Here is a 57,117-nt window from a genome sequence, read left to right as displayed (position 1 = left end):
CGACGAGGAGGCCCGCACCCGCCTGCGTGAGCTGGAAGAGTCGCTGGACCAGTGCTGGGACCTGCTGCGCCGGCGGCGCGCCGCCCGGGCCACCCACGGCGATCCCGACGCGCAGGGCGTACGCCCGTTGCCGGAGGTCGAGCGCTACCTGCAGTGAGCGGCCGACGGCCTCGGCGACCGGCGGTCCGGCGCCGCCCACGGGGGCGGTGCCGGACCGCCGCGCGGTCCCGGGCGGCCTCGGCGGCCGCCCGGGACGGTCGGGGTCAGCGCAGGCCCGCCTCCCGCAGCAGCAGCCCGGTCAGGCCCTCCGGGTCGGCCTGCGCCGCCGGCAGCCCGCGCGCGGCGAACCACGTGGCGACCACCCGGACGTCCCGGGCCAGGAACTCGGGGCCCTGCGGGTTGGCGACCAGGTCGACGATCTGCGGCAGGTCGATCAGCACCAGGCGCCCCGCGTGCACCAGCAGGTTGTACGGCGACAGGTCGCCGTGGGCGTGGCCGGCGCGGGCGAGCACGACCAGCGCGTCCACGAGTTGCCGCCACAGGTCACGCAGCTCCTCGCCCTCCGGCCGCAGCTGGGCCAGTCGCGGGGCGGCGCGCCCGCCGTCGGCGTCGCCGAGGAACTCCAGCATCAGCTCGGTGCCGCGCAGCTGCACCGGGTACGGCACGGCGATCGTGCCGTACCGGGAGCCGATCTCCCAGAGCCGGCTCAGCGCGGCGAACTCGGCCGCCGCCCACTGCCCGGCGATCATCTGGCGGCCGAACGAGGTCCGGCCGGTCATCGCCCGCATCTCCCGCGACCGGCGGACGCGGCGTCCCTCCAGGTAGCCGGAGTCCCGGTGGAACAGCCGGTGGTCGGCGTCGCGGTACCGCTTGACGGCGAGCAGGCAGGACCGGTCGGTGCCGGGTACGGCCCGGCGGACCAGGTGGACGTCGGCCTCCTTGCCCGTCTTCAGCACGCCCAGGTCGGTGTCCTTGGCGGCCAACTCGGTGACCAGCCAGTCCGGGTGCGGCTCGGGGCCGTGGACCGCGTCGTCCCAGGACGACCAGGTCTCCCCCGTCTCCGGGTCCGGCTCGGTTTCGGGGTCGGCGAGCAGCGGCTCGGCGGGCCGGCCGCGCTTCAGGAAGTGTGGTTCGTCGTCGTCGAAGCGGCGCTTGCCGCGGGTACGGCGCTGCGGCGCCGGAAGGTCGTGATCGCGCACTGCGGTGAGAGTCCCTTGGTCGAGGTTGCTGGAGGCAGGTGGAAGCGACCTGCGAAGACGGCCATGACCGACCCCCTCTCCTCGACCGGGCGTCCGGCCCGGGTTCACGCTGTCGCCCGACGACCGCCGGCGACGGCCGGCGCGGCGGTGCGGATGCGGCACCATGCTCACCGCCCGCGGCCCGGCTGGGCAACCGATTTAGCTCGGGTCAGGCGCCGAGGACCGTGGCGACGGCGGCGATCAGGCCGTCCACGGTGTAGGTCGGGGCGAACCGGCCGTCGATCCAGGGCCGGCCCCGGTGCAGCCAGACGCTCGGCAGGCCGACGGCGGCCGCACCGCCGATGTCCGCCTCGGGACCGTCGCCGATCACCCAGGCCCCCCGCAACGGCATCCGGACCCGCTGAGCGGCCAGCGCGAAGATCCTCGGGTTCGGCTTGCTCACGCCGGCTTCCTCGGAGATGACCCAGTCGGCGACGTACCGGTCCAATCCGGTCCGCCGGATCTTGGCGTCCTGCTGGCGCACCGAACCGTTGGTCACCACCACAGGCACCCAGCCGGCGTCGTCGGCGATCCGCAGCGCGCAGGCCACGAGCGGGTCCAGGCGGGTGTACGCCACCACCCCGTCGTGCAGTTCCTCCACCAGGTCGATGGACGGGATCCGCAGCCCGTACCGGTCGCGGATGGCGTCGGCGATGTCCCAGCGGTCCGTGAGCCCGTCGGCGTCGATGGAGAGCAGCCAGTCGATGTCGGCGGCCGGCGCACCGATGCCGGCCAGGAACTGCTCACCCCAGGCGCGGAACGGACCCTCCCGGTCGAGCAGGGTGTTGTCCAGATCGAGCAGGAGCAGCGGCACTCGGGAACCCTACGGGACCGACCCGTCCCGCCGACAGGGCCGAGTGACCGGTCGCCGTCCGTCAGGCCGTCAACGACGAACGGGTGAGGCCCTGATCGGGAAGCCGGTCGAGGAGCATGGAGTGGGCGGCGCGGGTGCGGGCCAGCGCGTCCGGGTCCAGCGTGGCGACCAGCACCGCCTCCCCGGTGTCGGCGCCCCGGGCCAGCGGGCGGCCCTCCGGGTCGTAGACGGCGGCGCCGCCGTTGAACCGCCACGGGTCGGCGCCACCGACGGCGTTGGCGAACACCACGTACATGGTGTTGTCCAGGGCGCGCGCGGCGTAGTAGAGGTCGCGGCGGTGCGCGGAGCCGGCCAGGTAGCCGCTCGGGCAGAGGTAGGCGTGCGCGCCGTCCGCCGCCGCCGCCCGGCCGTGCTCGGGGAAGCAGCCGTCGTAGCAGATGCCGAGGCCGAGCCGCCAGCCGTCGAGGAGCAGGGTGGCGCCCCGGTCGCCGGGATCGAACAGCTCCCGCTCGCCGCCCCAGAGCTGCTGCTTGTCGTACCCGACGTGAACCTCTCCGGCCCGGTCGACCACCAGGGCGGAGATGGTGCGCCGGCCGTCGGGGTGCCGGACCGCCGCGCCGACCACGACGACGGTGCCGCCGTCGCGCGCGGCGTCGCGCAGCGGCGCCAGGCGGGGGTCCGCGACCCGGCGCGCCGGGTCGGCCGCGACGTCGGTGCCGGCCGGGTCCACGGCGAGGGTCGGCGGGTGGTACGCGGGCAGGAACAGCTCCGGCAGGACGACCACCCGCGCCCCGTCACCGGCTGCCCGGCGCACGAGAGCCGCGCCGCGGGCCGCGTTTCCGGGCACGTCTCCCGGGGCGGGCTGGGACTGCACCGCCGCGACGGTCAACGGGGCGGTGGGGAGGGCGGAGGCGGTGGGGGGAGGCGTCACGCGCGGATCCTAACCGGCGGGCCGGCGGGGCCCACCAGCCACAAGCCGTACGTACGGTTTGCGTGACCCGGGGTGACCTGACACGATCGACCCGTGCCCAGAGTAAGTCAGGACCAGCTCGACGCGCGCCGGCAGGAGATCCTCGCCGCGGCGCGGGCCTGTTTCGCCCGGCACGGGTACGAGGGCGCGACCGTGCGCCGCCTGGAGGAGGCCACCGGCCTGTCCCGGGGTGCGATCTTCCACCACTTCCGCGACAAGGATTCGCTCTTCCTCGCCGTCGCCGAGGACGACGCGGCCACGATGGTCGAGACCGTCGCCCGCAACGGCCTGGTCCAGGTGATGCGCGACCTGCTGGCCCGCGCGGTCTCGCCGGACACGACCGGCTGGCTGGGCAGCCAGCTGGAGGTGTCCCGCCGGCTGCGGACCGATCCGGCCTTCGCCAAGCGGTGGGCGGAGCGGTCCGCGGCCATCGCCGAGGCGACCCGCGACCGCCTGGCGCGGCAGCGGGAAGCGGGCGTCCTGCGCGACGACGTGCCGATCGCCGTGCTGGCGCAGTTCCTCGAGCTGGCGTACGACGGCCTGGTCCTGCACCTGGCGATGGGCCGGCCCGCCGGTGACCTCGGCCCGGTGCTCGACCTCGTGGAGGAGGCGGTCCGCCGCCGGTGACCGGCGCGGCCGCGTCGGCACGTTGCGGTCCGGTAACCGCACCGCCGCGCGCGGCGGTGCTGGCGGCGCTGCTCCACAATGGGTCCGCGATCCCCCTCGCGACAGGAGCAGCCCATGACCGTCCTCGCCGCCCCCGGCGACACCTGGGGCATCCCCGGCCCGGTCTTCCTCCGGCTCTACCTGCTGGCCGCCGCCGTGCTCGTCGTCGGCACACTCGTCCAGCGGGCCCGGTTGCTCCGCGGCGAGGCGCCCGACGCCGGCCCGCTCGGGCCCCAACAGGTCGCGTACCTCAACGGCGGCGAGCAGCTGGCCATCTGGACGTCGCTCGGCGGGCTGCGGAGCAGCGGAGCGATCGGCGGACGCCCCGGCCGTCGGCTCACCACCGGCGGCCCGCTGCCGGCCGGCGTCACCCCGCTCGACCAGGCGATCCACGTCGCCGCGGGCCGTGGTGTCCACACTCGGGAGCTGCGCCAGGACCAGTTGGTACGGTCGGCGCTCGACCAGCTGCGCACCGGTCTGGAGCAGCGCGGCCTGGCCCTGACCGCGGAGCGGCGGGGCGCCCTGCGCGTCGGCCCGACGCTGCTCACCGCCCTGCTGGGGATCGGCATGCTGCGGTTCTTCGCCGGCATGGGAAACGGCCGCCCGGTGGGCTGGCTGCTCCTGACCCTGATCCCCCTGATCCTGGTGACCGTCCTGCTGTACCGGCGGCCGTGGCGCACCCGCGCGGCCGACCGCGCCCTGCGCCGGCTGCGCCGGGAGCACACCCACCTGGCGCCCCGGTCCGCGCCGGCCTACTCCACCTACGGTGCGACCGGGGCCGCGATGGGCGTCGCCCTGTTCGGCACGGCCACCCTCTGGGCCATGGACCCGGGCTTCGCCGAGCAGGCGGGGATCCAGCGGCAGGCGCTCAGCGACGGCGGCGCCTCCGGAGGTGGCGGCTGCGGGGGCGGCGACGGCGGAGGCGGCAGCTCCTGCGGGGGCGGGGGCGGCTGCGGCGGTGGCGGCGGGTGCGGCGGATGACCGGGCCGGCCGGGGTGGGCATCGGCTGGCGACCGGAGATCGCCGGGTTCGCCGCCGAACTGCCCGCGCTGCGCTTCGTCGAGGTCGTCGCGGAATCGGTACCCGCCACCGGCCGGCTCCCGGACGGGCTCGCCGCCCTGCGCGAGCGGGGCGTCACCGTCGTACCCCACGGGGTGCGGCTCTCGCTCGGCGGCGCGGAGGCGGTCGACCCGGCACGGGTGGCCCACCTGGCCGCGGTCGCCGACCTGACCGGCGCGCCGCTGGTCAGCGAACACATCGCCTTCGTCCGCGCCGGCGGCCTGGAGGCGGGGCACCTGCTGCCCCTGCCGCGCACCCGGGAGGCCGTCGCGGCGGTCTGCGCCAACGTCACCCGCGCCCAGGCCGAGCTGCCGGTGCCGATCGCGCTGGAACCGATCGCGGCGCTCTTCGACTGGCCCGACGACGAACTGGACGAGGCCGCGTTCGTCACCGAGATCCTGGAACGCACCGGCGCGCTGCTCCTGCTCGACGTCGCCAACGTGTACGCCAACGCCCGCAACCGCGGTGCCGACCCGCTCGCCCTGCTGGACCGGCTCCCGCTGGAGCGGATCGCGTACGCGCACGTGGCCGGCGGGGCGGAACACGGCGGCTTCTACCACGACACGCACACCGACCCGGTGCCGCGCCCCGTGCTGGACCTGGTCGGCGAGCTGTGCGCCCGGCGACGGCCGCCGGCCCTGCTGCTGGAGCGCGACGGGCACTACCCGCCGGCCGAGGTGCTCCGCGAAGAGCTCGACACGCTCGCCGCCGCGTCCGGGTTCCCGGTGGTCACGTGAGCGCGGACCACCGGGTGCCGGGGTCGACGTCGCAGGCCGCCGGGACGCCGGGCCAGCCCCTGGCCGCCCGTCAGGCCGCCCTGGTCGCGGCGCTGGTCGCCGACGCGCCAGCACCGCCGGGCTTCGCGCCGGAGCCGCTCGCCGCCGCGCGTACCGCCCTGCTGCGCAAGCGGGCCTGCGAGGTGGCCCGGCACTGGCCGCTGCTCGCCGCCGGTCTCGGCCCGGAGTGGCCGACGGTCTTCGCCCGCTGGGCCGACGGGCGGCCGAGCGCCGGTTCTCTGCGCGACGGCTGGGACTTCGCCCGCGACCTGCGCGACGAGAGGACGCTGCCGCCGCTGGGCGCCGAGGAACTGGCCGCCCGGGAGGCGGGCCACCGCTACGACGGGCGGGGAACCCCACGTCCGCGCCGGCTGCCGGCCTGGGGTCGCGCCGGCGGCGCCGTCGCGGTCCAGCTCGCCGGTCGCGTACGCCTGCTGCGCCCCGCCCGCCGCTGACCCTCCCCCCTCCCCGGCCCCCCGCGCCCCCCGCCCCCGCGCGCCTCCCGCGGCCAGCAACTTCGGGGAAGTTGCTGACTCGAGCGGGCATGAGGGGACAACGTCCCCGAAGTTGTCCCCTCACGCTCCGGCGGATGGCACCCCGCGCCCGGTCACGACGGGGTGCGAAAGGATCGACGGCATGGATCTCGGACTGACCGATCGCGTGTACGTGCTGACCGGCGCCTCCCGGGGGCTCGGTTACGCCACCGCCGAGTGCCTCGTCGCCGACGGGGCCCGCGTGGTCCTCTCCGCCCGGGACGCCGACGCGGTGGAGGCCGCCGCCCGGCGCCTCGGCGGTCCGGGGCACGCCGTCGGCGTGGCCGCCGACCTGGCCGACCCGGACACGCCGGAACGCCTCGTGGCGGCGGCCCTCGACGCGTACGGGCGGATCGACGGCGCGCTGGTCTCGGTCGGCGGTCCGCCGCTCGGCAGCGCGGCGTCGGTGAGCGACGAGCAGTGGCGCCGGTCCTTCGAGACGGTCTTCCTCGGCACGGTCCGGACGGTGCGGACCGTCGCCGGCGCGCTGACCGGAGGCGGAGCGATCGGTCTGGTGCTGTCCACGTCCGCCCGGAGCCCGCTGTCCGGTCTGGGGATCTCCAACGGGCTGCGCCCCGGTCTGGCCGGCGTCGCCAAGGACGTCGCCGACGAGTACGGGCCCCGGGGCGTACGGGTGGTGGCGCTGTTGCCGGGACGGATCATGACCGACCGGAACGTGCAGCTCTTCGCCGCCACCGGCGACCCGGAGCGGGCGAGGGCCGAGGCGGAGGCGGACATCCCGCTGCGCCGGCTGGGCGATCCGGCCGAGTTCGGCCGGGTGGCGGCGTTCGTGCTCTCCCCCGCCGCGAGCTACCTGACCGGGATCACGCTGCCGGTGGACGGCGGCGCCCTGCGGGGCCTGTGATGGCCGCACCCCGCTACCCGCGCCCGTCGAAGGCCGAGCTCGCGGCCGCGGCGGACCGACTCCTCCCCGACGTCGTCGCGTCCGGGCTGGACGTGCTGTTCGTCGGGATCAACCCCGGCCTGTGGTCCGCCGCGACCGGGTGGCACTTCGCCCGGCCGGGCAACCGGTTCTGGCCGGCGCTGCACCGGGGCGGGTTCACGCCCCGGCAGCTGCACCCCAGTGAGCAGCACGAGCTGCCCGGCTACGGGCTGGGCATCACCAACATGGTGGCGCGGGCCAGCGCCCGGGCGGACGAGCTGACGCCGGCCGAGCTCGTCGCCGGTGCGGAGATCCTCGCCGGCAAGGTCGCCCGGTACCGGCCGCGGTGGGTGGCGGTGGTCGGGGTGACCGCGTACCGGATCGGGTTCGCCCGGCCGAAGGCGGCCTTCGGCCCGCAGCCGGAGTCGCTGGCCGGTGCCCGGCTCTGGGTGCTGCCCAACCCCAGCGGGTTGAACGCGCACTTCACCCCGGAGTCACTGGGTGCCGCGTTCGGCGAGCTGCACACCGCCGCCACACCCAGCTGACCCCCGGCCCCCGCCCCGTCCCGCCCCGCCCGTCCCGTCCCGTCCCGGGTCGATCATGAAGTTAGCGGGTGATTTTGCGATCAACTCACCCGTCAACTTCATGATCGACACGGCGGGGCGGGCGGGAGGGAAGGGGTGGGGGTGGGAGGAGGGGGTGGGTGGTCGGGTGGGGCTAGTTGGCGGCGGCGGGCGGCAGTGCCTCGTCGGCGAGGTACGAGCGCATCGGCACCGCCAGCGGCTCCGGCCCGGTCGCGTCCTGGTACGGCGACGGCGAGTCGGCGACGGCGAACTGCGTCCGGTACAGCTCGGCGTAGAGCCCGCCGACCGCGACCAGCTCCTCGTGCCGGCCCCGCTCGACGATGCGCCCCTGGTCGAGCACCAGGATCTGGTCGGCGTCCCGGACTGTGGAGAGCCGGTGCGCGATGACCAGTGCGGTCCGCCCGGTCAGCGCGACCGACAGCGCCCGCTGCACCGCCGCCTCGCTCTCCGAGTCGAGGTGGGCGGTGGCCTCGTCGAGGATCACGATCGACGGCGCCTTGAGCAGGAGCCGCGCGATCGCGATGCGCTGCTTCTCGCCGCCGGAGAAGCGGTAGCCGCGCTCGCCGACGACGGTGTCGAGGCCGTCCGGCAGGGCGCGCACCAGGTCGGCGACCTGCGCGCCGGCCAGGGCCGCCCACAGCTCGTCGTCGGTGGCGTCGGGCCTGGCGTAGCGCAGGTTCTCCGCGATGGTCTCGTGGAACAGGTGTGAATCCTGCGTGACCACGCCGATCTCGTCGCGGAGCGAGTCGGAGGTGGCGTCCCGGACGTCTACGCCGCCGACCAGCACCTGGCCGTCGGTCACGTCGTAGATGCGGGAGATCAGCATGGACAGCGTCGACTTTCCGGCGCCGGACGGGCCCACCAGGGCCACCATCTGCCCCGGCTCGACGGTGAACGAGACGCCCTTGAGCACCGGCTCGGTGACCGTGCGGTCGAGGGTGGCGACCTCCTCCAGGGAGGCCAGCGAGATCTCGGCGGCGCTGGGGTAGCGGAAGCGCACGTCCCGGAACTCGACCCGGCCGTTGCCCCGCGGCACCGGCACGGCACCCGGCTTCTCCGTGATGCCCGGCTGGAGGTCGAGCACCTCGAAGACGCGGTCGAACGAGACGAGCGCGCTCATCACGTCCACCCGGACGTTGGACAGCGCGGTGAGCGGGCCGTAGAGGCGGGTGAGCAGCAGCGCGAGCGTCACGACGGTGCCGGCGCTGACGCTGCCGGTGACCGCCAGCCACCCGCCCAGTCCGTACGTGAGCGCCTGCGCGAGCGAGGCGACCAGCAGCATGGCCACGAAGAAGGTCCGCGAGTACATCGCGGACTGGATGCCGATGTCACGGACCCGCTCGGCCCGCCCGGCGAACCGACCCGCTTCCACGTCGGGCTGGCCGAAGAGCTTGACCAGCAGCGCACCCGAGACGCCGAAGCGCTCGGTCATCGTCGCGTTCATCTTCGCGTCGAGGTTGTAGGACTCGCGGGTGATCTCGGCGAGCCGCTTGCCGACCCGGCGGGCCGGAATGATGAACACCGGCAGCAGCACCAGCGACAGCGCGGTGATCTGCCACGACAGGGTGAACATCACCGCCGCGGTGAGCACCAGCTGGATGACGTTGCTGACCACACCGGACAGCGTCGAGGTGAAGGCGCGCTGCGCGCCGAGCACGTCGTTGTTGAGCCGGCTGACCAGCGCGCCGGTCTGGGTACGTGTGAAGAACTGCAGCGGCATCCGCTGGACGTGGTCGTAGACCCGGGTGCGCAGGTCGAGGATGATGCCCTCGCCGATGCGGGCCGAATACCACCGCTGGGCCAGCGAGAGCAGAGCGTCCGCCACGGCGAGCGCGGCGATGATCAGGGCCAGCCGGACCACCAGGTCGCCAGCCGCCGAGCCGCCCTGGTGGATCGCGTCGATCACGTCACCGGCGAGCACCGGCGTGGCGACGCCGATGACCGCGGCCAGCACCACGGTCACCAGGAAGACGACGATGTCGCGCCGGTACGGCCGGGCGAAGGCCACGATCCGTCGGGCGACGCCACGCTGGAGCCGGTGGGTGGAGATCTCGTCCCGGTTGCGCATCGACCGGAGCATGCTCCACCCGCCCATGCCACCGCCGGACATCGGATTGGACACGCTCACCTCCGGGTCGTCGGGCCGACCGCACCGCCTGAGGTCAATTCTCCCGACGACTGTGACAACCTCGGTCGTAACCCGGATCTTCCCGAACGGTCCTTACTGACTATTCTCCGCGCCCCGCGAGGTCGCGCAGCCGGCGGGTCTGCGCCTCCCGCTCCGCCCGCTGCTGGTCGGCGTGTGACCTACCGGCGGCACCGGCGAGCAGCGCCTTGATCTCCACGATCGCGTCCCGGTTGCCGGCGAGCAGCCCGGCGGTCAGGTCCCGGACGGCACCGTCCAGCTCGGCGGTCGGCACCACCAGGGTGGCCAGGCCGATCCGCTCGGCCTCGGCGGCGTCCATCCGCCGGCCGGTCGCGCAGATCTCCAGCGCGCGCGAATATCCCACCAACTCGACCAGGCGTTTGGTGCCGGCGAGGTCCGGGACCAGGCCCAGCGTCACCTCGGCCATGGAGAGCTTGGCGTCCTCGGCGAGCACGCGCAGGTCGCAGGCGAGCGCCAGCTGGAAACCGGCGCCGATCGCGTGCCCCTGCACGGCCGCCACCGAGATCAAATCGGGCCGGTGCAGCCAGGTGAAACCGGCCTGGAACTCGGCGATCCGGTCCGCGCACTCCTGCTCGGGCAGGGTGGACAGCTCGGCGAACGAGCCCGGCCCGGTCGCACCGGCCACCGACAGGTCGAGGCCGGCGGAGAACGCCCGGCCCTCGCCGCGTACGACCACGACGCGCACGTCGCCGGGCAGGTCCCGGGAGAAGTCGCTCATCGCGCGCCACATCACCGGGGTCTGGGCGTTGAGCACGTCGGGCCGACACAACGTGACCGTGGCGATCGGCCCGTCGCATTCCAGCCGTACCCCGGTCGCCTCGGGGGTCACCGGGCGGCCCGGGGCGCGGCGCTGATGGACGACGCTGGTGGGCGGGTCACGCCTTCTTGCGACGCCGGGCGCCGCCGCGCTGCCGCAGCTGCACCCCGGACTCCGTGAGCACCCGGTGGATGAACCCGTAGGAACGGCCGGTCGAGGCCGCGAGCGCGCGGATGCTCTCCCCCGAGGTGTACCGCTTGACCAGGTCCTTGGCGAGCGTCTGACGCTCGGCTCCGACGATCCGGCGACCCTTCTCAGTGCTGGTGGCTGTGCCAGTGGCTGCCATGCTGTGTCCTCACGTCCCAGACTGTGCGGTTCGGATACGGTCCCACCTATTAGACCGCCTCGAACGATCATGCGCCAGATATCAACTATTCGCCAACCGACACGCTATGCGATGTCAGGTTCCCGATAGGGTGACCCCGCGGACCCGGGCCACCGGCCCGGCCGGCCGGCCGGGCGCCGATACGGCCGGCCGCCGGGCGGCCACGGACGCCGTACCCTCCCTGGCGTGTTCGATCTCCTCGGCAGCGCGGCGGGCGCGGCGGTCGTGTTCGCCGCCACCGACGTCGACGACATCGTCATCCTGACGCTCTTCTTCGTCGCCGCCCGCACCACCGGGCGACCCCGGCCCGGACAGATCGTCGCCGGGCAGTACCTCGGCATCGGGGCGCTCGCCCTGGCCAGCGCGGTGGTGGCGACCGGGCTGCTCGTGGTGCCTGACCCGTGGACCGGCCTGCTCGGCCTGCTGCCAGTCGCGCTGGGCGTCCGGGCACTGCTCGACCGGGACGACGACGAGGCGCCCGACGTGGTCGGCGGGACGCTCGGCGTGGCCGGGGTGACCATCGCCAACGGCGCCGACAACGTGGCCGTCTACGTACCGGTGTTCCGGGCGCTGGGCCCCGCCGACAGCGCCGTCTTCCTGCTGGTCTTCGTGGTGCTCATCGCCCTGTGGTGCGCCGCCGGGGCCTGGCTGGGCGGTCACCCCCGGGTGATCCGGTTGGTCGAGCGCACCGGGCGTTGGCTCGTCCCGGCGGTCCTCGTCGCCATCGGCGTGGCCATCCTGGCCACCTCCGGCGTCGTCGGCCACCTGCTCGACCTGGCCGGCTGACCCGCCGCCGGCGTCGGCGGGCGGCGTCGGCGGCGCGGCGGGCGGCGTCGGCGGCGCGGTCAGGCCAGCTCGACCAGTTCCAGGAGGTCGTCGCTCCAGGCGTCCTCGTCGCCGTCGGGCAGCAGGATCGCCCGGTCCGGCTTGAGCGCCGTCACCGCGCCGGGGTCGTGCGTGACCAGCACGATCGCCCCCGGGTAGCGCGCGATGGCGTCGAGCACCTGCTCCCGGCTGACCGGGTCCAGGTTGTTCGTCGGCTCGTCGAGCAGCAGCACGTTCGCGCCGGAGCAAACCAGGGTGGCCAGCGCCAGCCGGGTCTTCTCGCCGCCGGACAGCACCCCGGCCGGCTTGTCCACGTCCTCGCCGGAGAACAGGAACGCACCGAGGATCTTGCGCAGGTCGGTGTCGCTCTGCTCGGAGGCGGCGCTCCGCATGTGCTCCAGGATGGTCCGGTCCACGTCCAGCGTCTCGTGCTCCTGGGCGTAGTAGCCCAGCCGCAGGCCGTGGCCCGCGTGCACGTCGCCGGTGTCCGGCTCCAGCAGGCCACCCAGCATCCGCAGCAGCGTGGTCTTGCCGGCGCCGTTGAGCCCGAGGATGGCCACGCGCGAGCCCCGGTCCACCGCCACGTTCACGTCGGTGAAGATCTCCAACGACCCGTACGACTTCGACAGGCCGGTCGCGGTCAGCGGGGTCTTGCCGCAGGGGGCCGGCGTCGGGAAGCGCACCTTCGCCACCCTGTCGGCGACGCGTACCTCGTCCAGGCCGGACAGCAGGCGCTCGGCGCGGCGGGCCATGTTCTGCGCGGCCACCGTCTTGGTCGCCTTGGCCCGCATCTTGTCGGCCTGCGCCATCAGGGCGCCGGCCTTCTTCTCGGCGTTGGCCCGCTCCCGGCGGCGGCGCCGCTCGTCGGTCTCCCGCGCCTCCAGGTACGCCTTCCAGCCCAGGTTGTAGGCGTCCACCACCGACCGCGTGGCGTCCAGGAACCACACCTTGTTGACCACGGCCTCCAGCAGCGCGGCGTCGTGGGAGATCACGATGAGGCCGCCCTTGTGGTTGGCGAGGAACCCGCGCAGCCAGGTGATCGAGTCGGCGTCCAGGTGGTTGGTCGGCTCGTCGAGCAGCAGGATGCCGCCGCCGTTCTCGCCCGCGTCGCGGAAGAGGATCCGCGCCAGCTCGATGCGGCGGCGCTGGCCGCCGGAGAGGGTGCCGATGGTCTGTGCGAGGGCCCGGTCGGGCAGGCCCAGGTTGGCGCAGATGCGGGCGGCCTCCGCCTCGGCCGCGTACCCGCCGAGCGAGGCGAACTGGTCTTCCAGCGCGCCGTAGCGGCGGACCAGCTTCTCGTCGTCGGCCCCCTCGGCGAGCTTCGCCTCCAGCTCCTTCATCTGGGTCATGAGCACGTCGAGGCCGCGGGCGGAGAGCACCCGGTCCCGCCCGGTGACCTCCAGGTCGCCGGTACGCGGGTCCTGCGGCAGGTAGCCGATGTTGCTGCGCCGGTCGATCTGCCCGGCGTACGGCTGGCCCTCGCCGGCCAGGACCTTCAGCGTGGTGGTCTTGCCCGCGCCGTTGCGGCCGACCAGGCCGATGCGGTCGCCGGGCTGCACCCGCAGCGTGGTGTCGGACAGCAGGATCCGGGCGCCGGCACGGAGCTCCAGGCCGGTGGCAGTGATCATGTCGGGGGACTCGCTCTCGGGGTCTGGAAGGGCTGACTCAGGGCACGCGAGAGCGCCGGCGGGCGGGAGGCCCGTCGGCGCGGGGCGGTTCAGCCTTCGCAGAGCAGCACGCGGCAAGTGTACCGGGCGTCGCCGGATCACCCCGCCGGATTACCGCCCAAGATCATCGGGTACGGGAACGGACGTCCGGACCCGGTCCGGTACCGCAACCACCACACGGAATCAGACGGTGATCGGGGTAGACATGGAGCTGAACGAGAACGCGCGGATCGACACCAGCCAGGTGGACGACCGGCGAGGGTCCGGCGGCGGCGGTGGCGTCGGCGGGATCCCCATCCCGATCGGGGGCGGGCGGGGCGGCATCGTCGGCATCGTCATCGCGGTGCTGGTCGCCCTCGTCGGCGGCGGCTTCGGCCTGAACGCGGCCACCAACGGCGGCGGCGAGCAGGGCGACAACACCTCCCTGGAGCAGAAGTGCTCGGCGGACGACGCCCTCCAGCAGCTGGACTGCCGCAACACCCTGTACGTCAACTCGATCCAGGCGTACTGGCGGACCGCCCTGCCGCAGGCGTTCGGCGAGCAGTACCGCGCGACCGACACCGTCTTCTTCAGCCAGGCCGTCAACACCGCCTGCGGGCAGGCAGACTCGGGGGTGGGCCCGTTCTACTGCCCCGCCGACGCGCAGGTGTACATCGACCTGACCTTCTACCGGGTGCTCGCCGGGCAGCTCGGCGCCGAGGGCGAGTTCGCCCAGCCGTACGTGCTGGCCCACGAGTACGGCCACCACGTGCAGAACCTGCTCGGCACCAACGAGCAGGTGCGGCGCCAGCAGCAGCGTGACCCGGACAACGCCAACGCGCTGTCGGTGAAGCTGGAGCTCCAGGCCGACTGCTACGCCGGGGCGTGGGCGCGCAACGCCACCGGCACCGCCGACGAGAGCGGGCAGAAGATCTTCAAGAGCATCAGCGAGCAGGACATCGCCCAGGCCATCGACACCGCGGAGAAGATCGGCGACGACGCCATCTCGGAGCGGGCGAACCGGCCGGTGAACCCGGAGGAGTTCACCCACGGCTCGTCCGAGCAGCGCCGCCAGTGGTTTACGAAGGGCTACGAGACCGGCGACCCGAAGTCCTGCGACACGTTCTCCGGGGCGGTGTAAGCGTCGGGACGTTAGGAAGGGCCCCTTGTACAACGCCAGGCGTTAACAAGGGGCCCTTCCCTACACCGGGTCTCGGATGAGGATGTGCACGGCCCGGGCCGCCGGGACGGCGGCGACCAGCACCGCGTGCCGGGGCTCGGGCACGTCGAGCAGCCGGTCCGCGCGCAGCGCCGCGAGCGGGGCCAGCCGCCGGTCGGCCAGCACGGTGTCCACCGCCCGCCGGTCACCGCCGCACACCAGGGCGGCCAGCGTCGCCGCCTCCGGCAGGAGCAGCCGTACGGCCAGGTCCACCGCGTCGCCCAGCGCCGCCCTCGCCTGGTTGTCCCGCCGCCGTGCGAAGCGCTGCTGCGACCAGCCGCCCGCGGCGGTTCGGCCCTGCACGTAGCGGGTGTCCACCTTCGACACCACGAGCGCCTCCCCCTCGGCGACCCCGACCGCCACCGCGCCCTTGCGGGCGAGCAGCAGGCCGATCCGCCGGGGCGCGGTGGCCGCAGCGACGAATCCGTCGAGGTCCCCGGCGCCCGACGCCCCGGGCGGGGCGTGCAGCTCGGCGGTCGCGCCGTCCGGGGCGGTGAACAGCAGCCCGTACTCCTGCGGGCTGACCTCGGGCGAACCGTGCCGGTCGCCGAATCCGCCAACCCAGCGGGCCACCCGGCCCGGGTCCACCTCGACCCAGCGACCGCCACCGGCTGCGGGCCTGCTGCTCACCACCCGAACCTACGGCACCCCGCCCCTCCCGCCCTCCACTCCCCCGCGATCTTGCACTTCCGGGCCGGTCGAACCAGGGCGAAAGCCGCAATCAGGAGGCCGAAACCGCAAGATCGCGGGGAGGGGGTGGCGGGTTACCCGGACAGGAGGGTTGCTGCGGCGAGAGTGGCGATGATGGCGCTGGAGGTTAGGGCCGTCAGTAGGCGGCCGCGCGGGCCGGCGAGCACGCGGCCGACCAGGGTGCCGCCGCCGGCGATCAGCAACTGCCAACTCGCCGACGCCAGGAACGCCCCGAGCACGAACGCGCCCGCGACGGTCAGGTCGGGGTCGGCGGCGTCCCGCCGGCCGAGGACGAGCGCCGCGAAGTAGACCACGGTCGCCGGGTTGAGCAGGGTCAGCGCGAGCACCCCGGTGAACGCCCGGGACGGACTGTCCAGACCCCGACGTACGGGTTTACTCGGCGTGCTGGCTGGCGGGCGGAGGGCCCGCCAGGCGGTGTGGGCGGCGAGGCCGAGCAGCACCAGCGCGGCGGCCACGCGCAGCGGACCGGCGATCGGGGCGATCAGGGCGGCCAGGGCCGCTCCGCCGAGGGCGGCGACAGCGGCGTACAGGCCGTCGGCGGTGGCGACGCCGAGCGCGGCGGCGGCACCCACCCGGAACGAGGTCCGTGCGGCGAGCCCCATGATGAGGACGGCGATGGCGCCGACCGGGATCGCGACGCCGTATCCGGCGACCAGCCCGGCCAGGAACGCCCCGGTCACGACGGTCGGCGGCGGGTCGAGCCGGACCCGGGCACGGTCCGCTGTCGACGCGCGGTGCTGGCCGCGCGGACAGGAACCTGCAACGGGTACGTCTCGATCACGCGGTCATCCTGCGCCACCCGCCACCGCGCGGCCAGCGATTTCCCGCCGGGCGTCCGAGATCGTCTCCGTGCCGGCGGCATCGCGGCTTCACCGATGTCGGATACCGCGATGACGCCGGCACGGAGTGGATCTCCCCGGCGCGCTCGAGCCGCCCAACCAGGGGCCGCCGAGCGGGCCACCCGGCAGCGCGTCGGGCGCGACACCCCGATGGGTGTCGCGCCCGATTCCGGACCGGTGCGAAACCGGTCAGACGTTGAAGCCGAGGGAGCGCAGCTGGTCGCGACCCTCGTCGGTGATCTTGTCGGGGCCCCACGGCGGCAGCCAGACCCAGTTGATCCGGATGTCCTTGACCAGGCCGCCGCCGGGCCCGGTGGTCAGCGCCGACCGGGCCTGGTCCTCGATGACGTCGGTCAGCGGGCAGGCCGCCGAGGTGAGCGTCATGTCCAGGGTGGCGACGTTCTCGTCGTCGACGTGGACGCCGTACACCAGACCCAGGTCGACCACGTTGATGCCCAGCTCCGGGTCGACGACGTCCTTCATCGCCTCCTCGATGTCGGCGACGGCGGCCTTGCCGCCGCCGGCCGCCGGCGTCGCCGCGGTGGCGGTTTCCTCGCTGCTCATGCCTTCACCTCCGTCGGGCTGACGCCCACACCGGCGCGTGCCGCGGCGTCCTTGAACGCCATCCACGGCAGCAGCGCGCACTTGACCCGGGCGGGGTAGCGGGCCACGCCCGCGAACGCGACCCCGTCGCCGAGCACGTCCTCGTCCGGCGTGACCTGGCCACGCCCGGACATCAACTCCACGAACGCCTCGTGCACCACGGCCGCCTCACCGGCCTTCCGGCCGGCCAGCAGCTCGTGCAGCACACTCGCCGAGGCCTGGCTGATCGAGCAGCCCAAGCCCTCGTACGAGACGTCGTGCAGCACCTCGCCGTCGGTGGCCACCCGGACGGTGACCTCGTCGCCGCAGGTCGGGTTGACGTGGTGCGCCTCGGCGACGGTCGCCGCCGGGTGGTCCGCGTCGCGCAGGCCGCGGCCGTGCGGGTGCTTGTAGTGGTCCAGGATGATCTCCTGGTAGAGCTGGTCGAGCTGCATCAGTCGAACACCTTCCGCACCTGCTCCAGGCCCGCCACCAGGGCGTCGATCTCCTCCGTGGTGGTGTAGAGGTAGAACGACGCGCGGGTCGTGGCCGGCACCCCGAACCGGGTGCAGACCGGGCGGGCGCAGTGGTGGCCCACCCGCACCTGCACGCCGAGCGAGTCGAGGACCTGGCCGACGTCGTGCGGGTGGATGTCGCCGAGCGCGAACGAGATCGTGCCGCCCCGGCCGACCGGCACCGTCGGGCCGAAGATCCGCAGCCCCGGGACGGTCGCCAGGGCGTCCAGCGCGTACGCGGTCAGCTGCTTCTCGTGCCACTGGATGGCCCGCATGCCGATGCCGGACAGGTAGTCCACCGCCGCGCCGAGCGCCACCGCCTCGGCGATCGGCGGGGTGCCCGCCTCGAACCGCGCCGGCGGCGCGGCGAAGGTCGACCCCGACATCGCCACGGTCTCGATCATCGAGCCACCGCCGAGCACCGGCGGCATCGCCGCGAGCAGCTCCGAGCGGCCCCACAGCACGCCGATGCCGGTCGGGCCGCACATCTTGTGCCCGGTGAAGACGATGAAGTCCGCGTCGTGGTCGACCACGTCCACCGGCATGTGCGGCACCGACTGCGAGCAGTCGAGCAGCAGCAGCGCACCCACCTCGCGGACCCGCGCGGTGATCCGCGAGGTGGCGTTGACGGTGCCGAGGATGTTGGACATGTGCACCAGCGAGACGATCTTCGTCCGCTCGGTGACCAGGTCCTCCAGGCCCGACTCGTCGAGGCGGCCCTGGTCGGTGACCGGGAACCAGCGCAGGGTCGCGCCGGTGCGCTCGCACAGCAGCTGCCAGGGGACGATGTTCGAGTGGTGCTCCATCTCGGAGATCACCACCTCGTCACCCGGGCCCAGCCGGAAGCGCGGGTCGGCGTCCGGACGCAGCGAGGCGTTCGAGAACGCGTACGCCACGATGTTGATCGCCTCGGTGGAGTTCTTGGTGAACACCACCTCGTCCACGCTCGGGGCGTTGATGAAGGCGGCCACCTTGGCCCGCGCGCCCTCGTACGCCTCGGTCGCCTCGGTGCCCAGCGTGTGCACCGAACGCGACACGTTGGCGTTGTGCCGCTCGTAGTGCTCGCGCAGCACGTCGAGCACCTGGCGCGGCTTGTGCGAGGTGTTCGCGCTGTCCAGGTAGACCAGCGGGTGCCCGTTGACCTCCCGGTCGAGGATCGGGAAGTCGGCGCGGACCGCGGCGACGTCGTAGCGCGGCACGTCGTCGTACTGCGGCATGCCCGACGGGATCGCGATGGAGGTCATCGTCGTGACCGGCCCTTCCTGGTCAGGCCCGCGCCGACCCGGCCCCGGCGACGTACCGCTCGTAGCCCTCTTCCTCGAGCTTGTCGGCCAGCTCCGGGCCGCCCTCCTCGACGATCCGGCCGGCGACGAACACGTGCACGAAGTCCGGCTTGATGTAGCGCAGGATCCGCGTGTAGTGGGTGATCAGCAGCAGGCCGGTGTCACCGGTGTCGCGCACCCGGTTGACGCCCTGGCTGACCACGCGCAGCGCGTCCACGTCGAGGCCGGAGTCGGTCTCGTCGAGGATCGCCATCTTCGGCTTGAGCAGCTCCAGCTGCACGATCTCGTGCCGCTTCTTCTCACCGCCGGAGAAGCCCTCGTTGACGTTGCGCTGGGCGAACGCCGGGTCCATCTGGAGGCGCTCCATGGCGCCGCGCAGCTCGCCGCCCCAGGTGCGCAGCTTCGGCGCCTCGCCGTCGATCGCGGTCTTGGCGGTGCGCAGGAAGTTCGCCACCGAGACCCCGGGGACCTCGACCGGGTACTGCATGGCCAGGAAGAGGCCGGCGCGGGCCCGCTCGTCGACGGACATCTCCAGGACGTCCTCGCCGTCGAGGGTCACCGAGCCGCCGGTGATCTCGTACTTCGGGTGCCCGGCGATCGAGTACGCCAGGGTCGACTTGCCGGAGCCGTTCGGACCCATGATGGCGTGGGTCTCCCCCGACTTCACGGTCAGGTTGACGCCGTGCAGGATCGGCTTGAGCTCACCCTCGGGCAGCTTCACCGACACCTGCAGGTCGCGGATCTCCAGGGTGCTCATTATCGGGTCACTCCATTGCTCGGCGTCAGGTCGACGTAGATGTCACCGTCGCGGATCTCGACGGGGTAGACGGGTACGGGTTCGGTGGCGGGCAGCCCGGTCGGCTCGCCGGTCCGCAGGTCGAAACGCGAGCCGTGCAGCCAGCATTCCAGCGTGCAGCCCTCCACCTCCCCCTCGGAGAGGGCGACGGCGGCGTGCGAGCACTCGTCGTACACGGCGTAGAACTCGCCGTCCTCGCCGTGGACCAGCGCGATCTGCGTGCCGTCGACGTCGGCGCTGATCGCGGTGCCCTTCGGGACGTCCTCGGTGGAGCAGATGCGGATCATCAGGCGCCGGCCTTCGCCAGCCGGGCCTCGATCGCCTCGCCGAGGCGCTCGCGCAGGGAGTCCACCGGGATCTTGTTCAGCAGCTCGGCGAAGAAGCCGCGGACCACCAGGCGGCGGGCCTCGGCCTCCGGGATGCCCCGGGCCATCAGGTAGAACAGCTGCTCGTCGTCGAAGCGGCCGGTCGCGCTCGCGTGGCCGGCGCCGGCGATCTCGCCGGTCTCGATCTCCAGATTGGGTACGGAGTCCGCCCGCGCGCCGTCGGTGAGCAGCAGGTTCCGGTTGATCTCGTACGTGTCGGTGCCGGTCGCCTCGGCGCGGATCAGCACGTCGCCGACCCAGACCGTGCGGGCGCTGTCGCCCTGCAGCGCGCCCCGGTAGCCCACGTAGCTGCGGCAGTCCGGCACGCTGTGGTCGACCAGCTGCCGGTGCTCCAGGTGCTGGCCCGAGTCGGCGAAGTACACGCCGTACAGCTCGGCCTCGCCGCCACGCTCGGTGTACTCGACGGTGGTGTACTGGCGGACCAGGTCACCGCCGAGGGTCACCTGGACGTGCAGCACGCGCGCGTCCCGGCCCAGCTTGACCTTGAGGTGCTGCGCCTGCACCGCGTCGTCGGCCCAGTCGGACACGGTGACCAGGGTGAGCTTCGCGCCGTCGGCCACGGAGACCTCGACGTTGTCGGCGAGGGTCGCCGAACCGACGTGCTCCAGCACCAGGACCGCCTCGGCGAACCGGCCCACCTCCACGAAGGTGTGCCCGTAGGCCAGGGCGTCGGCGCCCTGGCCGACCACCCGCACGGTCACCGGCTCGGCCACCACGGCCTCGCGGGCGACCTGCACCAGCAGCGCACCGTCCGCACCGCCGTACGCGAGGGCGCTGATCCGGTCGACCGGGGTCAGCACGCTGCCGACCCGGGGGTCGTCCGAGCCGATCCGCTCGACGGTGACGCCGGCCGGCAGGTCGCCGTACTCGTGCCCGACCGTGCCGGTCGCGGCCTGCACCCCGCCCGACAGGCCGCGCAGCCGCTTGAGCGGGGTGAAGCGCCACTCCTCCTCCAGGCCGGTGAGGGCCGGGAAGTCGGCGACGTCGTACGAGCGGAGCGCCTGCGACTTGGTGCTGGGCGGCGCGGAAGCCTGGGTAGTCATCTCTTCCTTGGTTGTTCTGCGACGACGGTGTCATTGATCGGAGGGCGGGCCGGGGTTCGCCCGGCCCGGCCCGACGGGTCGGCGTTCGCGGCCGGCGTCAGCCGACCGCGCCCTCCATCTGCAGCTCGATCAGGCGGTTGAGCTCCAGCGCGTACTCCATCGGGAGTTCCTTGGCGATCGGCTCGATGAAGCCGCGGACGATCATCGCCATCGCCTCGTCCTCGCTGAGGCCCCGGCTCATCAGGTAGAAGAGCTGGTCCTCGCTGACCTTGGAGACGGTCGCCTCGTGCCCCATCGACACGTCGTCCTCGCGGATGTCGACGTACGGGTAGGTGTCCGAGCGGGAGATGGTGTCGACCAGCAGCGCGTCGCACTTCACGGTGCTCCTGCTGCTGTGCGAACCCTCCAGCACCTGGACCAGGCCCCGGTACGAGGTGCGGCCGCCGCCCCGGGCGATCGACTTGGAGACGATGGTGCTGCTGGTGTGCGGCGCGGCGTGCACCATCTTGGCGCCGGCGTCCTGGTGCTGGCCCTCGCCCGCCATGGCCACCGAGAGCACCTCGCCCTTGGCGTGCTCGCCGGTCATGTAGACCGCCGGGTACTTCATGGTGACCTTGGAGCCGATGTTGCCGTCGATCCACTCCATGGTGGCGCCCTCGTGGCAGACGGCGCGCTTGGTGACCAGGTTGTAGACGTTGTTCGACCAGTTCTGGATGGTCGTGTAGCGGCAGCGGGCGTTCTTCTTGACGATGATCTCCACCACTGCGCTGTGCAGCGAGTCCGAGGAGTAGATGGGCGCGGTGCAGCCCTCGACGTAGTGCACGTACGCGCCCTCGTCGACGATGATCAGCGTCCGCTCGAACTGGCCCATGTTCTCCGTGTTGATCCGGAAGTAGGCCTGCAGCGGGATCTCCACGTGCACGCCCTTCGGCACGTAGATGAACGAGCCACCGGACCACACGGAGGTGTTCAGGGCGGCGAACTTGTTGTCGCCGACCGGGATCACCGTGCCGAAGTACTCCTTGAAGAGGTCCTCGTGCTCCTTGAGGGCGGTGTCGGTGTCGAGGAAGACGACGCCCTGCTCCTCCAGGTCCTCACGGATCTTGTGGTAGACGACCTCGGACTCGTACTGCGCCGCGACACCGGCGACGAGGCGCTGCTTCTCCGCCTCGGGGATGCCCAGCTTGTCGTAGGTGTTCTTGATGTCCTCGGGCAGGTCCTCCCAGCTGGTGGCCTGCTTCTCCGTGGACCGCACGAAGTACTTGATGTTGTCGAAGTCGATCCCGGTGAGGTCGGCGCCCCAGGCCGGCATCGGCTTGCGGTCGAACAGCCGCAGGCCCTTCAGGCGCAGGTCGAGCATCCAGGCCGGCTCGTTCTTCTTGGCCGAGATGTCCCGCACCACCGCCTCGCTGAGACCGCGCTGGGCGATCGCCCCGGCGACGTCGGGGTCGGCCCAGCCGTACTCGTAGTTGCCCAGGGCGGCGAGCTGCTCCTCCTGGGTCAGGGGCTGGACGATCTGCTCGGTCATCTATCTGTCCTCACAGTGGTGACGGTCTTACCGGACTGGGCACGCCCCGGCTGGGCCGGGATGTGCGTGGTGCACACCCCGTCGCCGTGCGCGATGGTGGCCAGGCGCTGCACGTGGGTGCCGACCAGACGGGAGATCACCGCGGTCTCGGCCTCGCACAGCTGGGGAAACTCGGCGGCCACGTGCGCCACCGGGCAGTGGTGCTGGCACAGCTGGCCGCCGGAGGCGATCGTGGACGCGTTGGCAGCGTAGCCCTCGGCGGTCAGCGCTCCGGCGAGCGCCTCCGCCCGCGCGAGGGGGTCGTCGCCGGCGTCCTCCATGGCGGCCCGGCACCGGGCCTCCAGGGCGGCCACCTGGTCGGCAGCGAACGCCTCCACCGCCTCCGGCCCACCGCTACGGGCGATCCAGCGCAGCGCGGCGGTCGCCATGTTGTCGTAGTGGTGGGTGCCGCAGCGGATCCGGGCGGCGTCGGTGAGCAGGAAGACCTTGGCGGGTCGGCCCCGGCCCCGGTGACCGCGTACCGCCTGCTCACGGGCGACCACGTCGCCTTCGGCGAGCATCGCGTCGAGGTGCCGGCGGATGGCGGCCGGGCTGAGCCCGAGCGCGTCGCCGAGCTGGGCGGCGGTCGTGGCACCCCGCTCCAGCAGCAGCTGGGTGACCCGGTCCCGGGTCGAGAGATCGGACGCGGCAGACTGACCGGCGGCCGGTACGGGCGCCGGCCGGTGCCCGGAGACCCCCGCCGCGTTTTTCACAACGCCAACGTTACGTAATTCGTCAGGGGCCCGCAAACCCGGGGCCGGTGATCCGAACCACCGCACCGGCGGAGTCACCCGATCGGGTTCCACTACGGTGCGTAGGATTTGCGCCGTGACTCCTGCCGTCCGGTTCCCGGTCTCCACCACCCTGCTGCGCCGTCTGGCGTTCGCCAACATCGTCGCGAACGTCGCGATCGTCGTCACCGGCGGGGCGGTCCGGCTGACCGCGTCCGGCCTGGGCTGCCCCACGTGGCCCCGGTGCACCGACGAGTCGTACATCACGACGCCCGAGATGGGCGTGCACGGGGTGATCGAGTTCGGCAACCGCCTGCTCACCTTCGTCCTGGTGCTGATCGCCGGTGCCACGCTGCTGGCCGCATGGGCACACCGCCCCCGCCGGCGCAGCGTGGTGCTGCTGGCCGTGGCGGTGGTGCTGGGCATCGCGGCGCAGGCGGTGATCGGCGGGATCACGGTGCGGATGCAACTGCACCCCTCGATCGTCGGCATCCACTTCGTGGTCTCCATGGTGCTGCTGCTGGCCGCCTACGCCCTCTGGCGCCGAATCGACGAACCGGACGGCCCGACGCACCCCCTGGTCCCGGCGCCGCTCCGGACGCTGGTGCAGATCGTCGTCGCGGTCAGCGCGGCGGTGATCGTCGTCGGCGTGGCAGTGACCGGCAGCGGGCCGCACGCCGGTGACGCCGACGCGGTGCGCAACGGGCTGAACCCCGAGACGATCTCCCAGGTGCACGCCGACCTGGTGTTCCTCCTCGTCGGCCTGAGCCTGGCGCTGTGGCTGGCGCTGCGGGCGGTCGGCGGGCCGGCGAGCGCCATCCGCGCCGCCCGCGTGCTGCTCGTCGTCGAGCTGGCTCAGGGGATCGTCGGCTTTGTCCAGTACTTCACGGATCTGCCGGTGCTTCTCGTCGGCGCGCACATGCTCGGGTCCTGCCTGGTGTGGCTCGCCACCCTGTCGGTGCTCTGGTCGACCCGCGAACGCCGCCCGACCGCCCCCACCGGCACCACGCCCGCCACCGAGGTACCGGTCGCGGTCCACGCCTGACGATCGCTGCTGTGGTGAGGGGACAACGTCGGGGAAGATGTCCCCTCGCTGCCGCTTGAGACGGCAACTTCCCCGAAGTTGCCGCGCCCCGCGCCCGCGGGTGGCGCGGGCGTCAGGTGCGGCTGGTGAGGTGGGTGAGGATGGCGTCGGCGAGGCGCTCGGGGGCGCCGTCGGCGTACGCCAGGAAGAGGGACGGCTCGGTGAGCTCCAGCTCGACCAGGACCGGGCTGCCGTCGGCGCCCGGGATCAGGTCGACGCGGGCGTAGAGCAGCCGGTCGGGGCCGCCCGGCACCGCCGCGAGGGTCTTCTCGGCCACCGCCAGCTGCTCCGCCGTGGCGGTGCGGGCGGTGATCGCCTCGGGCTTGTAGAGGCCGTCGACGCCCAGGTCGGGACCGCTCAGCATCGCACCCTTGCGGATCGCGTGGCTGTAGGTGAGCCCGCCCGGGCCGGCGACGAACAGCAGCGCGGTCTCGCCGGCGGTGTCGACCGCCGAGAGGTACGGCTGGACCATGGTGACCCGCCCGGCCGCGCCGAGCCGCCGTACGTGCTCCCGGGCGAGGTCGCGGTGCCCGGGGTCGGCCAGGTCGTACCGGCCGGTGTCCTGGCTGCCGGCGCTGACCGAGGGCTTGAGCACGTACTCGCCGTGCTCGCCCGGCGGTTCCCACTCCTCGCCGGGGGTGACCCACGCGGTGGGGACGGTCGGCACCCCGGCGGCGGAGAGCTCGTCGAGGTACCGCTTGTCGGTGTTCCAGGCGACGATCTCCGCCGGGTTCGCCAGGGCCGGCACGGCCGCCGCCCAGGCGACGAACTCGTCGCGGCGGGGCATGTAGTCCCAGGGCGAACGGAGCACCGCCAGGTCGTAGGCGGCCCAGTCGACGGCGGGGTCGTCCCAGACGACCGGGTAGGCGCTGACGCCCCGGGCGGCGAGGGGAGCGACGACGAGACGGTCGTCGTCCTCCAGGTCGGGCAGGGCGGCGCAGGTGACGAGAGCGACCCGGGGTTCCCCCCGGGTCGACTGGTGGTGGTTGGTCAATTTATGTCAACGGGCCATCGTGCGCCGGGCCATCGACCGCCAGAGGTCGTTGCTCGGACGCATCTGGTCCATCAGTTCACGCTCCCAAGCGTTCTCGACGGTGACTCCCGCCTTGGCGCACGCCTGCCGCGCGACGACGGTGTCGTCCGCGAACTGGTCGCCCCAGGCCCCGTCGGAGCCGACGAGGACGATGCGTGCGCCGCGCTTGCCGACGTACTCGATGACCGCCTTCGCCCCGCCGTGTCCGGCGGCGAACGACTTGATCCCGGCAACCAGGCCGTTGGGAGCCTGGTCGTTGGCGGTCTGTTCAGCCGTCAGCGTCGTATCGGAACCATCTGCCATGACGCGAAGCCTAAGCAGACTCGCACCCATGCGGGCGAGTTCCGTGAACCTTTTGTGATGCCAATTACCCCGAGGTTTAAGGAAGACCACAGGTGATTCGACCGGTTTTATCCCGTAATTTCCTCACGAATGGGTGGCGGCAAAGTTGCATAGACGTGAACGTGAAAGACGGACCCGAGGGTGTGAGGAAATTACTATCTACCAAATGAAAAGCCGGACAACTCATCCATGAGGATGACTTGTCCGGACTGTTCGGGAGTGGATCAGATCAGCGCGTCGAGCGCGACCGCCGCGAACACGATGGTCAGGTACGTCGTCGACCAGTGGAACAGCCGCATCGGCTTGACCGCCTCGCCCCGGCTCGCCCGGCGCGCCAGCTTGTGCGCCTCCACCAGGAAGATCGCGCCCACCACCAGGGTCGGCACGCCGTAGACGGCGCTCATCCCGAGCGGCCAGACCGCCAGCGAGGTGAGCACGGTCAGCCAGGCGAAGACCAGGATCTCGGCGTTGACCCGGCGGGTGGACGCCACCACCGGCAGCATCGGGATGCCGGCTCGCGCGTAGTCGTCCTTGTACTTCATGGCGAGCGGGTAGAAGTGCGGCATCTGCCAGAAGAAGACCACCGCGAACAGCGCCCACGCGGCGGGCGCCAGCGAACCGGTCACCGCCGCCCAGCCGATCAGCACCGGCGCGGCCCCGCACGCGCCGCCCCAGAAGGTGTTCGCCGCGGTCGTGCGCTTGAGCCAGGCGGTGTAGACGAGGTCGTAGTAGACGATCGCCGCCAGGGTGAGGCCGGCCGCCAGGAGGTTGGTGAACGCCGCCATCAGCGCCACCGACACCACGGCCAGCACCAGGCCGAAGACCAGCGCGTTGCGCGGCGTCACGGTGTGCGCCGGCAGCGGGCGACGCTTGGTCCGCCGCATGAGCTGGTCGATGTCCCGGTCGATGTAGCAGTTGAGGACGCTGGCCGCGCCGGCGGCGAGCGACCCGCCGACCAGCACCACGGCGACCAGCCACAGCGAGGGCATGCCGCCGTGCGCGAGCATCATCGCGGGCACGGTGGTGACCAGCAGCAACTCGACGATCCGGGGCTTGGTCAACGCCACGTACGCCGCGACGACCGCCCGCACGTCCCGCCGCGAGGTGGCCTCGTCGGCCGGCACCGTGCGCACCGGCTGCCCGGCAGGGTTGCTGACGGGGCGCTCGGTGATCATGCTCACGGATTGCCACCTTCCGGCGTCGGCTGGGGAGGTCGGGATCGGCGCGACCCGGCTCGGGGTCCACACACCGCCCCACACACTACGCGCTGTCGTTTTGGCAGCCCGGGCGACCCGGCAACGGTGCGGGGCGTCACACCCTCGATCGAACGTGCAACCGCGCGGAGACGTACAGAACAGCATGCAGAGATCCCTGGGCGGACGTTTAGGACCGCTCGATAGGGTCACCAGTGAGGGTTCCGCCCATCTGCCGAGGAGCACAACCATCGTGGCTGCCAACCGACCCGAGCACCCCGCACTGAACTGGTCCGACCTCGACCGCCGGGCCGTCGACACGGTCCGCGTGCTGGCCATGGACGCCGTGGAGAAATCCGGCAACGGTCACCCCGGCACCGCGATGAGCCTCGCGCCCGCGGCCTACCTGCTCTTCAACCGGGTCATGCGGCACAACCCCGCGGACCCGACCTGGCCGGGCCGGGACCGGTTCGTCCTCTCCGCCGGCCACTCGAGCCTCACCCTCTACATCCAGCTCTTCCTCTCCGGTTACCCGCTGGGCCTGGAGGACCTGAAGTCGCTGCGGCAGTGGGGTTCGCTGACCCCGGGCCACCCGGAGCACGGGCACACCCCGGGCGTGGAGACCACGACCGGCCCGCTCGGGCAGGGCGTCGGCAACGCGGTCGGCATGGCGATGGCGGCCCGCCGGGAGCGTGGCCTGTTCGACCCGGAGGCCGAGCCGGGCGCCTCGGTCTTCGACCACGACATCTGGTGCATCGCCTCCGACGGCGACATCGAGGAGGGCATCTCCCACGAGGCGAGCGCGCTCGCCGGGCACCAGCAGCTGGGCAACCTCTGCCTGATCTACGACGACAACGAGATCTCGATCGAGGACGACACCCGCATCGCCAAGAGCGAGGACGTCGCGGCCCGTTACGAGGCGTACGGCTGGCACGTCCAGACGGTGGACTGGCGCCGCGGCGACGCCGACCAGGGCGACTACCACGAGGACGTGGAGGCCCTGTACCGGGCGCTGCTGGCCGCCAAGGCGGAGACCGGCCGCCCCTCCTTCATCGCGCTGCGGACCATCATCGGCTGGCCCGCCCCCAACAAGCAGAACACCGGCAAGATCCACGGCTCGGCGCTCGGCGCCGACGAGGTCGCCGCCACCAAGCAGATCCTCGGCTTCGACCCGCAGAACACCTTCGAGGTCGACGAGGAGGTCCTCAAGCACGCGCGGCAGGTGATGGAGCGCGGTGCGGAGGCACAGCGCTCCTGGACCGACGCCTTCGGAACCTGGGCGCAGGGCAACCCCGAGCGCAGGGCGCTCTGGGACCGGCTGGCCACCCGTACGCTGCCGCAGGGCTGGACGGACGCGCTGCCGGAGTTCCCCGCCGACGCCAAGGGCATCGCCACCCGCGCCGCGTCCGGCAAGGTGCTCGAGGCGCTCGCGCCGGTGCTGCCGGAGCTGTGGGGCGGCTCCGCCGACCTGGCCGAGAGCAACAACACCACCATGAAGGGCGAGCCGTCGTTCGTCCCGGCCGTGCACGCGACCAAGGACTTCCCCGGCCACGAGTACGGCCGCACGCTGCACTTCGGCATCCGCGAGCACGCGATGGGCGCGATCCTCAACGGCATCGCCCTGCACGGCGGCACCCGCCCGTACGGCGGCACGTTCCTCGTCTTCAGCGACTACATGCGCCCCTCCGTCCGGCTCGCGGCGCTGATGAAGCTGCCGGTGATCTACGTCTGGACGCACGACTCGATCGGCCTCGGCGAGGACGGCCCGACCCACCAGCCGGTGGAGCACCTGACCGCGCTGCGGGCCATCCCCGGCCTGGACGTGGTCCGCCCGGCCGACGCGAACGAGACCGCGTGGGCCTGGCGGCGGGCCCTCGAGCACACCGACCGGCCGACCGCGCTGGCGCTCAGCCGCCAGGCGCTGCCGACCGTCGACCGGTCGACCCTCGCGGGCGCCGAGGGTGTGGCGAAGGGCGGGTACGTACTGGCCGAGGCGTCCACCGGCAAGCCGCAGGTGATCATCGTCGGCACCGGGTCGGAGGTGCAGCTCTGCCTCACCGCCCGGGAGCGGCTGGAGGCCGACGGCACCCCCACCCGCGTGGTGTCGATGCCGTGCCAGGAGTGGTTCGCCGAGCAGGACGAGGCGTACCGCGAGTCGGTCCTGCCGCGGAGCGTGCGGGCGCGGGTCAGCGTGGAGGCGGGTGTCGCGATGTCGTGGCGCGCGATCGTCGGCGACTGCGGCGAGACCGTCAGCCTGGAGCACTACGGGGCGAGCGCCCCGCACTCGGTGCTCTTCGAGCAGTTCGGGTTCACCCCCGACCGGATCGTGGCCGCCGCGCACGCGGCGCTGACCCGCGTCGGTGACATCACTGGTTTCACCACCGGCAACTGAGGGGAGCGTGGACGGCATGACGGACAGGTTGGGTGAGCTCACCGCCGCGGGCGTGGCGGTCTGGCTCGATGATCTTTCACGGGTACGGCTCAGCTCCGGCGGACTGGACCAGCTGCGCCGGGAACAGCACCTCGTCGGCGTGACCAGCAATCCGACGATCTTCGCCAAGGCGCTGAGCGACGCCGACGAGTACGACTGGCAGCTGCGCGACCTGGCCATCCGCGGGGTGGACGTCGAGGAGGCGGTGCGCAACCTCACCGCGTACGACGTGCGGTGGGCCTGCGACGTGATGCGCCCGGCGTACGACGCCACCGCCGGGGTCGACGGCCGGGTCTCCCTGGAGGTGGACCCGCGGCTGGCGTACGAGACGGAGCGGACCGTCGCCGAGGCGAAGGCGCTCTGGTGGCTGGTCGACCGGCCGAACCTCTTCATCAAGATCCCGGCCACCGAGGCCGGCCTGCCGGCGATCACCGCCACCCTGGCCGAGGGCATCAGCGTCAACGTCACCCTGATCTTCGGCCTGGACCGGTACTCGCAGGTCATGGACGCGTTCCTCGCCGGTCTGGAGCAGGCGAAGGCCAACGGCCACGACCTGTCCAAGATCGGATCGGTGGCGTCGTTCTTCGTGTCGCGGGTCGACACGGAGGTCGACAAGCGCCTGGAGAAGATCGGCTCGGCGGAGGCCAGGGCGCTGCGCGGCAAGGCCGCGGTCGCCAACGCGCGGCTCGCCTACGAGCGTTACACCGAGGTCTTCTCCTCCGATCGCTGGCAGGCCCTCGCCGACGCCGGGGCGCACCCGCAGCGCCCGCTGTGGGCGTCCACCTCGACGAAGAACCCGGACTACCGGGACGTGATCTACGTGGAGGAGCTGATCGCGCCCGGCACCGTCAACACCATGCCGGAGCCGGTGATCCACGCGTTCGCCGACCACGGCGAGGTCCGGGGCGACACCGTCACCGGCGCGTACGACGACGCCCGGCAGGTCTTCGCGGGTCTGGAGTCGGTCGGCGTCGACATGGCCGACGTGATCGAGACGCTGGAGCGCGAGGGCGTGGAGAAGTTCGAGACGAGCTGGAACGAGCTGCTCGACGGCGTCCGCAAGTCGCTGGAGGCGGCGGTCAAGGGCACCGGTCACCCGGGTGGCGCCGCCAAGGACAGCGCCGAGGCCGCGCGGAAGGCCGGAGGTAACGCGTGAGCGAGCGCAGCGAGCGAACCATCAGGCACCGCAGTGTGGCGCCTCGCGCCGCCGCCGAGCGAAGCGAGGTGGCGGCGTGAGTGACCTGCTTTCCGGGCCGGTGGAGGCGGCGGCCGGGCTCGCCGTGTACGGGGCGGACGCCGTCGACCGGTCGGCACCTGCCTCCACCCGCCAGGCGCTCGTGGCGAACGAGGCCCCGGGCCGGCTGGCCCGCAAGGACCCGACCCTGTGGGGCCCGGAGGCCGAAGCCGAGGCGAAGATCCGGCTCGGCTGGGTGGACACCCACCGCCGCAGCCGCGAACTGCTCCCCCAGCTCGCCGAGCTGAAGGCGGAGCTGGGCGACCTGGACCACGTCGTGCTCGCCGGCATGGGCGGCTCGTCGCTGGCCCCCGAGGTGATCGCGCTCACCCTCGGCAGGCCGCTGACCGTGCTGGACACCACCGACCCCGGCCAGGTCCGGGCGGCCCTGGCCGACCGGCTGGAGCGGACGGTGGTCGTGGTCGCCAGCAAGTCCGGCTCGACGGTGGAGACCGACAGCCACCGCCGCGCGTACTGGCAGGCGTTCCTGGACGCCGGGATGACCGAGGAGGAGGCCGGCCGGCACTTCGTCGTCGTGACCGACCCGGGCTCCCCGCTCGAGCAGACCGCCGCCGAGATGGGCGCGTTCTGCGTCCTGGCCGATCCCAACGTCGGCGGGCGCTACTCGGCACTGACCGCGTTCGGGCTGGTCCCGACGGCGCTGGCCGGTGTCGAGGTGGCCGACCTCCTCGACGAGGCCGACGCGCTCGCCGAGTCCCTGGGCCGGGACCGGGACAACCCGGGGCTGGCACTCGGCGCCGCGCTCGGAGCGGCGGCCACGATGGGCCGGGACAAGGTCGCGCTGGTCTCCGACGGCACCGGCATCGACGGGCTCGGCGACTGGATCGAGCAACTGGTCGCCGAGTCCACCGGCAAGGCCGGCGTCGGCATCCTCCCGGTCGTGGTGGAGTCCCCCCAGGGCCCCGGCACCACGGGCCGGAACGTGCTCACCGTGACCTACGGCGGCGCACTGCCCGCCGGCACCGTCCCCGGCGGCGGCGCCGACCCCGACGTGGCGGTCAACGGCCCGCTCGGCGCCCAGTTCCTGACCTGGGAGTACGCCACCGCGATCGCCGGCGTGGTGCTCGGCATCGACCCGTTCAACCAGCCGAACGTCACCGAGTCCAAGGAGAACACCAACAAGATCCTGGCCTCGGGGCCGCCGGCGGAGACGCCGTCGTTCACCGAGGGCGCGATCGAGGTGTACGCGCCGGCGGGCGCACCGGGCGACCTTGCCGGCGTCCTGCGCTGGCTGCTCGACGGGGTGGAGGACGACGGGTACCTCGCGGTGATGGCGTACCTCGACCGGTTCGCCGACGCCGACGCGGCCCGACTGCGGCCGCTGCTCGCCGGGCGCACCGACCGGCCGGTGACCTTCGGCTGGGGGCCGCGCTTCCTGCACTCCACCGGCCAGTACCACAAGGGCGGCCCGCAGCTCGGCAGCTTCCTGCAGATCACCGGCGCGGTCGACGTTGATCTGCAGGTGCCCGGCAAGCCGTACACCTTCGGGGAGCTGCAGGCGGCGCAGGCCGCCGGCGACCGGCAGGCCCTGGCCGGCCGGAAGCGCCCGCTGCTGCGGCTGCACCTGACCGAGCGGTCCGCGGGCGTGGCCCAGCTGCTCGATGCGGTCGGGGCACCGCGCGCGTGACGATGACGGACGTGACCGAGGCGGAGCGAGGAGGCGGCGTGAAGAACCCGCTACGCGACCCGCAGGACCGGCGGCTGCCGAGGATCCCGGAGCCCTGCGCTCTGGTGATCTTCGGCGTCACCGGGGACCTGGCCCGCAAGAAGCTGCTGCCGGCCGTGTACGACCTCGCGAACCGGGGGCTGCTGCCCCCGGGCTTCGTCGTGCTCGGCTTCGCCCGCCGCGACTGGGGCCACGGCGACTTCGAGACGCTGGCCTGCGAGTCGGCGAAGAAGCACGCCCGCACCCCGTGGCGGGAGGAGGTGTGGGCCCGGCTGGCCGGCAACATGAAGTTCGTCGGCGGGTCGTTCGACGACGACTCCGCGTTCGACCACCTGGCGGACACCCTGGACGAGCTGCGCAGCACCCACGGCATCCCCGGCAACGCCGCCTTCTACTTCTCCATCCCCCCGGCGGCGTTCCCGGTGGTGCTCAAGCAACTCGCCCGCACCGGCATGGCCGACAACGCCAAGTCCGGCGGGTGGCGCCGGGTGGTGGTGGAGAAGCCGTTCGGCAACGACCTGCCCTCGGCGAAGGCCCTCAACGACCTGGTCGACGACGTCTTCACCCGCGAGGACGTCTTCCGGATCGACCACTACCTGGGCAAGGAGACCGTCCAGAACATCCTCGCCCTGCGGTTCGCCAACAACCTCTTCGAGCCCCTGTGGAACTCGAAGTACGTCGACTCGGTGCAGATCACCATGGCCGAGGACGTCGGCATCGGCACCCGGGCGGGGTTCTACGACTCGGCCGGCGCCGCCCGGGACGTCCTCCAGAACCACCTGCTCCAGCTGCTGGCGCTGGTGGCGATGGAGGAGCCGACCAGCTTCGCCCCGGACGAGATCCGCACCGAGAAGCTGAAGGTGCTCAAGGCGATCACCCTGCCGAAGGACGTCGACAAGGGCACCGTCCGGGGCCAGTACCTGCCCGGCTGGGTGGGCGGCGAACGCGCCGTGGGCTACCTGGAGGAGGAGGGTGTGCCGCCGGACTCCACGACGGAGACGTACGTGGCGGTGCGGCTGGGCATCCAGAACCGCCGCTGGGCGGAGGTGCCGTTCTACATCCGGGCCGGCAAGCGGCTGCCGCGCCGCGTCACCGAGGTCGCCATCATGTTCAAGAAGGCGCCGCACCTGCCGTTCGACGACACGGACGTCGAGTCGCTGGGCAACAACCAGCTCGTCATCCGGGTCCAGCCGGACGAGGGCGTGGTCCTCAAGTTCGGCTCGAAGGTGCCGGGCACCGCCATGGAGGTCCGCGACATCGCGATGGACTTCCAGTACGGCGAGGCGTTCACCGAGTCCAGCCCGGAGGCGTACGAACGGCTGGTGCTGGACGTACTCATCGGTGACCGGACGCTCTTCCCCGACGCCGCCGAGGTCGAGCAGAGCTGGGCGGCGGTGGACCCGTTGGAGCGGGCCTGGGCGGGTACGACGCCGGAGCCGTACCGGGCCGGCGAGTGGGGGCCCCGCGCCGCCGACGAGATGCTGGCCCGCGAGGGCCGGGCCTGGCGGCGGGCGTGACGACCGAGCGACGTGAGCACACCGGGAGGCTCCTGTGATCGGCCTGTGGGACACCACCGGCAACGAGGTGGTCAAGGCGCTCGCCGCCGAGCGGCGCAGCGCCGGCGGGGTGGCCAGCGGTATGGCGCTCACCCTGATCGTGGTGGTGGACGAGAAGCGGGTCCGCGAGGCCGAGGCGGCGGCGACCATCGCCGCCGCCGCCCACCCGTGCCGGCTGCTGGTGGTGGTCCGCTCCGACGTCGAGCGGGACCGCAACCGGCTGGACGCGGAGATCGTCGTCGGCGGCCGGCTCGGCCCGTGCGAGGCGGTGGTCACCCGGATGTACGGGCGGCTGGCCCTGCACGCCGAGTCGGTGGTGATGCCGCTGCTGGTGCCGGACGTTCCGGTGGTGACGTGGTGGCACGGCGAGCCGCCGGCCGAGATCGCCACCGACTTCCTCGGTGTCGTCGCGGACCGGCGGATCACCGACGCGGCGCAGGCGGCCGACCCGGTGGCGGCGCTGCGGCAGCGGGCCTGGGACTACGTGCCCGGCGACACCGACCTGGCCTGGACGCGGATCACGCTGTGGCGCACGCTCGTGGCGGGCGCGTTCGACACCACCGAGGCGCAGGTCACCGACGCGACCGTGGTCGCGCCGCGCACCGACCCGACGGCCGCTCTGATGCGCGGCTGGTTGGCCGCCCGGCTGGGGATCGACCCGCAGTGGCAGCACACCGACCAGCACCCGCGGATGCACGAGGTGCAGCTGCGCTGCGCCAACGGCGACGAGTTGACGCTGACCCGGACCGACAGCATGGCGGTCTTCCGGCGGACCGGCCAGGAGGACCGGCACCTGCCGCTGGTCCGCCGGCCGCTCGGCGACGAGCTGGCCGAGGAGCTGCGCCGGCTCGACGCCGACCAGGTGTACGCGGAGGCGCTGGGCGCCGCGGCCGGGCTCACCGGGCTGGACCAGCGCCCCGCCCAGCGGGTGCACGTCTGGAAGGATCCGGCGGAGGCCCAGCGGGCCGAGGCGGGGATCACCGCGCACTCCGGGACCAGCGGGCAGCACTGATCGCCCGGCGACGGGCCCGACGCGGCACCGGCCCCGGGGCCGGAGAAACGAAGGCACAGGCATGAGTGAGGCGAGTGTCGCCGTCCACGCCGACGCGGAGCTGCTGGCGCAGGCGGTGGCGGCACGGCTGGTGGTCCGGCTCCTCGACGCGCAGGCCGAACGCGGCCAGGCGTCGGTGGTGCTCACCGGCGGCCGGGTCGCCGCCGCGGTGTACCGGGCGGTGGCGGCGCTGCCCGCCCGGGACGCGGTGGACTGGTCCCGGGTGGACGTGTGGTGGGGGGACGAGCGGTTCCTGCCGTCCGGTGACCCGGAACGCAACGAGACGCAGGCGCGGGCGGCGCTGCTGGACGCGGTGCCGCTGGACCCGGCGCGGGTGCACGCGATGCCGGCCTCGGACGGCCCGTCGGGGCACGACCCGGAGGAGGCCGCCGCCCGGTACGCCGCCGAACTGGCCCGCTCGGCCCGCCCGGGCACCGCCGCGCTCCCCCACTTCGACGTGCTGCTGCTCGGCGTGGGCGAGGACGGGCACGTGGCGTCGGTCTTCCCGGAGCACCCGGTGGGCTACGAGAGCCGGCCGGTCAGCGCGGTCCGCGGCAGCCCGAAGCCGCCGCCGGTCCGCATCACCCTCACCCTCCCGGCGATCAACACCGCCGAGGAGGTGTGGCTGGTGGCCAGCGGTTCGGACAAGGCCCGCGCGGTCGGCATGGCCCTCGCCGGCGCGGGTCCGGTGCAGCTGCCGGCGGCCGGCGTGCAGGGCACCGGGCGTACCCTCTGGCTGCTGGACCGGGCCGCGGCGGCCGACGTGCCGGCCCGCTTCCGCAGCCTGCGCTGAAGGTATAAGGAAGGGCCCCCTGTTAACGCCTGGCGTTGTACAGGGGGCCCTTCTTAACGCTCCGGCCGGCCGCGGCGGCGGCGCAGGGCGTCGAGGGCCTCGGCGAGGATCGCCGCACCCTCGGCGTCGGTGCGCCGCTCCTTCACGTACGCCAGATGGGTCTTGTAGGGCTCGGACCGGACGCGGCCCGGCGGGTTCCCGGGGTCGCGGCCGGCGGGGAGCCCGCAGCGCGGACAGTCCCACACCTCGGGTGCCGGCGCCTCGGCGGCGATCCGGATCTCGACGTCGTGGCCGTTGCGGCACCAGTAGGTGACCGGCCGGCAGGGAGCCGGCTCGTAGCGTTCGGCGGGGCGGGCCGGGGCGGAGCCCACCCGGCTGCCCCGGAGGACGTTACCGTTGCGCACGGCTGCCAGCTCCTTCGTCGGAGGGGAACCGCCGTCGAGGGGTGGCGGCGGGCGACGCGGTGCAGCGGGATTGAAACGGACTGCGCGCGGCCCGTCGGGGGACGGACCGCGCGCAGATTGTACGACTTGGCGCGCCTGCTCAGGCGACGCCGCTGGTCTGCTGGAGCCGGAGCCAGAGCCCGAGCCCGACGATGCAGGCGAACCAGACGATGCCCACCAGCACGGTGTAACGATCCAGGTTCTTCTCGGCGACCGACGACCCGGCCAGGCTGGAGCTGACACCGCCGCCGAACATGCTGGACAGCCCGCCGCCCTTACCGCGGTGCAGCAGGATCAGCATGGTGAGCAGGATGCTCGTGATGACCAGCAACACGATCAACGTGTATGCGAACCAGATCGGCATGGCTGGGGACAGTCCTCTCGTTGCGATCCTCGCCCGGGCAGATCGGGCACGGTGGCACCGGCCGGCGGACGGGCGGAGTCAAGAATAGCGAGCGATCAGCGGGCGGTGTGCTCCGGGAACCGGCAGATCTTCGCGAACTCCTCGGCGTCCAGGCTGGCACCGCCGACCAGGGCGCCGTCCACGTCCGGCTGGGCCATGATCGCCGCCACGTTGGAGGACTTGACCGACCCGCCGTACAGGACCCGGACCTGGTCCGCGGTCTCCGAGCCGAAGGTGTCGGCCAGGCGCTGGCGGACCGCCGCGCACACCTCCTGGGCGTCCTCCGGGGTGGCCGTCTTGCCCGTGCCGATCGCCCAGACCGGCTCGTACGCGACCACGACCTTCGTCACCTGCTCGGCGGAGAGCCCCTTGAGGGCGCCGTCGAGCTGGTCGCTGCAGTGCGCCACGTGGGTGCCCTGCTCGCGGACGTCCAGCCCCTCCCCCACGCAGAGGATCGGGGTGAGCCCGTGGGTCAGCGCCGCCTGCACCTTCGCGTTGACCAGCGCGTCGTCCTCGTGGTGGTACGCCCGCCGCTCGGAGTGGCCGACCACCACGTAGCTGCAGCCCAGCTTCGCCAGCATCGGGCCGGCGATGTCCCCGGTGTACGCTCCCGACGTGTGCGGCGACAGGTCCTGCGCGCCGTAGCCGATGAGCAGCTTGTCGCCGTCCACGGCAGTCTGCACCGTCCGCAGGTCGGTGTACGGCGGCAGCACCACCGTCTCGACCTCGGTGAGCTGCTTCTCGGTGAGGCTCGCGGCGAGCTTCTGCACCAGCAGGTTCGCCTCGAGGTGGTTGAGGTTCATCTTCCAGTTGCCGGCCATCAGCGGCCGGCGGGTGGTGCTAGCCATTCAGTTCTCCAGGGCCGCGATGCCGGGGAGGGTCTTGCCCTCGAGGTACTCCAGGGAGGCGCCGCCACCGGTGGAGATGTGGCTGAAGGACTTCTCGTCCAGGCCGAGCACGCGCACCGCCGCGGCGGAGTCACCGCCGCCGACCACGGAGAACGCGTCGGACCCGGCGATGGCCTCGGCCACCCCCCGGGTGCCGTTGGCGAAGGCCGCCATCTCGAACACGCCCATCGGGCCGTTCCAGAAGATCGTCTGGGCGTTCGCCGGGTCGCCGGTGGCGGACGTCTTGACGGCGGCGGCGAAACCCGCCACCGTCTCGGGGCCGATGTCCAGCCCGACGCGCTTGCTCGGGATGCCGTCCGCGGGGACCACGTCGTGCGGCGAGTCGGGGGCGAACGCGTCCGCGGCCACCACGTCGACCGGGAGCAGGATCTTGTTCTCGGAGCGCTCCAGCAGGTTGCGGCAGGTCTCCACCATGTCCTCCTCCAGCAGGGAGGAGCCCACCTCGTGGCCCTGGGCCTTGAGGAAGGTGAAGCACATGCCGCCACCGATGAGCAGCCGGTCGACCTTGGGCAGCAGCGCCTCGATCACCGCGAGCTTGTCGGAGACCTTGGAACCGCCGAGCACCACCACGTACGGGCGCGCCGGGTCGCCGGTCAGCGTGGAGAGGACCTCCACCTCGCGCAGCAGCAGCCGGCCGGCGTAGTGCGGCAGCCGCGCCGCGACGTCGTACACGCTGGCGTGCTTGCGGTGCACCGCGCCGAACGCGTCGTCGACGTACGCGTCGCCGAACGCGGCGAGCTGATCGGCGAAGGCACCCCGCTCGGCGTCGTCCTTGCTGGTCTCGCCGGCGTTGAAGCGCAGGTTCTCCAGGAGGGCGACCTGACCGTCGGCCAGGCCCTCCACGGTGGACCGGGCGGAGTCGCCGACGGTGTCCTCGGCGAACCGGACCTCGGCGCCGAGCAGCTCACCGAGCCGCCCGCCGACCGGACGGAGGCTGAACTGCGGGTCCGGGCTGCCCTTCGGCCGGCCCAGGTGCGAGCAGACGACCACCTTCGCACCAGCCTCGACCAGCGCCGACAGGGTCGGCAGGACGGCGCGGATGCGGCCGTCGTCCGTGATGTCACCGGTCTGCTTGTCGAGCGGGACGTTCAGGTCGGCGCGCACCAGCACGCGCCGACCCGACACCCCCTCGGCGAGCAGGTCGTCGAGGGTCCGGATGCTCACAGCGACTGACCAACCAGCTTCACGAGGTCCACCAGGCGGTTCGAGTAGCCCCACTCGTTGTCGTACCAGCCGACGACCTTCACCTGGTTGCCGATGACCTTGGTCAGCGGCGCGTCGAAGATGCACGACGCCGGGTCGGTGACGATGTCGGTCGACACGATCGGGTCCTCGTTGTAGACCAGGATGCCCCGAAGCGGGCCGTCGGCGGCGGCCTTCATGGCGGCGTTGACCTCGTCCACCGAGGTCTCCCGGCCGACCGTGACGGTCAGGTCGGTGGTGGAGCCGGTCGGGATCGGCACCCGCAGCGCGTAGCCGTCGAGCTTGCCCTTCAGGTCCGGCAGCACCAGGCCGATCGCCTTCGCGGCGCCGGTGGAGGTCGGGACGATGTTCAGCGCGGCGGCCCGGGCGCGGCGCAGGTCCTTGTGGGGGGCGTCCTGCAGGTTCTGGTCCTGGGTGTACGCGTGGATGGTGGTCATCAGGCCCTGCTGGATGCCGAACGTGTCGTGCAGGACCTTCGCCATCGGCGCCAGGCAGTTGGTGGTGCAGGAGGCGTTGGAGATGATGGTGTGCTTGGCCGGGTCGTACTGGTCCTGGTTGACGCCCATGACGACCGTGACGTCCTCGTTCTTCGCCGGCGCCGAGATGATGACCTTCTTGGCCCCGCCGTCGATGTGCGCCTTCGCCTTGGTGCCGTCCGTGAAGAAGCCGGTCGACTCGATGACCACGTCCGCGCCGACCTCACCCCACGGCAGCGCCGCCGGGTCCTTCTCGGCGTACGCCTTGATGGTCCGGCCGCCAACGGTGATCTCGTCCGCGGTGGCCTTCACCTCCTGCGGGAGGCGGCCGAGGATGCTGTCGTACTTGACAAGGTGGGCGAGCGTCGCGTTGTCGGTCAGGTCGTTGACCGCCACGACCTCGATGTCAGCGCCGGACGCCAGCACTGCCCGGAAGAAGTTGCGGCCGATCCGGCCGAAGCCGTTGATGCCAACCCGGATGGTCACAGGTCCCATCTCCTCGCGTTCTGGTCCGCCGGCGTGGTGACCCGCGGCCGGCGGAGTGGTGTGCGCCGACCGTTGGAGCCGGCCGTTGACAGTTCATCTCGGCCGCCCCGCCGCGGTCTGTCGGACCTGACCGCCCGAGGCGGTGAGCACGGCGAGGAGTGCCGGTGCCGGCCCCCTTGCCGTACGCAGCGACCATATCCGAGCGCGCGGGGTCGCGCTGCGGCGGGTGGTGATCCTTCCCGCGCCGTAGGACCCGCCACCGTCCTATCAGACCACGAGCATGTCGGGCGTGACAGCCGCTTCGGTATCCGGGATGCCCAGGTCACGCGCCCGCTTGTCGGCGAGCGCGAGCAGCCGCCGGATCCGGCCGGCGATGGCGTCCTTGGTCAGCGGCGGGTCGGCGAGCGCGCCCAGCTCCTCCAGCGAGGCCTGACGGTGTTCCAGCCGCAGCCGGCCGGCCGAGGTCAGGTGGTTCGGCGCGTCCTCGGCGAGGATCTCCAGGGCCCGGGTCACCCGGGCGGCGGCGGCCACCGCGGCGCGTGCCGAGCGGCGCAGGTTCGCGTCGTCGAAGTTGGCCAGCCGGTTGGCGGTGGCGCGCACCTCGCGCCGCACCCGACGCTCCTCCCAGGCGAGGACGCTGGCGTGGGCGCCGATGCGGGTGAGCAGGGCGGCGATCGCGTCGCCGTCCTTGACGACCACCCGGTCCACCCCGCGCACCTCCCGGTTCTTCGCGGTGATGCCGATGCGGCGGGCCGCGCCGACCAGGGCGAGCGCCGACTCCGGGCCGGGGCAGGTGATCTCCAGTGCGCTGGACCGGCCCGGCTCGGTCAACGAGCCGTGCGCCATGAAGGCGCCCCGCCACGCGGAGACCGCGCAGCAGACGTTCGCGGCGACCACGTGCGGCGGCAGGCCCCGCACCGGCCGGCCGCGGACGTCGAGGAGCCCGGTCTGCCGGGCCAGGGACTCGCCGTCCTTGACGACCCGGACGATGAAGTGGCTGCCCTTGCGCAGGCCGCCGGAGGCGAGCACGTGGATCTCGCTCGGGTACCCGTACACCTCGGCGATCTCCCGCCGCAGCCGCCGGGCCACCGCGCCGGTGTCCAGCTCGGCCTCCACGACCACCCGGCCGGAGACGATGTGCAAACCGCCGGCGAAGCGCAGCAGCGCCGCCATCTCCGCCCGCCGACAACAGGGCTTGGGCACGTCGACCCGGCTCAGCTCGTCCTTGACCGCCGCCGTCATCGCCATTGTGCGTCCCCTCACGGACCGGTTCCGGCGTGTCGCCGGAGATTACGTACGTGTCTAACGAGCGGCGCCCAGGACCGGCACCAGAGCGGCACCGAGGGCCGCCGGATCATGACGGGGAGTGCCGTCGGTGACCGCGACAGGGGCGAGGACCAGCCGGGCACCAAGCGATTCTGCCGCACGCCCGACCGGTTCGGGATCACCCACCGCCTTGGAATCCCCGAGCACGTAGTCCACCTTCAACTCCGGTAGGTACCAGCGCAGCTCAGCCAGGTGGTCGGCGAGGGACAACCCGAACGTCTCCTTCTCCGCCGCCAGGTTGAGCGTGACCAGCCGGCGGGCCGGGCTCCCGACGATGGCGGCGGCCAGCTCCGGCACCAGCAGGTGCGGCAGCACGCTGGTGTACCAGCTGCCCGGCCCGAAGATCAGCCAGTCGGCCGCGCCGATCGCGTCCAGCGCCTGCGGGCAGGCCTCCGGTGCCTCCGGGTTGAGCCGCAGCGACTCGACCCGCCCCGTGGTGACGGCCACCTGGTGCTGGCCGGTGACGGTGTCGACGTCGTCGGGACGGGCCGGGTCGACGCCCCGGACCCGCGCCTCGATCCCCACCGGCTCGCAGGACATCGGCAGCACCCGGCCGACCGCGCCGAGCATGGCGCCGGCGTGCTCCAGGGCGGCCACCGGGTCGCCGAGCAGCTCCATCAGGCCGCAGAGGACGAGGTTGCCCACCGCGTGCCCGGCCAGCCCGTCGCCCTGCGGCACGGTGTGCCGGCCGGCGGCCCCGGTCCGGGTGCCCGGACCGGCCCCCGCCGCCGACACCTCGGCGAAGCGGTGCTGGAACAGCCCGGCGCTGCGCCGGGTCGACGGGTGGTCTCCGGCCAGCGCGACGAGGGCCTGGCGCAGGTCGCCCGGCGGCAGGCCACCCCGCTCGGCGCGCAGCCGGCCGCTCGATCCGCCGTCGTCGCCGACGGTGACCACGGCGGTGATGTCCAGGTCGAGCTCGGGTGCGCAGCGCCGCAGCGCACGCAGCGAGGCGGAGAGGCCGTGCCCTCCCCCGAAGGCGACCACGCGGGTGGCCGTCATTCGCGCCCCAGGTCGCGGTGCTGGGCGTTGGCGGCGATACCGGACTGGCGCAGCCGCGCGGCCAGTTCCTCGGCGATGGCGACGCTGCGGTGCTTGCCGCCGGTGCAGCCCACCGCGACGGTCAGGTAGCGCTTGCCCTCCCGCTCGAAGCCGGCGGTGGTGGCGTTGACCAGGTCGGCGTACGTGGCCACGAAGGCGTCCGCGCCCTCCTGGCCCAGCACGTACGAGCTGACCGCCTGCTCCCGCCCGGTGTGCTCGCGCAACTCCGGCACCCAGTACGGGTTCGGCAGGAACCGGGCGTCGCACACGAAGTCGGCGTCCGGCGGGAGCCCGTACTTGAAGCCGAAGGAGAGCACGGTGACCCGCAGCCGGCGGGCGTCCTCCCCGCCGAACAGCTCCTCGATGCGCCGCCGCAGCTGGTTGACGTTCAGGTGACTGGTGTCGATGATCACGTCGGCCTGGTCGCGGGCCTCCGCCAGGAGCCCACGCTCCACCGCGATGCCGTCGGCGAGCCGGCCCTCTCCCTGGAGGGGGTGCGAGCGGCGGACGCTCTCGAACCGCCGGATCAGCACCTCGTCGTCGGCGTCGACGAAGACCACCCGGGGCGAGAAGCCGCGTTCCTTGAGCTCACGGATCGCCCCCACCAGGTCGGTGGAGAACGCCCGCGAGCGCACGTCCAGCACCATCGCCGTACGCCGGGCGGCGCCGCCGGCCTTCATGGCCAGCTCGGCCATGTCGAGCATGAGCGCCTGGGGCAGGTTGTCCACCACGTAGTAGCCGACGTTCTCGAGAGCCCGGGCGACGGTGCTGCGACCGCCGCCGGAGACGCCGGTCACCACCACGAGGGTGGTGTCCGCCTCCGCCGGCACCGGCTGGCCCATGATCTCCGCAGCCGCCGTGGCGGCCTGCTCCGCGGTCCGCGCCTCGCTCACCAGAAAACCCCCACCCGTGACGTCGCGGCCGGCCCGGCCGCGCATGGTCAGTCAGCGACTCTAACGGCTCCGACCCCACCCGGGATTCCACGGGGTGGCGCCCGGAACACCTGATTGTCCGGATACGTCGTGTTCCACCCGGCCGACCGCCCGTCAGCGGTGGCGTCGGCCGTGGCGCTCGGCCGCGCTTGATATCCGGCGCTCGCGATGGCACCAGCCGGGTGTTCGGCCGCGCGTCAGCCGCGCGTTCGGCCGCGCGTCGGGGGTCGCTCGTAGACTGCGCCAATGTCCTCCCCCACGGATCAGCGGCCCGGCGCGCTGGAGGCGCTGCGCCGGGTCTTCGGCTACGACGCGTTCCGGGGCTTCCAGCAGGAGGTCGTCGACCACGTGGTGGCCGGCGGCGACGCGCTGGTGCTGATGCCGACCGGTGGCGGGAAGTCGCTCTGCTACCAGATCCCGGCGCTGGTCCGCGACGGCGTGGGCGTGGTGGTCTCGCCGCTGATCGCCCTCATGCAGGACCAGGTCGACGCCCTGACCGCGGTCGGCGTCCGGGCCGGCTTCCTCAACTCGACGCAGGACCCGCAGGCCCGGCGCCGGGTGGAGGCGGCGTTCCTCGCCGGCGAGCTGGACCTGCTCTACCTCGCCCCGGAGGCCCTCGCCGGCCGCGGCACGGTCCACCTGCTGGAGCAGGGGCGGATCGCGCTGTTCGCGATCGACGAGGCGCACTGCGTGTCGCAGTGGGGGCACGACTTCCGCCCCGACTACCTCAACCTGTCGATGCTGCACGAGCGCTGGCCGGGCGTCCCCCGCATCGCGCTCACCGCCACGGCCACCAGCGCCACCCGCGCCGAGATCGCGACCCGGTTGCGCCTCACCGAGGCCCGGCACTTCGTGGCGAGCTTCGACCGGCCCAACATCCAGTACCGCATCGTGCCCAAGCGGGAGCCACGCAAGCAGTTGCTCGGCCTGCTGCGCGACGAGCACGCGGGCGACGCGGGCATCGTCTACTGCCTGTCCCGGGCCTCGGTGGAGAAGACGGCCGAGTTCCTCGTCGGGAACGGGATTCCCGCCCTGCCGTACCACGCCGGGCTGGACGCGGCGACCCGGGCGGCGAACCAGCAGCGCTTCCTGCGCGAGGACGGGCTGGTCATGGTCGCGACGATCGCGTTCGGCATGGGCATCGACAAGCCGGACGTCCGCTTCGTCGCCCACCTGGACCTGCCGAAGTCGGTGGAGGGCTACTACCAGGAGACCGGTCGCGCCGGCCGCGACGGGCTGCCGTCGACGGCGTGGCTCGCGTACGGCCTCCAGGACGTGGTGCAGCAGCGCCGGATGATCGAGACGTCGGAGGGCGACCTGGCGCACCGGCGCAACCTGGCCGCCCACCTGGACGCGATGCTCGCGCTCTGCGAGACGGTCCGCTGCCGGCGGATGCAGTTGCTGGAGTACTTCGGTGAGACCTCCGCCGCCTGCGGCAACTGCGACACCTGCCTTGAGCCCCCGGAGTCCTGGGACGGCACGGTTCCCGCGCAGAAGCTGCTCTCCACGGTGTACCGGCTCGACCGCGAGCGCAACCAGCGGTTCGGCGCCGGGCACTGCGTCGACATCCTGCTCGGCCGCACCACCGACAAGATCACGCAGTACGGGCACGACTCGCTGACCGTGTTCGGCGTCGGCGCGGAGCTGAGCGAGGCGGAGTGGCGGGGCGTGATCCGCCAACTGCTGGCCGAGGGGTTGCTGGCGGTCGAGGGCGACTACGGCACCCTGGCCCTCACCGGGACCAGCGGCGAGGTGCTGGGGCGGCGCCGCACGGTCATGCTGCGCCGCGAGCCGGCCCGCGCGCCGTCGGGCCGGTCGGCGAAACCACGCGGCGCGGCGACCGTGGTCGCCGAGCTCACCCCGACCGCCGCCGGCGTCTTCGAGCGGCTGCGCGCCTGGCGGGCCGCCACCGCGAAGGAGCAGGGCGTCCCGGCGTACGTGATCTTCCACGACGCCACCCTCCGCCAGATCGCCAACGACGCGCCGGCCTCCCTCGCGGACCTGTCCCGGGTCAGCGGGGTCGGTGAGGCGAAGCTCGCGAAGTACGGCGAGCAGATCCTCACCGTCCTCGCCGAGACCTGACCCGACCCCCGTCACACCGCGCCGCGTCGCACCCGTTCCAAACTCCAAGCAACATCGGGGAAGTTGCTGCCTCAGCCGCGCGGGAGGCAGCGACTTCCCCGACGTTGCCGTCTCGTCGCCTGCGGGCGCGGCGGTCAGTCGGCGGCCTGAGGCTTCGACTCGCCGCCGAGCGCGGCGAGGATCGCCTCGGCTGTCCGCCGGCCGACGCCCGGCACCTCGGTGATCTCCTCCACGCTGGCGGCGGAGAGTCGCTTGAGCGAGCCGAAGTGCCGCAGCAACGCCTTGCGCCGCACCTCCCCCAGGCCGGGCACCCTGTCCAGCGCCGACTCGGTCATCCGCTTCGAGCGCCGCTGCCGGTGGAACGTGATCGCGAACCGGTGGGCCTCGTCACGGACGCGTTGTAGCAGGTAGAGCCCCTCGGAGGTGCGCGGCAGGATGACCGGGAAGTCGTCGTCGGGCAGCCACACCTCCTCCAGCCGCTTGGCCAGCCCGCACAGCGCCACGTCGTCGACGCCGAGCTCCGCGAGGGCCTGGGCGGCCGCCGCGACCTGCGGCGCGCCGCCGTCCACCACCACCAGCTGCGGCGGGTACGCGAACTTGCGTGGCCGCCCCGTCGTCGGGTCGATCAACGTGCCGACCCGCGGCTCGTCGGGGACTCCGTGCCCGGCCGGGGCCTCCGGGTCGTCGGCCGACTCGACGCCCGCCTCACCGGTCTCGGCCCGGGCGTCGAGGTAGCGGGCGAAGCGCCGCCGCAGCACCTCGGACATCGCGGAGAGGTCGTCGGTGGCGCCCCGGATGATGAACCGCCGGTACTCGCTCTTGCGGGGCAGCCCGTCCTCGAAGACGACCATGCTGGCGACGACGTCGGTGCCCTGGATCTGGGAGATGTCGAAGCACTCGATGCGCAGCGGCGACGTCCGCATGCCCAGCGCGTCGGCGATTTCGTCGAGGGCCTTGCTGCGGGTGGTGAGGTCGCCGGCCCGCTTGAGCTTGTGCCGGGCGAGCGCGTCCCTGGCGTTGCGTTCCACCGTCTCCAGCAGGGCGCGCTTGTCGCCGCGCTGCGGCACGCGCAGTGTCACCCGGCTGCCCCGGTGGGTGGAGAGCCAGTCGGCGAGCGCGTCGGCGTCGGCGGGCAGCTCGGGGACGAGCAGCTCCCGGGGGACGTCGGCCTCGCCGTGCTCTCCCCCGTAGACCTGGGTGCAGAAGTGGTGCACCAGGTCGCCGGTGGTCAGCTCCTCGGTCTTCTCCACCACCCAGCCGCGCTGGCCGCGCACCCGCCCGTCGCGGACGTGGAACACCTGGACGGCGGCCTCCAGGGGGTCGTCGGCGAACGCGACCACGTCGGCGTCGGTGCCGTCACCGAACACCACGGTCTGCTTCTCCAGCGCCCGGCGCAGGGCGGCCAGGTCGTCGCGCAGCCGGGCGGCCCGCTCGAACTCCAACTGCGCGCTGGCCTCGCTCATCTCGCGTTCCAGCTTGCGGACCATGGTGTCGGTGCGACCGCCCATGAAGTCGCAGAAGCCGTCGACGATGGCCCGGTGCTCGTCGGCGGAGACGCTGCCGACGCACGGGGCGGAGCACTTGCCGATGTAACCCAGCAGGCAGGGCCGGCCGACCTGGCCGGCCCGCTTGAACACGCCGGAGGAGCAGGTGCGCGCGGGGAAGACCCGCAGCAGCAGGTCGAGCGTCTCGCGGATCGCCCAGGCGTGCGAGTACGGCCCGAAGTAGCGCACCCCCTTGCGCTTCGCGCCCCGCATCACCTGCAGGCGCGGGAACTCCTCGTCGAGCGTGACGGCGAGGTAGGGGTAGGACTTGTCGTCCCGGTAGCGGACGTTGAACCTCGGGTCGTACTGCTTGATCCAGGTGAACTCCTGCTGGAGCGCCTCCACCTCGGTGGCGACGGAGATCCAGTCCACCGACTCGGCCGTGAACACCATCTGCCGGGTGCGCTGGTGCAGGTTGACCGGGTCGGCGAAGTACGAGTTGAGTCGGCTGCGCAGGTTCTTCGCCTTGCCGACGTAGATCACCCGACCGGTGCCGTCGCGGAAGCGGTAGACCCCCGGCGACTCCGGGATCGTGCCGGGCGCGGGACGGTAGGTCGAGGGGTCAGCCACGGCAGCAAGCCTAGTCCGCGCCCCCGACAGCCCCGGGTCGTCGGCGCACCCCGGATAACTGATTGACGTCTTCCGATGCAAGGCGGGAAAGGTTACCATCCGGTTTCCGAATGTTATTCGTGAATGATCCCCATCCCCCGGGAGATCACCATGCCGCGTACCCCCCACCCCCTGCTCGCCGGCGTCACCGCCCTCGCCGGGGTCGCCGCCCTGCTGGCCACCACCCCCGTCGCAGCCGACGCCACCACCGCGACGGCGAGCGCCACCGCGACGGCGACCGCCGCCGCCGCTACGGGCGCCCGCCCGAGCGTCACCACCTTCACCCCCGACGACCACTGTCTCGGCGAGTGCGGCGACATCCTGCCGCCCGGCCAGAACGGCAACGCCACGCTGGTCGAGATCCTGGGCCACCAGGCCCTCGGCACCCTGCCCCGGCACTCCGCCGACCAGCTCGGCCGGTACGCCGACCTCGTCTACGGCTACGCCGGCCTGCGCGAGGACCAGATCGGCACGTTCTTCAACGACGCCTCCTTCGGCGTCCCACCCGGTCAGGTCGAGCGGGACTACTCGCCGCGTGCCGACGTGCGGATCGTCCGCGACAAGGCGACCGGCGTCCCGCACGTCACCGGCACCACCCGAGGCGGAACCATGTTCGGCGCCGGGTACGCCGGTGCCGAGGACCGGCTGTTCACCATGGACCTGCTGCGCCGCGTCGGCCGGGGCAGGCTGACCTCGTTCGCGGGCGGCGCACCCGGCAACCGGGCATTGGAGCAGAGCGTCTGGCGCACCTCGCCGTACACCGAGGCCGACCTCCAGGCCCAGGTGGAGGCGCTGCGGACCAGGGCCGGCGCGCGCGGCGAGCAGCTCCACGCCGACGTGCAGGAGTACGTGGCCGGCATCAACGCCTACATCGGCGCCTGCATGGCGAACCGCAACTGCCCCGGCGAGTACGTGCTCACCGGCCACCTCGACGCGATAACCAACGCCGGCGGTCCGGAACCGTTCCGGATGACCGACCTGATCGCCATCGCCGGTGTCGTCGGTGGCCTGTTCGGCGGCGGTGGCGGGATCGAGATGCAGTCCGCGCTGGTCCGCATCGCCGCCCGCGCCCGGTACGGCCCGGTCGAGGGCGACCGGGTGTGGAACGGGTTCCGCGGCCGGAACGACCCGGAGACGGTGCTGACCCTGCACGACGGGCAGAGCTTCCCGTACGGCGACGCCGACGACGACGCCCCCAGCGTGGTGCTGCCCGACGCCGGGTCGGCGCGGGTGGAACCCGTGGTGGCCGATGCGACCGGCTCGGCCGCCGGCACGGCGGCGGCGACGTCGACCCGCTCGTCGGAGCTGGCGGCGGCGCTGTCCGGGCTCACCGTCGGCGCGGCCCACCGGGGCATGTCCAACGCGGCGGTCGTCTCCGCCGCCCACTCGGCCACCGGCCACCCGATCGCCGTGTTCGGGCCGCAGACCGGCTACTTCGCGCCGCAGCTGCTCATGGTGCAGGAGCTGCAGGGCCCGGGCATCAGCGCCCGCGGCGCCGCGTTCGCCGGCCTGAACCTGTACGTGCTGCTCGGCCGGGGCCGCGACTACGCGTGGAGCGCCACCTCCTCGGCCCACGACATCACCGACACGTACGCCGTCCCGCTGTGCACCCCCGACGGCGCGACGCCCACCCTGGCGAGCAACCACTACCTGTTCCGTGGCCGGTGCCTGCCGATGGAGGAGATCACCCAGGTCAACCGGTGGAGCCCGACGGTCGCGGACGGCACCCCCGCCGGGTCGTACAAGCTGGTCGCCCGGCGGACCAACCTCGGCCTGGTGGCGTGGCGGGGCACGGTCGACGGACGACCCCACGCCTTCACCCAACTGCGCTCCACCTACCGCCACGAGGCGACCTCGGCGATCGGCTTCCAGATGTTCAACGACCCCGGGCAGATGGGCACCGCCGACGCCTTCACCACCTCGGCGAACCACGTCGAGTACGCCTTCAACTGGTTCTACGTCAACTCCACCCAGGCGGCGTACTTCAACTCGGGACGCAACCCGGTACGCGCCGACGGGTCCAACCCGAACCTGCCGATGCGGGCCGAGCAGCGCTTCGAGTGGCAGGGCTACGACCCGGCCACGAACACCGCCAGGTACGCGCCGCTGGTGGCCCACCCCCGCTCCGTGGACCAGGACTACTACGTCAGCTGGAACAACAAGCAGGCCCACGACTTCGGCGCGGCCGACGGCAACTTCAGCTTCTCCGCCGTACACCGGGGTGACCTGCTGGACCGGCCGGTGCGGGCGGAGATCGCGGCCGGGCGGAAGGTCGACCGCGCGTCGCTCACCGCGCTCGTGCAGCGGGCCGGTCTCACCGACCTGCGCGCCGCCGAGGTGCTCGGGGAGCTGATCCGGGTGCTGGAGAGCCAGCCCGTCACCGACGCCACCCTGGCCGCCGAGGTCTCCCGGCTCAAGGCCTGGCGGGCGGCGGGGTCGCTGCGGGTCGAGACCGCACCCGGCTCGAAGGTCTACCAGCACGCCGACGCGATCCGGACCCTCGACGCGTGGTGGCCGCTGCTGGTCCGGGGCGTGTTCCGGGCACCGCTCGGTGCGGATCTCTACCAGTCGCTGGTCAACACGATGCAGGTCGACGAGCCGCCTTCCGGCCGCCACGGCGGCGACGTCTCGGACCTGCCGACCTCCGCGAACAGCGCCCAGACCCACAAGGGCTCCGCCTTCCAGTACGGGTGGTGGGGCTGGGTCGACAAGGACCTGCGCGCGCTCCTCGGCGAGCCGGTACGCGGCGGCCCCGGGCGGGCCTTCTGCGGCGACGGAAACCTGGCCGCCTGCCGGCAGGTCCTGCTCGACACGCTGCGGGCGGCGAGCACCACCCCGGCCGCCCAGGTGTACCCGGGCGACGAGCACTGCGCCGCCGGCGACCAGTGGTGCGCCGACGCCATCGTGCAGTCCCCGCTCGGCGGCATCACCCACGCGAAGATCGCCTGGCAGAACCGCCCGACCTTCCAGCAGGTCGTGTCGTTCCCGGCGCGGCGCGGCGACGACCTGCCGAACCTGGCGGCGGGCCGGCCGGTGACGGCGTCCAGCAGCCAGTGGTTCCACGGGCCCGGCCGGGCGGTCGACGGCGACGACCGGACCCGCTGGGCCAGTGCCTGGTCCGACGACCAGTGGCTCACCGTCGACCTGGGCACGGCGCGGCAGGTCGGCCGGGTGGTCGTCGCCTGGGAGGCGGCGTACGCCCGGTCGTACCGGATCGAGGTCTCCACGGACGGGACCAGCTGGCGCACGGCGTGGTCGACCACGGCCGGGGACGGCGGCACGGACGTGGCCGCCTTCCCCTCCGGGTCGGCCCGGTACGTGCGGATGCGCGGGCTGACCCGGGCCACCTCCTACGGGTTCAGCCTGTGGGAGATGGCGGTGTACGCCCGCTGAGACGAGGCCCGGCCGGCGCGGGTGTTTCCGCGCCGGCCGTGCGCCGGGTGCCTGGGTCACCGGGGGCGCCGCGGCGGGCCCGGCCCGGGTCAGGCGAGCGAGATCCGGTCGCCGTCGACCGTGACGTTCTTCGCCGGGAGAGGCTGGGTGGCCGGGCCGGCCTTCACCGAACCGTCCTCGATCGAGAACTTGCTGCCGTGGCAGGTGCAGTTGATCGTGCCGCCGTCGACGTTCGACACCGGGCAGCCCTGGTGGGTGCAGATCGGGTCGAAGCCCTTGAACTGGCCCGGCGACGGCTGCGTGATCACGACGCCCTGGGCGGCGAAGACCGCGCCCCCACCGACCGGGATGTCGGTCGTCCGGGCCAGGGACTGGGCGCCCTGCCGGTCGCCCCCGCCGGCGTCGCCGGTGTTGGACACGGCCGGGCCCGGGCTGGGCGCGCCGTCGCCGGAGTCGTCGCTGCCGCAGGCCGCCAGGACGACCGCCGCGCCGACGGCACCCGCGCCGGTCAGCAGCGCCCGACGGGTCTGGGTGCCCGGTCCGGTCAGCGCCTGATCGTCACTCATGCCTCGCCCTCTCCTCGACACGCCGCTCGTCATGATCCGCGGCTCTATCCCGGTACACGGACCACTCTGCCCGGCGGTTCACCCGATCGGCGACCCGGCCGCCGGCAACGGACGCCCAGGCTCCGGACCCGGGCCGGCTTCCGTCACCGAACCGCCGCCGGGCACGGACGCCGAGTGCCGGCCCCTGGGCGGACGTCCCGGCGGGGCTCAGCGGGCGCCGGCCGGCACCTTCCGCGTCGTCCGGGTCTTCGCGCCGTTGGCCTTGGCCGCCCGCGAGGTGGCCGCGGCGGCGCCCTTCGCCTCGCCGTCGAGCTTGAGGACCTGGCGCAGGAACTGGCCGGTGTGGCTCTCGGGCACCTCGGCGACCTCCTCCGGGGTGCCGGTGGCGAGCACCGTGCCGCCCCGGTGGCCACCCTCGGGGCCCATGTCGATGATCCAGTCAGCCGACTTGATCACGTCGAGGTTGTGCTCGATGGTGATCACCGTGTTGCCCTTGTCGACCAGCCCCTCCAGGACCATCAGCAGCTTGCGGATGTCCTCGAAGTGCAGACCGGTCGTCGGCTCGTCGAGCACGTATACCGTCCGCCCGGTAGAACGCTTCTGCAACTCGGAGGCGAGCTTCACGCGCTGCGCCTCGCCGCCGGAGAGGGTGGGCGCGGGCTGGCCCAGCCGGACGTAGCCGAGACCGACGTCGACCAGGGTCTTCAGGTGCCGGTGAATGGCCGGGATGGCGGAGAAGAACTCGGCGGCCTCCTCGATCGGCATGTCGAGCACCTCGGCGACCGTCTTGCCCTTGTAGTGCACCTCCAGGGTCTCCCGGTTGTACCGGGCGCCCTTGCAGACCTCGCACGGGACGTACACGTCGGGCAGGAAGTTCATCTCGATCTTGATCGTGCCGTCGCCGGAGCAGGCCTCGCAGCGGCCACCCTTGACGTTGAACGAGAACCGGCCGGGGCCGTACCCCCGGACCTTCGCCTCCGTGGTCTCGGCGAAAAGCTTTCGGATGTGGTCCCAGACGCCGGTGTAGGTGGCCGGGTTGGAGCGCGGGGTGCGGCCGATCGGCGACTGGTCCACACCGACGACCTTGTCGACGTGCTCCAGGCCGGCCACCCGGGTGTGCCGGCCCGGCACCAGCCGCGCGCCGTTGATCTGGTTGGCCAGTACGGCGTGCAGGATGTCGTTGACCAGGGTCGACTTGCCGGAGCCGCTGACCCCGGTGACCGCGATCAGCTGGCCGAGCGGGAAGCTCACCGTCAGGTTGCGCAGGTTGTGCTCGCGGGCGCCGTGCACGGTCAGCTCCCGCCCCGGCGTCTGCGGGCGACGCTGCCGGGGCGTCGGGATCACCTTGCGGCCGGACAGGTACGCCCCGGTGACCGAATCCGGATTGTCCAGCAGGGCCGGGACGGACCCGCTGTGCACGATCCGGCCGCCGTGCTCGCCGGCGCCCGGGCCGATGTCGACGATCCAGTCCGCGGTGCGGATGGTGTCCTCGTCGTGCTCGACCACGATCAGCGTGTTGCCCAGCCCGCGCAGGCGGACCAGCGTCTCGATCAGGCGGTGGTTGTCCCGCTGGTGCAGGCCGATCGACGGCTCGTCCAGCACGTACAGCACGCCGACCAGACCGGAGCCGATCTGGGTGGCGAGCCGGATGCGCTGGGCCTCGCCCCCGGATAGGGTGCCGGCGGGCCGGTCCAGGGAGAGGTAGTCGAGGCCGACGTCGAGGAGGAACCGCAGCCGGGCGTTGATCTCCTTGAGGACGCGCTCGGCGATCAGCTTCTGCCGGTCGGTCAGCTCGATGCCGGCCAGCAGGTCGGCGCACTCCCCGACGGACAGGTTGCAGACCTCGGCGATGCTCTTGCCGGCGAGGGTCACCGCGAGCACCTCGGGCTTGAGCCGGGCGCCGCCGCAGGCCGCGCAGGGCACGTCCCGCATGTAGCCCTCGTACTTGTCGCGTGACCACTCGGACTCGGTGTCCGAGTGGCGGCGCTCGATCCACTGCACCACGCCCTCGAAGCCGGTGTAGTAGGAACGCTCACGGCCGTACTTGTTCCGGTAGCGCACGTGCACCTGGTCGTCGGAGCCGTGCAGGATCGTCTTCTGCGCCCGCGACGGCAGCGCCCGCCACGGCGTGTCGACGTCGAAGTGCTCCGCCTCGCCCAGCGCCTCCAGCAGGCGCAGGAAGTATTCCAGGTTGTGGCCGGTCGACCAGGGCTGGATCGCGCCCTCGCGCAGGGTGCGCTCGGGGTCCGGGACGACCAGCTCCGGGTCGACCTCCTTCTTGGTGCCGAGGCCGGTGCACTCGGGGCAGGCGCCGTACGGTGCGTTGAAGGAGAAGACCCGGGGCTCCAGGTCCTCGATGGCGAGGGGGTGGTCGTTGGGGCAGGCCAGGTGCTCCGAGTAGCGGCGCTCCCGCTCCGGGTCGTCCTCGGGCAGGTCGACGAAGTCGAGCAGGACGATGCCGCCGGAGAGGCCGAGCGCGGCCTCGACCGAGTCGGTCAGCCGCTGCTTGGCGCTGGGCTTGACGCTGAGCCGGTCGATGACCACCTCGATGGTGTGCTTCTCCTGCTTCTTGAGCTTCGGCGGCTCGGTCAGCGGGTGCACGACGCCGTCGACGCGGGCCCGCGCGTAGCCCTTGGCCTGGAGCTCGGCGAAGAGGTCCACGTACTCGCCCTTGCGGCCGCGCACGACCGGGGCGAGCACCATGAACCGGGTGCCCTCGGCCATCGCGAGGACCCGGTCGACGATCTGCTGGGGGCTCTGCCGGGAGATCCGCTCCCCGCAGACCGGGCAGTGCGGCTCGCCGATGCGGGCGAAGAGCAGGCGCAGGTAGTCGTAGACCTCGGTGATCGTGCCCACGGTCGACCGGGGGTTGCGCGAGGTCGACTTCTGGTCGATGGACACGGCGGGGCTCAGGCCCTCGATGAAGTCCACGTCCGGCTTGTCCATCTGGCCGAGGAACTGCCGGGCGTACGACGAGAGCGACTCGACGTAGCGGCGCTGCCCCTCGGCGAAGATCGTGTCGAACGCCAGGCTCGACTTGCCCGACCCGGACAGCCCGGTGAACACGATGAGGGCGTCCCGCGGCAGGTCGAGACTGACGTCACGCAGATTGTGCTCGCGCGCGCCACGGATGATCAGTCGGTCGGCCACGGTGGCTGTACTCCCGGGTGCAGAAGATGGGGTGGTTCTGTCCGCTCGACGGCCCGTCCGAGCGGTTGTGCGGGCGCGGGAAAGGCGCCTCGGCAAGACTAGTCCTGAGGTACGACACTTTCCCTCGCCCGCACATTCCCCCAGCTCAACCCGGTCCGGTGGACCGCCGGCACCCGGCCGCCGGCCGCCGGGCACCCGGCCGCCGGGGCGTCGGACGCCGGGGCGTCGGACGCCGGCGGGTCAGAAGTCCCCCGCCGCGGGCGGTCGGGCGGACCGGCCCGCCCGCCGGCGCCCGCCACGCCAGCCGCCGCGCCGTTCCGCGGCGAGCCGGGCGTCGCGCCGCCGCGTCTCGTACCCCACCTCGCGTTGCAGCCGTCGCCAGCTCTCCCACCGCCGGGCGGTCAGCTCCCCGGACTCCAGCGCCTCCCGCACCGCGCACGCCGGCTCCCCGTCGTGCCCGCAGTCGGCGTACCGGCAACCGGTGGCCAGCGCGGCGATGTCGGCGAACGCCCGGTCCAGACCGGCGGAGCCGTCGAGCAGGCCCACCGCCCGTACCCCCGGGGTGTCCAGCACGGCCCCGCCGCCCGGCACCGGGACCAGCGCCCGCCAGGTGGTGGTGTGCCGGCCCTTGCCGTCGACCCGGCGGATCGCCTGGGTCGGCATCACCACCGCCCCGGCCAGGGCGTTGACCAGGCTCGACTTGCCCGCGCCGGACGGCCCGAGCAGGCCCAGCGTCCGGCCCGGCGCCACCTCCGCGCGCAGCGGGCCGAGCCCGCTGCCGTGTTCCGCGCTGACCGGCAGCACGGGCACGCCGGGCGCCACGGCCGCGATCTGCCGGGCCAACGCCGCCGGGTCGGGGGCCAGATCGGCCTTGGTCAGAACCACGACCGGGCGCGCGCCGGACTCGTGGGCGAGCGCGAGCAGGCGCTCGATCCGTGCCATGTCCGGTTCCGGGTGCACCGGCTCGACCACCGCCGCGGCGGTCAGGTTCGCGGCCAGCACCTGGCCGCTGGCGTCCTTGCCGGCGGTACGGCGGACCAGCGCGGTTCGCCGGGGCAGCACCGCCTCGACCGTGACGTTGCCGTCCGGCCAGGTGGCGAGCAGCACCCAGTCACCCGCGCAGGGCAGGCAGGTCAGGTCCCGGGCGGCGGCGGCCAGCACCGCCCCGCCGAGCGTGGCGCGGACCGGGCCGTCCACGCCGAGGACGGTGCACACGCCGCGGTCGACCCGGGCCACGCGGCCCGGTCGCTGGTCGGTGCGCCGTCGTACGTCACGCGCCCGGTCGGCGTCCCAGCCGAGGGCGGTCAGGTCGATCGTCATGGCGTCCTCACGGGTGTGGGTTCGGATGGCTCACGCGTGCTCCGACCGGCACGATCACCACCTCCTCCGACCTCCCGGTGCCGCGTTCGACGCCGACGGTAGGGCGCGCGGCGACCCGCCGAAAGCGATTTCCGTTCCTCTCATGACGCAGGAGTGAGCTCATGATCGGATGTCCTGCCTTGCGGTGGGACGGTCCCGGTCTTGCCCACAGACGTGGTGCCGGGTTGACGTTTCACAGCCACCGGCCCCGCGGGCGGGGTCTTACAGTCGGCTCGGCGTCCGTTTAGCGTCTCCGGGCCACTCCCGGCGACGGCGGCCGCCAGGGCCGCCAGGTTGCGTGCGGCGTTGACGTCCCGGTCCGCGACCAGGCCGCAGGTGGTGCAGGTGAAGGTGCGCTCGGACAGGGCCAGCTTGGTTCTCACCGCTCCGCAGCCCGAGCACGTTTTCGAGGAGGGGTACCAGCGATCGGCCACCACCAGCCGGCCGCCGTACCACTGGGTCTTGTAGACGAGTTGCCGGCGGATCTCGGCGAAGCCGGCATCAGCGATCCGCCGGGACAGTCTGCGGTTGCGCAGCATGCCGGCGACGTTGAGGTCCTCGACCACGATCGTGCCGTACGTGGCGGCGAGGCGGGTGGTGAGCTTGTGCAGGCCGTCGCGGCGCAGGTTCGCCACCCGGGCATGCACCCGGCCGAGCCGGCCGCGCGCCCGCTGCCACCGCTTAGTGAGCGTTTGAGAAGTGGGGCGGGTCCGTCGGCGTGTCGTGTTGGACGTGAGAGAAGGCCCTCGGTAGGTCCGGTGGTGTCGAGCCAACCGTTTCCATGCCGAGGGCCTTCTGATGACGTTGTACCCGATCGCTGGTGTCCAGTCTGTGTCGCCTCGCCGGTATCCCGCGCAGCGGGTGCGGCGGGAGCGGGAGCGTGCGGTGCGGCGGCGGTATCCCAGTGATCTGACTGATGCGCAGTGGGCGTTGATTGCGCCGCTGGTCATGCCGGCGCCGGGTGTTCGTCGGGGGCGGCCGCCAGCGCATCCGATGCGGGCGATCGTCGCGGCGATTCTGTACGTGACCTGCACGGGCTGCCCGTGGCGGGCCCTGCCCCGGGAGTTCCCGCCACCGGGAACGGTGTACTGGTGGTTCGCCCGGTGGCGTGATGATCACACGTTGATGCGTCTGCACGACCGGCTGCGGGAGCAGTGCCGCACCGCCGCCGGCCGCCACCGACACGCCACGGCGGGGATCATCGACTCCCAATCGGTGCGCGCCGCGGACACCGTGCCCCGACACAGCCGCGGCTTCGACATGGCCAAGAAGGTCAACGGCCGCAAACGCCACATCGTCGTGGACACCCTGGGCCTGCTGCTGGCCGTCATGGTCACCGCAGCACACGTCAACGACCGCAGCGTCGCCCGGCACCTGCTGTGGCGCACCCGCCTGTTTCACCCCGGCCTGCGCCTGGTCTGGGCCGACGGCGGTTACATCGGCACCCTGGCCACCTGGGCCCGCCACGCCCTGGACCTCACCGTGCAGCTGGTCCGCAAACTCCCCGGACAACACACCTTCGTCGTGCTGCCCCGACGCTGGGTCGTGGAACGCACCTTCGCCTGGATCAGCAAGAAACGCCGATGCGTGCGCGACTACGAACACCTACCCGCCAGCCACGCCGCGTTCGTCACCTGGGCCATGATCCACGTCATGGTCACCCGCCTGGCCCGAAACACGAACCCGGCCCAGGCCAACACCTGAGCCGAGATCTCAAACGCTCACTAAGAGCGTGTTTGAGATGGGGTTGATCAGGTTCAGGTGAAGGTGCGGCGGGCTTGACGCCGGGCTGGTCGGCCGCGGGTGATGCGGCGGGTGAT

General features: G+C 72.9%; 52 protein-coding genes (1 of these 52 only partly in view). 19 read left to right on the top strand and 33 right to left on the bottom strand.

Annotated elements, in window-relative coordinates; translation table 11 throughout:
- Window positions 1–157 carry the 3' portion of a DUF2630 family protein gene (locus tag AB0873_RS23655; RefSeq protein WP_196255870.1) on the top strand. The gene continues 98 nt to the left of window position 1, outside the view, so the window shows 157 of its 255 coding nt (coding positions 99–255); the start codon falls outside the window, past its left edge; the stop codon is at window positions 155–157.
- Between the two features lie 106 nt (window positions 158–263).
- Here the strand turns inward: AB0873_RS23655 and AB0873_RS23650 are convergent, their stop codons facing one another.
- The 3 genes from AB0873_RS23650 to AB0873_RS23640 form a co-directional block, all read right to left on the bottom strand.
- Complete coding sequence (locus AB0873_RS23650) at window positions 264–1,199, bottom strand: RIO1 family regulatory kinase/ATPase (protein ID WP_366602196.1); 936 nt, start codon at window positions 1,197–1,199, stop codon at window positions 264–266.
- A 208-nt stretch (window positions 1,200–1,407) separates the two neighbouring features.
- The gene (locus AB0873_RS23645; RefSeq protein ID WP_366602194.1) at window positions 1,408–2,052 is read right to left on the bottom strand and encodes an HAD-IA family hydrolase; all 645 of its coding nucleotides are present in this window, start codon (window positions 2,050–2,052) and stop codon (window positions 1,408–1,410) included.
- Between the two features lie 61 nt (window positions 2,053–2,113).
- A complete protein-coding gene (locus AB0873_RS23640; RefSeq protein ID WP_366602193.1) occupies window positions 2,114–2,983 on the bottom strand; it encodes a carbon-nitrogen hydrolase family protein in 870 nt (289 codons plus the stop codon).
- A 93-nt stretch (window positions 2,984–3,076) separates the two neighbouring features.
- On the opposite strand from AB0873_RS23640, the gene AB0873_RS23635 reads away from it, so the two are divergent.
- The 6 genes from AB0873_RS23635 to mug all read left to right on the top strand — a co-directional run bounded on the left by AB0873_RS23635 (window position 3,077) and on the right by mug (window position 7,484).
- Window positions 3,077–3,649: a TetR/AcrR family transcriptional regulator gene (locus tag AB0873_RS23635; RefSeq protein WP_155331261.1), complete on the top strand. Its 573-nt coding sequence runs from the start codon at window positions 3,077–3,079 to the stop codon at window positions 3,647–3,649.
- A 114-nt stretch (window positions 3,650–3,763) separates the two neighbouring features.
- Window positions 3,764–4,669, top strand: coding sequence for a TIGR04222 domain-containing membrane protein (locus AB0873_RS23630; RefSeq protein ID WP_366602191.1), 906 nt, complete (start codon window positions 3,764–3,766; stop codon window positions 4,667–4,669).
- Entirely contained in the window at window positions 4,666–5,484 is an 819-nt protein-coding gene (locus tag AB0873_RS23625) for a DUF692 domain-containing protein (protein WP_366602190.1), read from the top strand. The genes AB0873_RS23630 and AB0873_RS23625 overlap by 4 nt, the downstream gene beginning before the upstream one ends.
- A gap of 14 nt (window positions 5,485–5,498) precedes the next feature.
- Window positions 5,499–5,978 (top strand): hypothetical protein, encoded by a 480-nt coding sequence (locus AB0873_RS23620; protein ID WP_366602221.1) that lies wholly within the window; start codon window positions 5,499–5,501, stop codon window positions 5,976–5,978.
- Between the two features lie 181 nt (window positions 5,979–6,159).
- Window positions 6,160–6,921: an SDR family oxidoreductase gene (locus tag AB0873_RS23615; RefSeq protein WP_366602189.1), complete on the top strand. Its 762-nt coding sequence runs from the start codon at window positions 6,160–6,162 to the stop codon at window positions 6,919–6,921.
- Window positions 6,921–7,484 (top strand): G/U mismatch-specific DNA glycosylase, encoded by a 564-nt coding sequence (gene mug, locus AB0873_RS23610; RefSeq protein ID WP_366602188.1) that lies wholly within the window; start codon window positions 6,921–6,923, stop codon window positions 7,482–7,484. Before AB0873_RS23615 ends, mug begins: the two co-directional genes overlap by 1 nt.
- A gap of 172 nt (window positions 7,485–7,656) precedes the next feature.
- On the opposite strand, the gene AB0873_RS23605 is transcribed toward mug, so the two are convergent.
- From AB0873_RS23605 to AB0873_RS23595, 3 genes are all read right to left on the bottom strand, one after another.
- On the bottom strand, window positions 7,657–9,633 hold the full coding sequence (locus tag AB0873_RS23605; RefSeq protein WP_366602220.1) for an ABC transporter ATP-binding protein: 1,977 nt from the start codon (window positions 9,631–9,633) through the stop codon (window positions 7,657–7,659).
- Window positions 9,634–9,751: 118 nt separating this feature from the next.
- Complete coding sequence (locus tag AB0873_RS23600; RefSeq protein ID WP_366602186.1) at window positions 9,752–10,519, bottom strand: enoyl-CoA hydratase/isomerase family protein; 768 nt, start codon at window positions 10,517–10,519, stop codon at window positions 9,752–9,754.
- 46 nt (window positions 10,520–10,565) lie between these two features.
- Window positions 10,566–10,793 carry a helix-turn-helix domain-containing protein gene (locus AB0873_RS23595; RefSeq protein ID WP_007462679.1) on the bottom strand — a complete coding sequence of 76 codons (228 nt, stop codon included), beginning with the start codon at window positions 10,791–10,793 and terminating at the stop codon, window positions 10,566–10,568.
- A gap of 225 nt (window positions 10,794–11,018) precedes the next feature.
- On the opposite strand from AB0873_RS23595, the gene AB0873_RS23590 reads away from it, so the two are divergent.
- Complete coding sequence (locus AB0873_RS23590; protein ID WP_366602182.1) at window positions 11,019–11,618, top strand: cadmium resistance transporter; 600 nt, start codon at window positions 11,019–11,021, stop codon at window positions 11,616–11,618.
- 59 nt (window positions 11,619–11,677) lie between these two features.
- Here the strand turns inward: AB0873_RS23590 and AB0873_RS23585 are convergent, their stop codons facing one another.
- Window positions 11,678–13,285 carry an ABC-F family ATP-binding cassette domain-containing protein gene (locus AB0873_RS23585; RefSeq protein ID WP_366602180.1) on the bottom strand — a complete coding sequence of 536 codons (1,608 nt, stop codon included), beginning with the start codon at window positions 13,283–13,285 and terminating at the stop codon, window positions 11,678–11,680.
- A gap of 244 nt (window positions 13,286–13,529) precedes the next feature.
- On the opposite strand from AB0873_RS23585, the gene AB0873_RS23580 reads away from it, so the two are divergent.
- On the top strand, window positions 13,530–14,444 hold the full coding sequence (locus AB0873_RS23580; RefSeq protein WP_366602218.1) for a neutral zinc metallopeptidase: 915 nt from the start codon (window positions 13,530–13,532) through the stop codon (window positions 14,442–14,444).
- A gap of 60 nt (window positions 14,445–14,504) precedes the next feature.
- Here AB0873_RS23580 and AB0873_RS23575 read toward each other — a convergent pair whose 3' ends face one another.
- The 10 genes from AB0873_RS23575 to AB0873_RS23530 form a co-directional block, all read right to left on the bottom strand.
- Window positions 14,505–15,152: an acVLRF1 family peptidyl-tRNA hydrolase gene (locus AB0873_RS23575; RefSeq protein WP_366602179.1), complete on the bottom strand. Its 648-nt coding sequence runs from the start codon at window positions 15,150–15,152 to the stop codon at window positions 14,505–14,507.
- Between the two features lie 134 nt (window positions 15,153–15,286).
- On the bottom strand, window positions 15,287–15,913 hold the full coding sequence (locus AB0873_RS23570; protein WP_366602177.1) for a LysE family transporter: 627 nt from the start codon (window positions 15,911–15,913) through the stop codon (window positions 15,287–15,289).
- Between the two features lie 348 nt (window positions 15,914–16,261).
- Window positions 16,262–16,636 carry a metal-sulfur cluster assembly factor gene (locus AB0873_RS23565; protein ID WP_366602175.1) on the bottom strand — a complete coding sequence of 125 codons (375 nt, stop codon included), beginning with the start codon at window positions 16,634–16,636 and terminating at the stop codon, window positions 16,262–16,264.
- Window positions 16,633–17,109 carry a Fe-S cluster assembly sulfur transfer protein SufU gene (gene sufU / locus AB0873_RS23560; RefSeq protein ID WP_155331248.1) on the bottom strand — a complete coding sequence of 159 codons (477 nt, stop codon included), beginning with the start codon at window positions 17,107–17,109 and terminating at the stop codon, window positions 16,633–16,635. The genes AB0873_RS23565 and sufU overlap by 4 nt, the downstream gene beginning before the upstream one ends.
- Complete coding sequence (locus AB0873_RS23555; RefSeq protein ID WP_155331247.1) at window positions 17,109–18,413, bottom strand: cysteine desulfurase; 1,305 nt, start codon at window positions 18,411–18,413, stop codon at window positions 17,109–17,111. Before AB0873_RS23555 ends, sufU begins: the two co-directional genes overlap by 1 nt.
- A 22-nt stretch (window positions 18,414–18,435) precedes the next feature.
- Window positions 18,436–19,209 carry a Fe-S cluster assembly ATPase SufC gene (sufC, locus tag AB0873_RS23550; RefSeq protein WP_155331246.1) on the bottom strand — a complete coding sequence of 258 codons (774 nt, stop codon included), beginning with the start codon at window positions 19,207–19,209 and terminating at the stop codon, window positions 18,436–18,438.
- The gene (locus tag AB0873_RS23545) at window positions 19,209–19,535 is read right to left on the bottom strand and encodes a non-heme iron oxygenase ferredoxin subunit (protein WP_155331245.1); all 327 of its coding nucleotides are present in this window, start codon (window positions 19,533–19,535) and stop codon (window positions 19,209–19,211) included. Before AB0873_RS23545 ends, sufC begins: the two co-directional genes overlap by 1 nt.
- Window positions 19,535–20,677, bottom strand: a complete 1,143-nt coding sequence (gene sufD / locus AB0873_RS23540) for a Fe-S cluster assembly protein SufD (RefSeq protein WP_366602173.1) — start codon at window positions 20,675–20,677, stop codon at window positions 19,535–19,537. The genes AB0873_RS23545 and sufD overlap by 1 nt, the downstream gene beginning before the upstream one ends.
- 97 nt (window positions 20,678–20,774) lie before the next feature.
- Window positions 20,775–22,205, bottom strand: coding sequence for a Fe-S cluster assembly protein SufB (sufB, locus tag AB0873_RS23535; RefSeq protein ID WP_155331243.1), 1,431 nt, complete (start codon window positions 22,203–22,205; stop codon window positions 20,775–20,777).
- Entirely contained in the window at window positions 22,202–22,957 is a 756-nt protein-coding gene (locus AB0873_RS23530) for an HTH domain-containing protein (protein WP_366602172.1), read from the bottom strand. Before AB0873_RS23530 ends, sufB begins: the two co-directional genes overlap by 4 nt.
- A gap of 97 nt (window positions 22,958–23,054) precedes the next feature.
- On the opposite strand from AB0873_RS23530, the gene AB0873_RS23525 reads away from it, so the two are divergent.
- The gene (locus tag AB0873_RS23525) at window positions 23,055–24,020 is read left to right on the top strand and encodes a COX15/CtaA family protein (RefSeq protein WP_366602170.1); all 966 of its coding nucleotides are present in this window, start codon (window positions 23,055–23,057) and stop codon (window positions 24,018–24,020) included.
- Between the two features lie 112 nt (window positions 24,021–24,132).
- Here AB0873_RS23525 and AB0873_RS23520 read toward each other — a convergent pair whose 3' ends face one another.
- From AB0873_RS23520 to AB0873_RS23510, 3 genes are all read right to left on the bottom strand, one after another.
- Entirely contained in the window at window positions 24,133–25,053 is a 921-nt protein-coding gene (locus AB0873_RS23520) for a hypothetical protein (protein WP_366602168.1), read from the bottom strand.
- 6 nt (window positions 25,054–25,059) lie between these two features.
- Window positions 25,060–25,395 (bottom strand): hypothetical protein, encoded by a 336-nt coding sequence (locus AB0873_RS23515; protein ID WP_155331239.1) that lies wholly within the window; start codon window positions 25,393–25,395, stop codon window positions 25,060–25,062.
- Window positions 25,396–25,658: 263 nt separating this feature from the next.
- Complete coding sequence (locus AB0873_RS23510) at window positions 25,659–26,615, bottom strand: heme o synthase (RefSeq protein ID WP_155331238.1); 957 nt, start codon at window positions 26,613–26,615, stop codon at window positions 25,659–25,661.
- Between the two features lie 265 nt (window positions 26,616–26,880).
- Between AB0873_RS23510 and tkt the strand changes: the two genes are divergently transcribed.
- The 6 genes from tkt to pgl all read left to right on the top strand — a co-directional run bounded on the left by tkt (window position 26,881) and on the right by pgl (window position 35,379).
- A complete protein-coding gene (gene tkt, locus AB0873_RS23505) occupies window positions 26,881–29,019 on the top strand; it encodes a transketolase (protein ID WP_155331237.1) in 2,139 nt (712 codons plus the stop codon).
- A gap of 16 nt (window positions 29,020–29,035) precedes the next feature.
- Window positions 29,036–30,214 (top strand): transaldolase, encoded by a 1,179-nt coding sequence (gene tal, locus AB0873_RS23500; RefSeq protein ID WP_366602166.1) that lies wholly within the window; start codon window positions 29,036–29,038, stop codon window positions 30,212–30,214.
- Between the two features lie 76 nt (window positions 30,215–30,290).
- Window positions 30,291–31,940 carry a glucose-6-phosphate isomerase gene (locus AB0873_RS23495; RefSeq protein ID WP_366602164.1) on the top strand — a complete coding sequence of 550 codons (1,650 nt, stop codon included), beginning with the start codon at window positions 30,291–30,293 and terminating at the stop codon, window positions 31,938–31,940.
- A gap of 38 nt (window positions 31,941–31,978) precedes the next feature.
- Window positions 31,979–33,496, top strand: coding sequence for a glucose-6-phosphate dehydrogenase (zwf, locus tag AB0873_RS23490; protein ID WP_366602216.1), 1,518 nt, complete (start codon window positions 31,979–31,981; stop codon window positions 33,494–33,496).
- Window positions 33,497–33,530: 34 nt separating this feature from the next.
- On the top strand, window positions 33,531–34,547 hold the full coding sequence (locus AB0873_RS23485) for a glucose-6-phosphate dehydrogenase assembly protein OpcA (protein WP_366602163.1): 1,017 nt from the start codon (window positions 33,531–33,533) through the stop codon (window positions 34,545–34,547).
- Window positions 34,548–34,608: 61 nt separating this feature from the next.
- Entirely contained in the window at window positions 34,609–35,379 is a 771-nt protein-coding gene (gene pgl, locus AB0873_RS23480) for a 6-phosphogluconolactonase (RefSeq protein WP_155331233.1), read from the top strand.
- A gap of 53 nt (window positions 35,380–35,432) precedes the next feature.
- Here the strand turns inward: pgl and AB0873_RS23475 are convergent, their stop codons facing one another.
- The 8 genes from AB0873_RS23475 to rapZ form a co-directional block, all read right to left on the bottom strand.
- The gene (locus AB0873_RS23475) at window positions 35,433–35,783 is read right to left on the bottom strand and encodes an RNA polymerase-binding protein RbpA (RefSeq protein ID WP_366602161.1); all 351 of its coding nucleotides are present in this window, start codon (window positions 35,781–35,783) and stop codon (window positions 35,433–35,435) included.
- 139 nt (window positions 35,784–35,922) lie between these two features.
- The gene (secG, locus tag AB0873_RS23470) at window positions 35,923–36,186 is read right to left on the bottom strand and encodes a preprotein translocase subunit SecG (RefSeq protein WP_155331231.1); all 264 of its coding nucleotides are present in this window, start codon (window positions 36,184–36,186) and stop codon (window positions 35,923–35,925) included.
- Between the two features lie 95 nt (window positions 36,187–36,281).
- Entirely contained in the window at window positions 36,282–37,073 is a 792-nt protein-coding gene (tpiA, locus tag AB0873_RS23465) for a triose-phosphate isomerase (RefSeq protein ID WP_366602159.1), read from the bottom strand.
- Window positions 37,074–38,297 carry a phosphoglycerate kinase gene (locus AB0873_RS23460; RefSeq protein WP_155331229.1) on the bottom strand — a complete coding sequence of 408 codons (1,224 nt, stop codon included), beginning with the start codon at window positions 38,295–38,297 and terminating at the stop codon, window positions 37,074–37,076.
- Window positions 38,294–39,298, bottom strand: coding sequence for a type I glyceraldehyde-3-phosphate dehydrogenase (gene gap, locus AB0873_RS23455; protein ID WP_366602157.1), 1,005 nt, complete (start codon window positions 39,296–39,298; stop codon window positions 38,294–38,296). Before gap ends, AB0873_RS23460 begins: the two co-directional genes overlap by 4 nt.
- Before the next feature lie 267 nt (window positions 39,299–39,565).
- Window positions 39,566–40,546, bottom strand: coding sequence for a DNA-binding protein WhiA (whiA, locus tag AB0873_RS23450; RefSeq protein ID WP_155334128.1), 981 nt, complete (start codon window positions 40,544–40,546; stop codon window positions 39,566–39,568).
- Window positions 40,547–40,600: 54 nt separating this feature from the next.
- Window positions 40,601–41,623 carry a 2-phospho-L-lactate transferase CofD family protein gene (locus AB0873_RS23445; RefSeq protein WP_366602155.1) on the bottom strand — a complete coding sequence of 341 codons (1,023 nt, stop codon included), beginning with the start codon at window positions 41,621–41,623 and terminating at the stop codon, window positions 40,601–40,603.
- Window positions 41,620–42,504, bottom strand: a complete 885-nt coding sequence (gene rapZ / locus AB0873_RS23440; RefSeq protein ID WP_366602214.1) for an RNase adapter RapZ — start codon at window positions 42,502–42,504, stop codon at window positions 41,620–41,622. Before rapZ ends, AB0873_RS23445 begins: the two co-directional genes overlap by 4 nt.
- 336 nt (window positions 42,505–42,840) lie before the next feature.
- Between rapZ and recQ the strand changes: the two genes are divergently transcribed.
- On the top strand, window positions 42,841–44,676 hold the full coding sequence (gene recQ, locus AB0873_RS23435; RefSeq protein WP_366602154.1) for a DNA helicase RecQ: 1,836 nt from the start codon (window positions 42,841–42,843) through the stop codon (window positions 44,674–44,676).
- A 134-nt stretch (window positions 44,677–44,810) separates the two neighbouring features.
- Here the strand turns inward: recQ and uvrC are convergent, their stop codons facing one another.
- The gene (uvrC, locus tag AB0873_RS23430) at window positions 44,811–46,790 is read right to left on the bottom strand and encodes an excinuclease ABC subunit UvrC (RefSeq protein ID WP_366602152.1); all 1,980 of its coding nucleotides are present in this window, start codon (window positions 46,788–46,790) and stop codon (window positions 44,811–44,813) included.
- 123 nt (window positions 46,791–46,913) lie between these two features.
- Here uvrC and AB0873_RS23425 point away from each other — a divergent pair, with 123 nt between their 5' ends.
- Window positions 46,914–50,222: a penicillin acylase family protein gene (locus tag AB0873_RS23425; protein ID WP_366602150.1), complete on the top strand. Its 3,309-nt coding sequence runs from the start codon at window positions 46,914–46,916 to the stop codon at window positions 50,220–50,222.
- 89 nt (window positions 50,223–50,311) lie between these two features.
- Here the strand turns inward: AB0873_RS23425 and AB0873_RS23420 are convergent, their stop codons facing one another.
- The 4 genes from AB0873_RS23420 to AB0873_RS23405 all read right to left on the bottom strand — a co-directional run bounded on the left by AB0873_RS23420 (window position 50,312) and on the right by AB0873_RS23405 (window position 56,247).
- Window positions 50,312–50,788 carry a Rieske (2Fe-2S) protein gene (locus tag AB0873_RS23420; RefSeq protein WP_155331224.1) on the bottom strand — a complete coding sequence of 159 codons (477 nt, stop codon included), beginning with the start codon at window positions 50,786–50,788 and terminating at the stop codon, window positions 50,312–50,314.
- Window positions 50,789–50,995: 207 nt separating this feature from the next.
- Entirely contained in the window at window positions 50,996–53,938 is a 2,943-nt protein-coding gene (gene uvrA / locus AB0873_RS23415) for an excinuclease ABC subunit UvrA (protein ID WP_366602148.1), read from the bottom strand.
- A 240-nt stretch (window positions 53,939–54,178) separates the two neighbouring features.
- Window positions 54,179–55,258 carry a ribosome small subunit-dependent GTPase A gene (gene rsgA, locus AB0873_RS23410; RefSeq protein WP_155331222.1) on the bottom strand — a complete coding sequence of 360 codons (1,080 nt, stop codon included), beginning with the start codon at window positions 55,256–55,258 and terminating at the stop codon, window positions 54,179–54,181.
- A gap of 140 nt (window positions 55,259–55,398) precedes the next feature.
- Entirely contained in the window at window positions 55,399–56,247 is an 849-nt protein-coding gene (locus AB0873_RS23405; protein WP_366602146.1) for an RNA-guided endonuclease TnpB family protein, read from the bottom strand.
- On the opposite strand from AB0873_RS23405, the gene AB0873_RS23400 reads away from it, so the two are divergent.
- Window positions 56,129–57,001 carry an IS5 family transposase gene (locus tag AB0873_RS23400; protein ID WP_366602144.1) on the top strand — a complete coding sequence of 291 codons (873 nt, stop codon included), beginning with the start codon at window positions 56,129–56,131 and terminating at the stop codon, window positions 56,999–57,001. The two genes, AB0873_RS23405 and AB0873_RS23400, sit on opposite strands and share 119 nt — an antisense overlap.
- Window positions 57,002–57,117 lie beyond the last annotated feature (116 nt).

The organism is Micromonospora sp. NPDC047707 (assembly GCF_040704235.1).
Classification (GTDB): domain Bacteria; phylum Actinomycetota; class Actinomycetes; order Mycobacteriales; family Micromonosporaceae; genus Micromonospora.
This window is presented reverse-complemented; position numbering and strand designations above follow the sequence as displayed.

Coding starts and splice junctions, on each gene's coding strand:
- tpiA (WP_366602159.1), bottom strand. CDS start 37,073: ATGGCTAGCACCACCCGCCGGCCGCTGATGGCCGGCAACTGGAAGATG.
- AB0873_RS23580 (WP_366602218.1), top strand. CDS start 13,530: ATGGAGCTGAACGAGAACGCGCGGATCGACACCAGCCAGGTGGACGAC.
- AB0873_RS23555 (WP_155331247.1), bottom strand. CDS start 18,413: ATGACCTCCATCGCGATCCCGTCGGGCATGCCGCAGTACGACGACGTG.
- secG (WP_155331231.1), bottom strand. CDS start 36,186: ATGCCGATCTGGTTCGCATACACGTTGATCGTGTTGCTGGTCATCACG.
- AB0873_RS23515 (WP_155331239.1), bottom strand. CDS start 25,395: ATGGCAGATGGTTCCGATACGACGCTGACGGCTGAACAGACCGCCAAC.
- AB0873_RS23445 (WP_366602155.1), bottom strand. CDS start 41,623: ATGACGGCCACCCGCGTGGTCGCCTTCGGGGGAGGGCACGGCCTCTCC.
- sufC (WP_155331246.1), bottom strand. CDS start 19,209: ATGAGCACCCTGGAGATCCGCGACCTGCAGGTGTCGGTGAAGCTGCCC.
- AB0873_RS23630 (WP_366602191.1), top strand. CDS start 3,764: ATGACCGTCCTCGCCGCCCCCGGCGACACCTGGGGCATCCCCGGCCCG.
- whiA (WP_155334128.1), bottom strand. CDS start 40,546: ATGGCGATGACGGCGGCGGTCAAGGACGAGCTGAGCCGGGTCGACGTG.
- pgl (WP_155331233.1), top strand. CDS start 34,609: ATGAGTGAGGCGAGTGTCGCCGTCCACGCCGACGCGGAGCTGCTGGCG.
- AB0873_RS23565 (WP_366602175.1), bottom strand. CDS start 16,636: ATGAGCAGCGAGGAAACCGCCACCGCGGCGACGCCGGCGGCCGGCGGC.
- AB0873_RS23405 (WP_366602146.1), bottom strand. CDS start 56,247: ATGACCAGCGGCGCAATCAACGCCCACTGCGCATCAGTCAGATCACTG.
- sufU (WP_155331248.1), bottom strand. CDS start 17,109: ATGCAGCTCGACCAGCTCTACCAGGAGATCATCCTGGACCACTACAAG.
- rsgA (WP_155331222.1), bottom strand. CDS start 55,258: ATGACGATCGACCTGACCGCCCTCGGCTGGGACGCCGACCGGGCGCGT.
- AB0873_RS23425 (WP_366602150.1), top strand. CDS start 46,914: ATGATCCCCATCCCCCGGGAGATCACCATGCCGCGTACCCCCCACCCC.
- AB0873_RS23625 (WP_366602190.1), top strand. CDS start 4,666: ATGACCGGGCCGGCCGGGGTGGGCATCGGCTGGCGACCGGAGATCGCC.
- AB0873_RS23545 (WP_155331245.1), bottom strand. CDS start 19,535: ATGATCCGCATCTGCTCCACCGAGGACGTCCCGAAGGGCACCGCGATC.
- mug (WP_366602188.1), top strand. CDS start 6,921: ATGGCCGCACCCCGCTACCCGCGCCCGTCGAAGGCCGAGCTCGCGGCC.
- sufB (WP_155331243.1), bottom strand. CDS start 22,205: ATGACCGAGCAGATCGTCCAGCCCCTGACCCAGGAGGAGCAGCTCGCC.
- rapZ (WP_366602214.1), bottom strand. CDS start 42,504: ATGGGCCAGCCGGTGCCGGCGGAGGCGGACACCACCCTCGTGGTGGTG.
- AB0873_RS23615 (WP_366602189.1), top strand. CDS start 6,160: ATGGATCTCGGACTGACCGATCGCGTGTACGTGCTGACCGGCGCCTCC.
- AB0873_RS23420 (WP_155331224.1), bottom strand. CDS start 50,788: ATGAGTGACGATCAGGCGCTGACCGGACCGGGCACCCAGACCCGTCGG.
- recQ (WP_366602154.1), top strand. CDS start 42,841: ATGTCCTCCCCCACGGATCAGCGGCCCGGCGCGCTGGAGGCGCTGCGC.
- AB0873_RS23605 (WP_366602220.1), bottom strand. CDS start 9,633: ATGTCCGGCGGTGGCATGGGCGGGTGGAGCATGCTCCGGTCGATGCGC.
- tal (WP_366602166.1), top strand. CDS start 29,036: ATGACGGACAGGTTGGGTGAGCTCACCGCCGCGGGCGTGGCGGTCTGG.
- AB0873_RS23585 (WP_366602180.1), bottom strand. CDS start 13,285: ATGATCACTGCCACCGGCCTGGAGCTCCGTGCCGGCGCCCGGATCCTG.
- sufD (WP_366602173.1), bottom strand. CDS start 20,677: ATGACTACCCAGGCTTCCGCGCCGCCCAGCACCAAGTCGCAGGCGCTC.
- AB0873_RS23595 (WP_007462679.1), bottom strand. CDS start 10,793: ATGGCAGCCACTGGCACAGCCACCAGCACTGAGAAGGGTCGCCGGATC.